The organism is Streptomyces sp. NPDC048002 (assembly GCF_040653275.1).
Classification (GTDB): Bacteria; Actinomycetota; Actinomycetes; order Streptomycetales; family Streptomycetaceae; genus Streptomyces.
In genome coordinates this window covers 1-53000 of record NZ_JBEZNL010000051.1, presented here as the reverse complement: position 1 = coordinate 53000, position 53000 = coordinate 1, and the positions used below count along the sequence as shown (strand labels likewise).

43 protein-coding genes and 1 pseudogene are annotated in these 53000 nt (G+C 71.5%); 21 read left to right on the top strand and 23 right to left on the bottom strand.

Going from position 1 to position 53000, the window contains the following annotated elements:
• From AB0E07_RS36245 to AB0E07_RS36230, 4 genes and pseudogenes are all read right to left on the bottom strand, one after another.
• Window positions 1-110 (bottom strand): annotated as a pseudogene (locus tag AB0E07_RS36245) (sulfate adenylyltransferase small subunit); the annotation flags it as partial.
• Window positions 107-658 (bottom strand): adenylyl-sulfate kinase, encoded by a 552-nt coding sequence (cysC, locus tag AB0E07_RS36240; RefSeq protein ID WP_362261595.1) that lies wholly within the window; start codon window positions 656-658, stop codon window positions 107-109. The gene cysC and the pseudogene AB0E07_RS36245, both read right to left, overlap by 4 nt.
• Window positions 659-832: 174 nt before the next feature.
• The gene (locus AB0E07_RS36235; RefSeq protein ID WP_362261593.1) at window positions 833-1654 is read right to left on the bottom strand and encodes a PaaX family transcriptional regulator C-terminal domain-containing protein; all 822 of its coding nucleotides are present in this window, start codon (window positions 1652-1654) and stop codon (window positions 833-835) included.
• A gap of 15 nt (window positions 1655-1669) precedes the next feature.
• Complete coding sequence (locus tag AB0E07_RS36230; protein WP_362261591.1) at window positions 1670-3271, bottom strand: AMP-binding protein; 1602 nt, start codon at window positions 3269-3271, stop codon at window positions 1670-1672.
• Window positions 3272-3416: 145 nt separating this feature from the next.
• On the opposite strand from AB0E07_RS36230, the gene AB0E07_RS36225 reads away from it, so the two are divergent.
• Both AB0E07_RS36225 and AB0E07_RS36220 read left to right on the top strand, forming a co-directional pair.
• Entirely contained in the window at window positions 3417-4547 is a 1131-nt protein-coding gene (locus tag AB0E07_RS36225; protein ID WP_362261589.1) for an acyl-CoA dehydrogenase family protein, read from the top strand.
• Window positions 4544-4942 (top strand): RidA family protein, encoded by a 399-nt coding sequence (locus tag AB0E07_RS36220; protein WP_362261587.1) that lies wholly within the window; start codon window positions 4544-4546, stop codon window positions 4940-4942. The genes AB0E07_RS36225 and AB0E07_RS36220 overlap by 4 nt, the downstream gene beginning before the upstream one ends.
• 22 nt (window positions 4943-4964) lie before the next feature.
• On the opposite strand, the gene AB0E07_RS36215 is transcribed toward AB0E07_RS36220, so the two are convergent.
• Entirely contained in the window at window positions 4965-5159 is a 195-nt protein-coding gene (locus AB0E07_RS36215; protein WP_362261585.1) for a DUF5999 family protein, read from the bottom strand.
• A gap of 225 nt (window positions 5160-5384) precedes the next feature.
• Between AB0E07_RS36215 and AB0E07_RS36210 the strand changes: the two genes are divergently transcribed.
• Entirely contained in the window at window positions 5385-5813 is a 429-nt protein-coding gene (locus AB0E07_RS36210; RefSeq protein WP_362261583.1) for a DUF6299 family protein, read from the top strand.
• A gap of 96 nt (window positions 5814-5909) precedes the next feature.
• On the opposite strand, the gene AB0E07_RS36205 is transcribed toward AB0E07_RS36210, so the two are convergent.
• The 5 genes from AB0E07_RS36205 to AB0E07_RS36185 form a co-directional block, all read right to left on the bottom strand.
• The gene (locus AB0E07_RS36205; protein ID WP_362261581.1) at window positions 5910-6560 is read right to left on the bottom strand and encodes a DUF305 domain-containing protein; all 651 of its coding nucleotides are present in this window, start codon (window positions 6558-6560) and stop codon (window positions 5910-5912) included.
• Window positions 6561-6643: 83 nt separating this feature from the next.
• On the bottom strand, window positions 6644-7033 hold the full coding sequence (locus tag AB0E07_RS36200; RefSeq protein WP_362261579.1) for a DUF6153 family protein: 390 nt from the start codon (window positions 7031-7033) through the stop codon (window positions 6644-6646).
• 23 nt (window positions 7034-7056) lie between these two features.
• Window positions 7057-8586, bottom strand: coding sequence for a UDP-N-acetylglucosamine 1-carboxyvinyltransferase (locus AB0E07_RS36195; RefSeq protein ID WP_362261577.1), 1530 nt, complete (start codon window positions 8584-8586; stop codon window positions 7057-7059).
• A gap of 73 nt (window positions 8587-8659) precedes the next feature.
• Window positions 8660-8860 (bottom strand): DUF4236 domain-containing protein, encoded by a 201-nt coding sequence (locus tag AB0E07_RS36190; RefSeq protein WP_362261575.1) that lies wholly within the window; start codon window positions 8858-8860, stop codon window positions 8660-8662.
• A 49-nt stretch (window positions 8861-8909) separates the two neighbouring features.
• On the bottom strand, window positions 8910-9608 hold the full coding sequence (locus AB0E07_RS36185; protein ID WP_362261573.1) for a hypothetical protein: 699 nt from the start codon (window positions 9606-9608) through the stop codon (window positions 8910-8912).
• A gap of 222 nt (window positions 9609-9830) precedes the next feature.
• Here AB0E07_RS36185 and acnA point away from each other — a divergent pair, with 222 nt between their 5' ends.
• The 3 genes from acnA to AB0E07_RS36170 all read left to right on the top strand — a co-directional run bounded on the left by acnA (window position 9831) and on the right by AB0E07_RS36170 (window position 14905).
• Window positions 9831-12548, top strand: a complete 2718-nt coding sequence (gene acnA, locus AB0E07_RS36180) for an aconitate hydratase AcnA (protein ID WP_362261571.1) — start codon at window positions 9831-9833, stop codon at window positions 12546-12548.
• A gap of 150 nt (window positions 12549-12698) precedes the next feature.
• Window positions 12699-13424, top strand: a complete 726-nt coding sequence (locus AB0E07_RS36175; protein ID WP_362261569.1) for a response regulator transcription factor — start codon at window positions 12699-12701, stop codon at window positions 13422-13424.
• On the top strand, window positions 13421-14905 hold the full coding sequence (locus tag AB0E07_RS36170) for an ATP-binding protein (RefSeq protein ID WP_362261567.1): 1485 nt from the start codon (window positions 13421-13423) through the stop codon (window positions 14903-14905). The genes AB0E07_RS36175 and AB0E07_RS36170 overlap by 4 nt, the downstream gene beginning before the upstream one ends.
• A 378-nt stretch (window positions 14906-15283) precedes the next feature.
• Here the strand turns inward: AB0E07_RS36170 and AB0E07_RS36165 are convergent, their stop codons facing one another.
• The 4 genes from AB0E07_RS36165 to AB0E07_RS36150 all read right to left on the bottom strand — a co-directional run bounded on the left by AB0E07_RS36165 (window position 15284) and on the right by AB0E07_RS36150 (window position 23530).
• On the bottom strand, window positions 15284-16585 hold the full coding sequence (locus AB0E07_RS36165) for a VWA-like domain-containing protein (RefSeq protein ID WP_362261565.1): 1302 nt from the start codon (window positions 16583-16585) through the stop codon (window positions 15284-15286).
• Window positions 16586-16743: 158 nt separating this feature from the next.
• Window positions 16744-18027: a MoxR family ATPase gene (locus AB0E07_RS36160; RefSeq protein WP_362261563.1), complete on the bottom strand. Its 1284-nt coding sequence runs from the start codon at window positions 18025-18027 to the stop codon at window positions 16744-16746.
• Window positions 18028-18086: 59 nt separating this feature from the next.
• Window positions 18087-19556, bottom strand: coding sequence for a hypothetical protein (locus tag AB0E07_RS36155; RefSeq protein WP_362261561.1), 1470 nt, complete (start codon window positions 19554-19556; stop codon window positions 18087-18089).
• A 185-nt stretch (window positions 19557-19741) separates the two neighbouring features.
• Window positions 19742-23530, bottom strand: coding sequence for a GH92 family glycosyl hydrolase (locus tag AB0E07_RS36150; protein WP_362261559.1), 3789 nt, complete (start codon window positions 23528-23530; stop codon window positions 19742-19744).
• A 346-nt stretch (window positions 23531-23876) separates the two neighbouring features.
• On the opposite strand from AB0E07_RS36150, the gene ngcE reads away from it, so the two are divergent.
• From ngcE to AB0E07_RS36100, 10 genes are all read left to right on the top strand, one after another.
• Window positions 23877-25337, top strand: a complete 1461-nt coding sequence (gene ngcE / locus AB0E07_RS36145) for an N-acetylglucosamine/diacetylchitobiose ABC transporter substrate-binding protein (protein WP_362261557.1) — start codon at window positions 23877-23879, stop codon at window positions 25335-25337.
• Between the two features lie 78 nt (window positions 25338-25415).
• Window positions 25416-26345 carry a sugar ABC transporter permease gene (locus tag AB0E07_RS36140; RefSeq protein ID WP_362261555.1) on the top strand — a complete coding sequence of 310 codons (930 nt, stop codon included), beginning with the start codon at window positions 25416-25418 and terminating at the stop codon, window positions 26343-26345.
• Window positions 26346-26360: 15 nt separating this feature from the next.
• A complete protein-coding gene (locus tag AB0E07_RS36135) occupies window positions 26361-27296 on the top strand; it encodes a carbohydrate ABC transporter permease (RefSeq protein WP_362261553.1) in 936 nt (311 codons plus the stop codon).
• A 183-nt stretch (window positions 27297-27479) separates the two neighbouring features.
• Entirely contained in the window at window positions 27480-28679 is a 1200-nt protein-coding gene (locus AB0E07_RS36130; protein WP_362261599.1) for an ROK family transcriptional regulator, read from the top strand.
• A 133-nt stretch (window positions 28680-28812) separates the two neighbouring features.
• Window positions 28813-29910 carry a substrate-binding domain-containing protein gene (locus AB0E07_RS36125; protein ID WP_362261597.1) on the top strand — a complete coding sequence of 366 codons (1098 nt, stop codon included), beginning with the start codon at window positions 28813-28815 and terminating at the stop codon, window positions 29908-29910.
• Between the two features lie 185 nt (window positions 29911-30095).
• Complete coding sequence (locus AB0E07_RS36120) at window positions 30096-30887, top strand: ATP-binding cassette domain-containing protein (RefSeq protein ID WP_362261551.1); 792 nt, start codon at window positions 30096-30098, stop codon at window positions 30885-30887.
• Entirely contained in the window at window positions 30884-32185 is a 1302-nt protein-coding gene (locus tag AB0E07_RS36115; RefSeq protein WP_362261549.1) for a sugar ABC transporter permease, read from the top strand. The genes AB0E07_RS36120 and AB0E07_RS36115 overlap by 4 nt, the downstream gene beginning before the upstream one ends.
• Before the next feature lie 192 nt (window positions 32186-32377).
• A complete protein-coding gene (gene dxs / locus AB0E07_RS36110) occupies window positions 32378-34297 on the top strand; it encodes a 1-deoxy-D-xylulose-5-phosphate synthase (protein WP_362261547.1) in 1920 nt (639 codons plus the stop codon).
• A 147-nt stretch (window positions 34298-34444) separates the two neighbouring features.
• Window positions 34445-35968 (top strand): amino acid permease, encoded by a 1524-nt coding sequence (locus AB0E07_RS36105; protein WP_362261545.1) that lies wholly within the window; start codon window positions 34445-34447, stop codon window positions 35966-35968.
• A 73-nt stretch (window positions 35969-36041) separates the two neighbouring features.
• Window positions 36042-37481 carry a glycosyltransferase family 39 protein gene (locus tag AB0E07_RS36100; protein WP_362261544.1) on the top strand — a complete coding sequence of 480 codons (1440 nt, stop codon included), beginning with the start codon at window positions 36042-36044 and terminating at the stop codon, window positions 37479-37481.
• A 6-nt stretch (window positions 37482-37487) separates the two neighbouring features.
• Here the strand turns inward: AB0E07_RS36100 and AB0E07_RS36095 are convergent, their stop codons facing one another.
• A complete protein-coding gene (locus AB0E07_RS36095) occupies window positions 37488-37856 on the bottom strand; it encodes an NTP pyrophosphohydrolase (protein ID WP_362261542.1) in 369 nt (122 codons plus the stop codon).
• Window positions 37857-37907: 51 nt separating this feature from the next.
• On the opposite strand from AB0E07_RS36095, the gene AB0E07_RS36090 reads away from it, so the two are divergent.
• Window positions 37908-38921, top strand: a complete 1014-nt coding sequence (locus AB0E07_RS36090; protein WP_362261540.1) for a hypothetical protein — start codon at window positions 37908-37910, stop codon at window positions 38919-38921.
• Window positions 38922-38987: 66 nt separating this feature from the next.
• Here AB0E07_RS36090 and AB0E07_RS36085 read toward each other — a convergent pair whose 3' ends face one another.
• From AB0E07_RS36085 to AB0E07_RS36065, 5 genes are all read right to left on the bottom strand, one after another.
• Window positions 38988-41117 (bottom strand): 3-hydroxyacyl-CoA dehydrogenase NAD-binding domain-containing protein, encoded by a 2130-nt coding sequence (locus tag AB0E07_RS36085; protein ID WP_362261538.1) that lies wholly within the window; start codon window positions 41115-41117, stop codon window positions 38988-38990.
• Window positions 41114-42331, bottom strand: a complete 1218-nt coding sequence (locus AB0E07_RS36080; protein WP_362261536.1) for an acetyl-CoA C-acyltransferase — start codon at window positions 42329-42331, stop codon at window positions 41114-41116. The genes AB0E07_RS36085 and AB0E07_RS36080 overlap by 4 nt, the downstream gene beginning before the upstream one ends.
• A gap of 247 nt (window positions 42332-42578) precedes the next feature.
• A complete protein-coding gene (locus AB0E07_RS36075) occupies window positions 42579-43859 on the bottom strand; it encodes a ribonuclease D (protein ID WP_362261534.1) in 1281 nt (426 codons plus the stop codon).
• 235 nt (window positions 43860-44094) lie between these two features.
• Entirely contained in the window at window positions 44095-44754 is a 660-nt protein-coding gene (locus AB0E07_RS36070) for a response regulator transcription factor (RefSeq protein ID WP_351931434.1), read from the bottom strand.
• 207 nt (window positions 44755-44961) lie between these two features.
• Complete coding sequence (locus tag AB0E07_RS36065) at window positions 44962-45630, bottom strand: DUF3000 domain-containing protein (RefSeq protein ID WP_362261531.1); 669 nt, start codon at window positions 45628-45630, stop codon at window positions 44962-44964.
• A gap of 120 nt (window positions 45631-45750) precedes the next feature.
• On the opposite strand from AB0E07_RS36065, the gene hemE reads away from it, so the two are divergent.
• The gene (gene hemE, locus AB0E07_RS36060; RefSeq protein WP_362261529.1) at window positions 45751-46806 is read left to right on the top strand and encodes a uroporphyrinogen decarboxylase; all 1056 of its coding nucleotides are present in this window, start codon (window positions 45751-45753) and stop codon (window positions 46804-46806) included.
• 1 nt (window position 46807) lies between these two features.
• On the opposite strand, the gene AB0E07_RS36055 is transcribed toward hemE, so the two are convergent.
• Window positions 46808-47632, bottom strand: a complete 825-nt coding sequence (locus tag AB0E07_RS36055; RefSeq protein WP_362261527.1) for a rhomboid family intramembrane serine protease — start codon at window positions 47630-47632, stop codon at window positions 46808-46810.
• A gap of 96 nt (window positions 47633-47728) precedes the next feature.
• Here AB0E07_RS36055 and AB0E07_RS36050 point away from each other — a divergent pair, with 96 nt between their 5' ends.
• Window positions 47729-48028 (top strand): hypothetical protein, encoded by a 300-nt coding sequence (locus AB0E07_RS36050; protein WP_362261525.1) that lies wholly within the window; start codon window positions 47729-47731, stop codon window positions 48026-48028.
• Window positions 48029-48074: 46 nt separating this feature from the next.
• On the opposite strand, the gene AB0E07_RS36045 is transcribed toward AB0E07_RS36050, so the two are convergent.
• Window positions 48075-49472 carry an FAD-dependent oxidoreductase gene (locus AB0E07_RS36045; protein ID WP_362261523.1) on the bottom strand — a complete coding sequence of 466 codons (1398 nt, stop codon included), beginning with the start codon at window positions 49470-49472 and terminating at the stop codon, window positions 48075-48077.
• Between the two features lie 42 nt (window positions 49473-49514).
• Window positions 49515-50483: a DUF4349 domain-containing protein gene (locus tag AB0E07_RS36040; protein WP_362261521.1), complete on the bottom strand. Its 969-nt coding sequence runs from the start codon at window positions 50481-50483 to the stop codon at window positions 49515-49517.
• A 192-nt stretch (window positions 50484-50675) separates the two neighbouring features.
• On the opposite strand from AB0E07_RS36040, the gene hemG reads away from it, so the two are divergent.
• Window positions 50676-52133: a protoporphyrinogen oxidase gene (hemG, locus tag AB0E07_RS36035; protein WP_362261519.1), complete on the top strand. Its 1458-nt coding sequence runs from the start codon at window positions 50676-50678 to the stop codon at window positions 52131-52133.
• 5 nt (window positions 52134-52138) lie between these two features.
• Entirely contained in the window at window positions 52139-52870 is a 732-nt protein-coding gene (gene hemQ / locus AB0E07_RS36030; RefSeq protein WP_362261517.1) for a hydrogen peroxide-dependent heme synthase, read from the top strand.
• Window positions 52871-53000: the final 130 nt, after the last annotated feature.

Below are 53000 nucleotides of genomic sequence, written 5' to 3'. Positions count from 1 at the left end.
TTGCCGCCGGAGAAGAGGATCACCGGCCGTTCGAACTCGCCCGCCACCTCGCGGAAGATGTGCACCGCCTCGGACTCCAACGCGTCCAGATGCGAGAGGGAGAAGCTCACACCAGCCCCCGCTCCGCCAGCAGCGCGTACACCGCGTCCGCCGACTCGGCCGGGCTCTGCTCCTGCGTCCGCAGCACCAACTCCGGGTCCACCGGCGGCTCGTACGGATCGTCGACGCCCGTCAGCCCGGCCAGCTCGCCGGCGGCCTGCTTCGCGTACAGGCCCTTGACGTCCCGCTCGCTGCACACCTCGACCGGAGTCGCCACATGCACCTCGAGGTACGAGGTGCTGCTCCTCAGGTGCCGTTCGCGCACGGCCTCGCGGCTGTCGGCGTAGGGCGCGATCACGGGGACCACGGACAGCACGCCGTTGCGGGCCAGCACCTCGGAGACCAGTCCGATGCGCTGCACGTTGGTGTTGCGGTCCTCCTTGGAGAAGCCGAGGCCCGCCGAGAGGAAGCGGCGTATCTCGTCGCCGTCGAGGACCTCGACGCGATGTCCTTCGGCCTTCAGCCGGTCACCGAGCAGGCGGGCGATCGTCGTCTTGCCCGCGCTCGGCAGCCCCGTGAGCCAGATGGTGGCTCCCTGAGCCCTTGCCGTCGTGGTCATGCGCAACAGTCCTCTTTTTCTTACCTGGCATACAACTCGACGCACACTAGGTGAGAAATCTGAGAGGAGTGACGGAAGAGCCTGAGGGTTCTCTAAGTGGCCATCTTTGTGAGGGGGATCACAGCCCGTCCCTCACAGCCCGTCCCTCACGGGCCGTCCCTCACGGACCGCCGGTCACCGGCCGCCCAGTCCCGCGAACCGCGCCCCCGCGTCCCTGAGCCGCTCGTGCAGCGCCCGGAACACCGCGGCCGAACGCACCCCCGGCCAGTCCTCGGGGAGCAGCCGCGCGGGCAGTCCCGGGTCGGCGTAGGGGAGGTGGCGCCAGGAGTCCAGGGCGAGGAGGTAGTCGCGGTACGCCTCCTCGGCCGGGGTGTCCTCGCGTCGCTCCCAGCCGTGCAGCACGGGCGCGTGGCGGTCGAGGAACGCCTCGTGCTCCTTGGCGACGGCCGCCAGGTCCCACCAGCGGGTGACCGCCTCGACGGTCGGCGTGAATCCCAGGTGCTCACCGCGGAAGAAGTCCACGTACGACTCCAGCCGCAGCCGCGCCAGGGTGTGCCGGGTCTCCTCGTACAGCCGCGCGGGAGCGATCCACACGCCGGGCGCGGCCGTCCCGAAGCCGAGGCCGGCCAGCCGGGAGCGCAGCACGTGCCGCTTCTGCCGCTCCGACTCCGGCACCGAGAACACCGCGAGCACCCAGCCCTCGTCGTCCGGGGGCGTGCCGGCGTAGATCCGCCGGTCGCCGTCGTCGAGCAACTGGCGTGCGTCGGGCGAGAGTTCGTAGCCGGCCGCGCCCTCGGCGGTGCGGGCCGGCACCAGCAGTCCGCGTCGTTTGAGGCGGGACACCGACGAGCGCACGGAGGGAGCGTCCACGCCGACCGCGGCCAGCAGCCGGATCAGCTCGGCGACGGGCAGCGGGCCGGGCACATGGCGGCCGTAGGCGCCGTAGAGCGTGACGATCAGGGACCGTGGTGCATGCTGGTCGGACACGTTGATCATCTTAGGTCGTCGCTGTCACTGCCGGTCACCCCCGGCACCGGCCGCCAGCCGCAGCTTGAACCGCTGGAGCTTGCCCGTCGCGGTGCGCGGCAGGGCGTCCAGGAACACGATCTCGCGCGGGCACTTGTACGGTGCCAACTCCTCCCGCACGAAGGCGCGCAGCACCTCCGCGTCCCGCCGCGCGCCCGGTCTGAGCACCGTGAACGCCAGCACGACCTGGCCGCGCGCCTCGTCGGGGCGGCCCACGACCGCCGTCTCCAGCACGTCCGGGTGACGCAGCAGCGCCTCCTCGACCTCGGGGCCCGCGATGTTGTACCCGGCCGAGATGATCATGTCGTCCGCGCGGGCGACGTACCGGAAGTACCCGTCACTCTCCCGGACGTACGTGTCACCGGTGATGTTCCATCCGCCGCGGACGTACTCGCGCTGCCGCGGGTCGGCGAGATAGCGGCAGCCGACCGGACCGCGCACCGCGAGCAGCCCCGGCCGGCCGTCGGGCCGCTCCCGGCCCTCGGCGTCGACCACGCGCGCCTGCCAGCCGGGCACCGGCACCCCGGTCGTGCCGGGCCTGATCCGCTCGTCGGCGGCGGAGACGAAGATGTGCAGCAGCTCCGTGGCGCCGATGCCGTTGATGATGCGCAGCCCGGTCCGCTCGTGCCAGGCCCGCCAGGTGGCCGCGGGCAGGTTCTCCCCGGCCGAGACGCAGCGGCGCAGGCCGGAGACGTCGTGCCCGTCGAGCTCGTCGAGCATCGCGCGGTAGGCGGTCGGCGCGGTGAACAGCACGCTGACCCGGTGCTCGGCGATCGCGGGCAACAGCTGCCGGGGACCGGCCTGTTCGAGCAGCAGGGCGCTGGCCCCGGCGCGCAGGGGGAAGACGACGAGTCCGCCGAGCCCGAAGGTGAAGCCGAGCGGGGGGCTCCCCGCGAAGACGTCGTCCGCGTCCGGCCGCAGCACGTGCAGGGAGAAGGTGTCGGCCACCGCCAGCAGGTCCCGGTGGAAGTGCATGCACCCCTTGGGCCGTCCGGTGGTCCCGGAGGTGAAGGCGATCAGCGCCACGTCGTCGCAGGCGGTGTCCACGGTCGGGTACGGGGTGTCCGGCGCCGCCCGGTTCAGCAGGTCGTCCGGTGTGTCACCGCCGTAGGTGGCGATCCGCAGCCCGGGTGTCTCGGCCTTGACGAGGTCGTCCACCGAGCGGATGTCGCACAGGGCGTGGCTCACCTCGGCCAGCTCGCAGACCGTGCGCAGTTCGTGCGGGCGCTGCTGGGCCAGCACGGTCACCGCCACCGCGCCGGCCTTGAGCACCGCCAGCCAGCAGGCCGCGAGCCAGGGGGTGGTCGGGCCGCGCAACAGCACCCGGTTGCCCGGGACGACCCCCAGATCGCCGCTGAGCAGATGCGCCAGCCGGTCGACACGGGCGCGCAGCTCGCCGTAGCTCCAGACGCCGCCGGGGGTGCGGAAGGCCGGCCGGTCGTCCGGGGGACCCTTGAGCAGCTCGTCGGCGCAGTTCAGCCGTTCGGGGTAGTGCAGCTCCGGCAGGTCGAAGCTGAGTTCGGGCCACTCCTCGGGCGGCGGGAGATGGTCGCGCGCGAAGGTGTCGCGATGCGCCGAGAGGTACATGCGTTGCGCCCCCTTGCCTGGTGGGCTCCCTGGTGGGCTCGCTCGTCGAGCGTATCGTGTTGGTGACGGCAGTCAACTGTGCGCGATACCTTTGGGGGAGCGGCTTCGCGGCTGCCACCCGGCGGCCGCTGGAGAGAGGACGGCGATGCCCGCATTCTCACTCGAACCGGAACAGAACGCCTGGTGTGCCGAACTGCGGCGGCTGGCCGCCGAGCGGCTCGCCCCGCTCGCCGAGAAGGGCGAGCCGGGCCGGGTCAACCGTCCGCTCGTCGCCGAACTGGGCCGCCTCGGTCTGCTGTCGCGGCTGTTCACCTCCGGCGCCCTGGACCTCTGCCTGATGCGGGAGTCCCTCGCCTACGCCTGCACCGAGGCGGAGACCGCGCTCGCCCTCCAGGGCCTGGGCGCCCACCCGGTGCACGCCCACGGCACCCCCGCCCAGCGCGCACGCTGGCTGCCCGGGGTCGGCGAGGGCACGGTGGTGGCGGCGTTCGCGCTCAGCGAGCCGGGGGCCGGCTCCGACGCGGCGGCCCTCGCCCTGGCCGCTGAGCCCGACGGCGCGTCCGGCTGGCGCCTGACCGGCGAGAAGACCTGGATCTCCAACGCCCCCGAGGCCGACTTCTACACCGTCTTCGCCCGCACCACCCCCGGCGCCGGCGCCCGCGGCGTGACCGCGTTCCTGGTCCCCGCCGACCGCCCCGGACTCACCGGCGCCCCCCTCGACATGCTCTCCCCGCACCCCATCGGCACCCTGGACCTCGACGCCGTCCCCGTCACCTCCGCCGACGTCCTCGGCGAGCCCGACCGGGGCTTCCGGGTCGCCATGGGCACCCTGAACCTGTTCCGGCCGAGCGTCGGCGCCTTCGCCCTCGGCATGGCCCGCGCCGCCCTGGACGCCACCCTCGCCCACACCGCCCGACGGGACGCGTTCGGCGCCAAGTTGAAGGACCTCCAGGCCGTCGCCCACGAGGTGGCCGAGATGGCCCTGCGGGTGGAGGCGGCCCGGCTGCTGGTCCTGGCGGCGGCGACGGCGTACGACGAGGGCGCCGGGGACGTGCCCATGCGCTCGGCGATGGCGAAGCTGCTGGCCACCGAGACCGCCCAGTACGTCGTGGACCGGGCCGTGCAGTTGCACGGCGCCCGCGCCCTGCGCCGGGGCCATCCGCTGGAGCACCTCTACCGCGAGGTCCGCGCCCCGCGCGTCTACGAGGGCGCGAGCGAGGTCCAACGGGGCATCATCGCCAAGGAGTTGTACGCGGACCTGGAGGACCGAGGATGACCGTCGAGCGAGTCGACCCGCCCGAGCTGTCCCCGCCCGCGGGGTTCTCCCACGCGGTCGTGGCCACCGGCACCCGACTGGTGTTCCTGGCCGGGCAGACGGCACTGGACGCGGACGGCAAGGTCGTGGGCGACACCCTCCCGGAACAGTTCGAGAGGGCGCTGGCCAATCTCCTGACGGCCCTGCGCGCGGCGGGCGGCACCCCGGACGGGCTGGCCCGGGTCACGGTCTACGCCACGGACGTCGCGCTGTACCGCGCGCACGCGCCCGAACTGGGCCGGATCTGGCGGCGGCTGGCCGGCCGGGACTACCCGGCGATGGCGGTGGTGGAGGTCGTACGGCTGTGGGACGAGCCGGCGCTGGTGGAACTGGACGGCTTCGCCGTGCTGCCGTAACCCCTGACGCCGGGCGGGTCGTTCAGGCGGCCATCGCCAGCCGGTCCGCGAGCACCCGATGCGGCGTCACGACCCGTCCGTCGGGCAGCAGTTCACCGGAGTCGTCGAAGACGATCGTGCCGTCGCACAGCAGGTTCCACCCCTGCTCGGGGTGGGCGGCGACGACCCGGGGTGCGTGCGGGCCGGGGAGCGAACACGAAGACCGGTGGGCACCCATGGCGCACCTCCACGTTGAGGATTTCTTCCGATGGACAGAGCATGCTCCCGCCGTGCACGCATCGCCACGGGTGCACCGTGAGCGTGACAACACGGGGACAACTCCCGGACGTTCCGGGGACGGCCGGGGCCAACTCGCCACCGAAGGAGTGACGATCACACGCGCGGGCGCGCCCGCCCGGTACTGGTGGAGCCCCCGAGTCCCTCTGTTCCGGAAGGCTTCCCCGTGCCCGTTCGCACCTCCCTCGGCATCGCCCTCGGCTCCGCCGCGTTCCTGCTCGCCGCCCCCGCGGCCCCGGCCGACTCCGCCCCGTACGAGACGGTGACCGTGGACCCCACGGGCCGGATCGCCGCCGACGGCACGATCACCCTCTCCGGCACGTACCGCTGCTCCGGCGGTTCGGGACCGGTCTTCGTCAGCTCCTCGGTCGGCGCGGCCGGCTCCTCGGTCCGCCACGGCATCGGCGGTACGCCGGCCCGCTGCGACGGCATGGAGCACCGCTGGGAGAACACCGGCACGCCGGGCTCGACCACCCTCGCACCGGGCCGCGCCCAGGTGGAGGCGAACCTGGTGGAACTGGACACCAGCGCTGGCCTGCCCCTCCCGTCCGTCCGCGCCGCCCACCGGCAGGAAGTAGCCCTGGTCGAGGGCTGACGGCGACCGGGCCGGAGGAGTACGCACCCCTCCGGCCCGGTACCGGCCCGGTACCGGTCAGAGCCGGTTGAGGAGGTCAGAGCCGGTCAGTGTCGATCAGAGCCGGTCGAGGAGGTCGCGGAGCTGCTCGACCTCGGCGGACTGCCCCCTCACGACGGCGGCGGCCAGCTTCCTGGCATCGGCGTTCTCGCCGACCCGCCGCTCGTCCTCCGCCATCGCGATGGCGCCGTCATGGTGCTCGATCATCATCTCGGCGAAGGCCCGGTCGAAGGCGGCACCCTTCAGCCCCTTCAGCTCCGCCATCTCCGAGGTGGACATCATGCCGCCACCGCCGTGCCCCGAGCCGTGCCCCGAGCCGTGCCCCGAGCCGTGCCCCGAGCCGTGGTCCGTCCCCGGCATCGAGGCGGCCGAGGTCGGCTGCTTCCAGCTCTTCAGCCAGTCCTTCATGGTCGTGATCTCGGGGTCCTGGGCCCGCTCGATCCTCCCGGCCAGCTCCACGACCTCCGGGTCGGCGGCCCGCCCGTCGGCCAGCTCCGCCATCTCCAGGGCCTGTTCGTGGTGCGGGATCATCATCTGCGCGAAGGCGACGTCCGCGTCGTTGAAGCCGGCGTCCGGCGCCGGTGACGCCGACCGGGACGCGGAGCTGCCGTGGCCGGTGCCGTCGTGGGAGTCGCCCCCGCAGGCGGAGACGAGAAGGGCCCCGGCGACGAGACCGGCGGCCACGAGGCCGCGCTTGACTGCGTTCATGGTGTTGCTCACCTTTTGTGTCGGTTCGTTCCTGCTGTGCGGACATGCCGAGTCACGGGCTGGCGCCCGTGGGGGATTTCGGCCTATTGCCGCAGAACCGACAGCTGGATGAGATCGGGGCCGCGCGGCGGGGGACGGGGCCGCGCCAGGGCGGCGACCTGCGCGAGCAGCCGCGCCACCCGGTCCGGGTCCCGGGCGAACGCCGAGCGCAACAGCGCGGCGAGCAACCGGACACCGAGGAGCACGGCCACGCACAGCGAGGCCATGTCCATCGGCACGGCGGGCTCATGGGTGGACGGCCCCTCCGCGGAGCGCTCCATCGGCGCCGCGTGCGAGACGCCCGCCGACCCGGAGTGCGAGGAGTCCTCGGGGTGCCCCAGGGTGTGCATCACGAACACCCCGAGCGCGAGCACGACGACGAGCAGGAGCTGCCCGAGGGCGGCTCCTGCTCGTACGTACGCGGTCGCTCGCACGGGGCGACCCTACCGAACGGGGCTCAGATGTCCCGGAAGATCTCGATCTGCGCGCCGATCGAGTTCAGGCGCTCGGCGAGGTCCTCGTAACCGCGGTTGATGACGTACACGTTGCGGAGCACCGACGTGCCCTCGGCCGCCATCATCGCCAGCAGGACGACCACCGCGGGGCGCAGGGCCGGCGGGCACATCATCTCCGCGGCGCGCCAGCGGGTGGGGCCCTCCACCAGGACCCGGTGCGGGTCGAGGAGCTGGAGGCGGCCGCCGAGGCGGTTGAGGTCGGTCAGGTAGATCGCGCGGTTGTCGTAGACCCAGTCGTGGATGAGGGTCTTGCCCGAGGCGACGGCCGCGATGGCCGCGAAGAACGGGACGTTGTCGATGTTCAGGCCCGGGAAGGGCATGGGGTGGATCTTGTCGATCGGCGCTTCGAGCTTGGAGGGGCGGACCGTGAGGTCCACCAGCCGGGTACGGCCGTTGTCCGCGAAGTACTCGGGGGTGCGGTCGTGGTCCAGGCCCATCTCCTCCAGGACCGCGAGCTCGATCTCCAGGAACTCGATGGGGACCCGGCGCACCGTCAGCTCCGACTCCGTGACCACGGCGGCGGCCAGCAGGCTCATCGCCTCGACCGGGTCCTCGGAGGGGGAGTAGTCGACGTCCACGTCGATGGTCGGCACACCGTGCACGGTCAGCGTCGTGGTGCCGATGCCCTCGACCCGGACGCCCAGGGCCTCCAGGAAGAAGCACAGGTCCTGGACCATGTAGTTGGAGGACGCGTTGCGGATCACGGTGACGCCGTCGTGCCGGGCGGCGGCCAGCAGCGCGTTCTCGGTGACGGTGTCCCCGCGCTCGGTCAGCACGATCGGCCGGTCGGGGGTGATCGCGCGGTCCACCTGGGCGTGGTAGAGGCCCTCGGTGGCTGCGATGTCCAGGCCGAACCGGCGCAGCGCGATCATGTGCGGCTCGATGGTGCGGGTGCCCAGGTCGCAGCCGCCCGCGTAGGGCAGCTTGAAGCTGTCCACGCGGTGCAGCAGCGGGCCGAGGAACATGATGATGGAGCGCGTGCGGACGGCGGCCTCGGCGTCGATGGCGTCGATGTCCAGCTCGGCCGGCGGCACCAGTTCCAGGTCGGTGCCGTCGTTGATCCAGCGGGTGCGCACACCGATCGACTGGAGGACCTCCAGCAGACGGTAGACCTCCTCGATGCGGGCGACCCGGCGCAGCACCGTGCGCCCCTTGTTGAGCAGGGAGGCGCACAGCAGTGCCACGCAGGCGTTCTTGCTCGTCTTCACGTCGATCGCGCCGGACAGCCGGCGGCCGCCCACCACCCGCAGATGCATCGGACCGGCGTAGCCCAGCGAGACGATTTCGCTGTCCAGCGCTTCACCGATACGGGCGATCATCTCAAGGCTGATGTTCTGGTTGCCGCGCTCGATCCGGTTGACGGCGCTCTGGGAGGTGCCGAGCGCCTCGGCCAGCTGCGCCTGTGTCCAGCCACGGTGTTGCCGGGCGTCACGGATGAGCCTGCCGATGCGTACGAGGTAGTCGTCTGCCATGGGGTTGAGGCTATCTCAGATATGAGATGGCGCCTCTTGAGGGGTCCGTTCGGGTGATGGCCGTGACGGCCCGTCAGCGCCGCTTGGCGGTACGGGTACGACGCCACCCGAAAGGTCCGGGCAAATCGACCGATGTCGTACGACGTCCTGTGCTGCTGTGGGTGTGCTTCGGTCCGTGCTTGCCGCCGCCGGTCGTGATGGACCACGAGCGCTTGTTGATGTTCAGCCGGACGCCGGGAAGGATGCGGAAGCTCTTGCGGAAAGTGAGGGGCACGGCTCTCTCCTGTCGCAGGTCGGGCGCCCGTGGCGCCGATGCTTCCCGCTTACCCCGACCTCGCGAACTGATGGCAGAACTCGACGGGTTGGTCGAAGGCGGCCGTCGGGACCGGGTCCCCGGTGACGACGTAGGAGTGCCGCGACACCTCGCCGTCGGCCGTCCGCAGCTCCAGCGCCCCCGGTTCGGGGCAGCGCCAGGTCAGCCGGGTGACGTGTTCCCCGAGGACGGTGGCCAGCTTGCTCCACCCCTCGCCGTTGGCGCGCAGCTCGAACTCCGAGGACTCCATCACGCCGTAGTCCAGCGGGATGCTGCTCCAGTGGCCGATGAGCGCCTCGTCCAGTCCGGCCCTGAGGTCGGCGGCGTCCTGTTCGGCGGCGGCGAGCCGGGTGGCCAGCTCGGGTCCGCCGAGGTCCACCACGCGCGTGCCGTGCAGCAGCACCCCCAGCTCGCGCAGTTCGACGCCCACGTAGGGGATGCCGTCCCGTGCCACGGGGTGGACGTGGACGCTCCGGACGTCGAGCCGTGCCGGGAAGTCGCCGAGGTGCGCGCAGACCGCATGGCGGAGCGCGGCGAAGAGTTCGGGCAGGTGGCCGGCGGTCCAGGCGGCGCGCTCCAGGTCGGCCTCGCCGAGCAGGGGTGAGCGCAGGGGGGCGCGCCCGGGGCTCAGGGTCGTCCACGTGTTCGTCGGCAGCGGTACCCATCGGGTCCAGCCCCTGGCATGCCGGTGGAAATCGCCTCGCTTCATGGTTGATGAAGCACATCACAGGGAGGCTGGGCATGACCATCCCGGCCCCATGTACTAGGGTTATCTCGACATCGAGATATCTGCCGAGGCGTACCGCAGCCGCACGTGATCAATGGTCCGACAGTTAGGGTTACCTAACTTAGCCTTACCTTAGCGGATCGGCCAAGTCGTCGTGGCGGCAGGATTGCGGTGGGAACGCGCACATCAAAGAAGGAGACTGTCGTGTCGGCGAACAGCTTCGACGCCCGCAGCACGCTGCAGGTGGGCGACGAGTCGTACGAGATCTTCCGGCTGGACAAGGTGGAAGGCTCGGCCCGCCTTCCGTACAGCCTCAAGGTCCTGCTGGAGAACCTGCTCCGCACGGAGGACGGCGCGAACATCACCGCCGACCACATCCGCGCCCTCGGCGGCTGGGACTCGCAGGCCCAGCCCTCGCAGGAGATCCAGTTCACGCCCGCCCGCGTGATCATGCAGGACTTCACCGGCGTCCCGTGTGTCGTGGACCTCGCCACCATGCGCGAGGCCGTCAAGGCGCTCGGCGGCGACCCGGCGAAGGTCAACCCGCTCTCCCCGGCCGAGATGGTCATCGACCACTCCGTCATCGCCGACAAGTTCGGCACCCACGACGCGTTCGCCCAGAACGTCGAGCTGGAGTACGGCCGCAACAAGGAGCGCTACCAGTTCCTGCGCTGGGGCCAGACCGCGTTCGACGACTTCAAGGTCGTCCCGCCGGGCACCGGCATCGTCCACCAGGTCAACATCGAGCACCTGGCGCGCACGGTCATGGTCCGAGGCGGCCAGGCGTACCCCGACACCCTCGTCGGCACCGACTCGCACACCACCATGGTCAACGGCCTCGGTGTGCTCGGCTGGGGCGTCGGCGGCATCGAGGCCGAGGCCGCGATGCTGGGCCAGCCGGTCTCCATGCTCATCCCGCGCGTCGTCGGCTTCAAGCTGACCGGTGAGCTGACCCCCGGCACCACCGCCACCGACCTGGTGCTCACCATCACCGAGATGCTGCGCAAGCACGGCGTCGTCGGCAAGTTCGTCGAGTTCTACGGCGAGGGTGTGGCGGCCACGAGCCTCGCCAACCGCGCCACCATCGGCAACATGTCGCCGGAGTTCGGCTCCACCGCCGCGGTCTTCCCGATCGACGACGAGACCCTGAACTACCTCAAGCTCACCGGCCGCTCCGAGCAGCAGGTCGCGCTCGTCGAGGCGTACGCCAAGGAGCAGGGCCTCTGGCTGGACCCGAAGGCCGAGCCGGACTTCTCCGAGAAGCTGGAGCTGGACCTCTCCACGGTCGTCCCCTCCATCGCCGGCCCCAAGCGCCCGCAGGACCGCATCGTCCTCGCGAACGCCGCCCAGCAGTTCGCCTCCGACGTGCTCAACTACGTCGACACCGTCGACGAGTCCGGCAAGGAGTCCTTCCCGGCCTCCGACGCCCCGGCCGTCTCCCCGAACGGCACCCCGTCCAACCCGGTCACCGTCACCGCCCCCGACGGCTCGACGTACGAGATCGACCACGGTGCGGTGACGGTCGCGGCCATCACCTCCTGCACCAACACCTCGAACCCCTACGTCATGGTCGCCGCCGCGCTCGTGGCGAAGAAGGCCGTGGAGAAGGGCCTGACCCGCAAGCCGTGGGTCAAGACCACCCTCGCCCCGGGCTCGAAGGTCGTCACCGACTACTTCGACAAGGCGGGCCTGACCCCGTACCTCGACAAGGTCGGCTTCAACCTCGTCGGCTACGGCTGCACCACCTGCATCGGCAACTCCGGCCCGCTGCCGGAGGAGGTCTCCAAGGCCGTCAACGACCACGACCTCGCGGTCACCTCGGTCCTCTCCGGCAACCGGAACTTCGAGGGCCGGATCAACCCCGACGTCAAGATGAACTACCTGGCCTCCCCGCCGCTGGTCGTCGCGTACGCCCTCGCGGGTTCCATGAAGGTGGACATCACCCAGGACGCGCTCGGCACCGACACCGAGGGCAACCCGGTCTTCCTGAAGGACATCTGGCCCTCCGAGGCCGAGGTCAACGACGTCGTCGCCAACGCCATCGGCGAGGACATGTTCTCCAAGTCCTACCAGGACGTCTTCGCGGGCGACGCCCAGTGGCAGGCCCTGTCGATCCCCACCGGCAACACCTTCGAGTGGGACCCGGAGTCGACCTACGTCCGCAAGCCCCCGTACTTCGAGGGCATGCAGATGGAGCCGTCGCCGGTCACCGACATCAGCGGCGCGCGCGTCCTGGCCAAGCTGGGCGACTCGGTCACCACCGACCACATCTCCCCGGCCGGCGCGATCAAGGCCGACACCCCGGCCGGCAAGTACCTCACCGAGCACGGTGTGGAGCGTCGTGACTTCAACTCCTACGGCTCGCGCCGGGGCAACCACGAGGTCATGATCCGCGGCACCTTCGCCAACATCCGCCTGCGCAACCAGATCGCGCCGGGCACCGAGGGCGGCTACACCCGCGACTTCACCGCCGAGGGCGCGCCGGTGTCGTTCATCTACGACGCCTCGCAGAACTACCAGGCCGCCGGCATCCCGCTGGTCATCCTGGGCGGCAAGGAGTACGGCTCCGGCTCGTCCCGCGACTGGGCCGCCAAGGGCACCGCGCTCCTCGGCGTCAAGGCCGTCATCACCGAGTCGTACGAGCGCATCCACCGCTCGAACCTCATCGGTATGGGCGTCCTGCCGCTGCAGTTCCCGGCCGGCCAGAACGCCGACTCGCTGGGCCTGACCGGCGAGGAGACCTTCTCCATCGCGGGCGTCACCGAGCTGAACGAGGGCACCACCCCGAGCACGGTCAAGGTCACCACCGACACGGGCGTCGAGTTCGACGCGGTCGTCCGCATCGACACCCCCGGTGAGGCCGACTACTACCGCAACGGCGGCATCATGCAGTACGTGCTGCGCAACCTGATCCGCGGCTAGTCACCGGCGCCCCACGGCACCCGGGCCGCATCCCCCTCCGCGAGGACGGGGATGCGGCCCGCCCGTTTTCCCGGGCCGTCCGGCGCCGCCCATCACCTCTCCTCAGGTGGAACACAGCAGTCCCTCAGCCGGCCGGGACAGCATCAGGACATGTCTGGAACCCGGGGGTCGCGCACGGGGCGGGTCCGCGTGCTCGTCGTGGACGACGAGCCCGGCCTGTGCGAAGTGCTGTCCGTGGCCGTCACCGAGGCGGGCTGGCAGCCCTATCCCGCGCTCGACGGGCAGAGCGCGCTCCGCCTCGCCCGCGGCTGCGCCCCGCACGCCGTCGTCCTGGACGGCATGCTGCCCGACCTGGACGGCCTCCATGTCCTGCGCAGACTCCGCGCCGAACAGCCCGACCTTCCCGTGCTGATGCTCACCGCCCGCGACGCGCTCGAACACCGCCTCGACGGCCTGGAGGCGGGCGCCGACGACTACGTCACCAAGCCCTTCTCCCTGGAGGAGGTCGTCCTGCGGCTGCGCGGACTGCTCCGCCGCGCCGGGGGCGAGCACGCCCGCAGCGAGGACTCCGTACGGGTCCTCGGCGACCTGGTGATGAGCCGGGAGACCCGCGAGGTGCACCGCGCGGGCCGGCCCGTCCGGCTCACCGCCAAGGAGTTCGAACTCCTCGGCCTGTTCCTGGACCACCCCCGCCAGGTGCTCAGCAAGGCCCAGATCCTGGACCGCGTCTGGAGCGGCTCCTTCGACGGCGGCGGCAACCTGGTGGAGGTCTACGTCTCCAGCCTGCGCCGGAAGATCGACAAGGGCCGCGCCCCGATGCTCCACACCGTGCGCGGCCTCGGCTACCTCATCCGGGCGGGGGCGGACGGCAGATGACCCGGTGCCCGCGCACCCGCTCCATCCGGGCCCGGCTGGTGCTGTTCATCAGCGCCACCCTCGTCGTGGTGTGCGCCGCGATGGCCCTCACCACCGCCCTGGTCCAGCGCGACGCGCTCCTCGGCCACCTCGACGACCGGGTCGGCGACGCCGCCGAACGCAGCCTCGGCGGCGCAGGGCTCCTCCCCGACGACATCGACGGCCTCGGTTTCCTGTACGAGAACGGCCAGCCCGCCGGACTGCTCGCCGCCCGCCTCGACGAGGACGGCACCGTCCTGTCCGCCGCCGTCGTCCACCAGGACGCGGCCCCCGTGGAACTGACCGCCGCCCAGCGCGCCGCACTCGCGGGCATCGCGACGGACGGCTCCCGGCACACCCGCACCGTCCCCGGCCTCGGCACCTACCGGGTCGCCGCGCTCGACGACGACGGGGTGCGGGTGCTCACGGGTCTGCCCATGGACGACGTCCAGGGCATGATCAGCGGCATGGTGGTCGCCGAGGCGGCCGTGGCCGCCGCCGGACTGGCGGTCGCGGGCGCCGCCTGCGCGGTGGTGATACGCCGTCAGCTGCGGCCGCTCGGCCGGGTCGCCGCCACGGCCGTCGAGGTCTCCCGCGCCCCGCTGAACCGCGGTGACGTCACCGCGCTCACCCGGGTCCCGGAGCGTGACACCGACCCCGGCAGCGAGGCCGGCCAGGTGGGCGCCGCGCTCAACCGGATGATCGAGCACGTCGAGTCCTCGCTGGTCGAGCGCCGCCGCACCGAGGAGCGGATGCGCCGCTTCCTCGCCGACGCCAGCCATGAACTGCGTACCCCGCTCGCCTCCATCGCGGGGTACGCGGAGCTGATGAACCGCGGTACCGACCGGATCGAACCGGTCCTGGCCTGGCGGCGGGTCTCCGCCGAGTCGGCCCGGATGACGGGCCTGGTCGAGGACCTCCTGCTGCTGGCCCGCCTCGACGAGGGGCGCCCGCTGGAGTCCGCCGAGGTGGACGTGGCGGCGCTGGTCGCGGAGGCGGTGTGGGACGCACGGGCCGCGGGCGGCGGCCACGACTGGCGGCTGGAGCTGAACGTCGACGCCCCGGCCCTGGTCCAGGGCGACGAGGCCAGGCTCCACCAGGTGGTGGCCAACCTCCTGGCCAACGCCCGCGTGCACACGCCGGCCGGTACGCGGGTCGTGGCCGCCGTGGAGACGAGGGGCGCCGCCTGCGTCGTGCGCGTCACGGACGACGGTCCGGGCATCCCGCCCACCCTGCTGCCCACGGTCTTCGAACGCTTCACCCGGGGCGACGCCTCACGGGCCCGTACCCCCGGCCTTGACGGCGGTTCGGGGCTCGGCCTCGCCATCGTCGCGGCGATCACCACGGCCCACGGCGGCCGGATCGACGTACGCAGCACGCCCGGCAGCACGGAGTTCACGGTGTGCCTGCCCCGCGCCGACGCGGTCCCGGCGGACGCGACGCGGGCGGGCCTGCACGCCTGAACGTTTACAACTCCACCCCGATGGCGCTACGTTCCGGAGCAGGCGGGCTGGGAGCGCTCCCACCCGGCGGACCGGAACCCGCCCGGCACCGCTCCCACCCCGCCCCCCCAGGACGGCGGCCGGCTCCGCCCGCCAGGGGCGCGGGGAACCGCGCGCTCAGCCCCCACGGCCCCGCACCCGACATGATCGACCAGCCCGACAGGGGCGCGGGGAACTGCGCGCCAAGCCCCCACCGTCCCGCGGCCGACGACGGAACGGACGCCGAGGACGGGCGGCCGGCTCCGCCGGCCAGGGGCGCGGGGAACTGCGCGCTCAGCCCCCACCCACCCGCACCCAACGGTCAACGCACACCCAGCACCCGCCGCACCCCCCGCCCGTTCAGCCGATCTCGACCACTCGGGCCCAGGCCGGCGGCGCGTCCGGCACGTACTCGGGGTCCTCCTCGTCCACCGCCCCGGCCGGCCGGGGAAACAGCCCCACAACCGTCCGGCAGGACGGCCGCACCGACGGCCAGGGCGTCTGCCCGTCCGTGAAGGCGACGACCACGTCCGGCCGAGGCCGCACCCCCAGCGCCCGCGCGAACCCGGAACGCAGATCCGTACCCCCGCCCCCGATCAGTTCGAGGTTCTCGGCCCGGCACAGCGGCACCGCGACTCCCGCCGCCGCGTCACAGGAGATCACCGAGACCAGGTCGCGCCGTCCGCCCACCGTTCGCACGATCGCCGCCACCTCCAGCAGCGCGCTGCCCAGTTCGGAGTCGCTCACCGACCCCGAGGTGTCGATCACCACGCAGACCCGGGGCGGATTGCGCCGCAGGCTCGGCAGCACCACCCCGGGCAGCGCCGCCGACCGCCGGGACGCCCGCCGGTAGGTGTAGTCCTCGCCCACCCCCGGCGCGCCCACCGCCGACCGCACCGCCGCCCCCAGCAACTGCCGCCACGGCTGCGGCGGATGGAACGCCTCCTCCGCCCACCGCTGCCAGCCCTCGGGCGTCTCACCGTGCCGCCCCTTGATCCCCTCGGCGACCCGGAAACGCACCGCGTCCCGCTGCTGCCGGGTCAGTCCGTGCGACCCGCCCGGTCCCAGTTCCCACGGCCGGAGCTCCCCGTCGGCCCCGCTGCCGCAGTCCAGCCAGGCCAGCTCCGCGGCCAGCCCGTCCAGGGACGCCCGGCGCAGGTACTCCTCCATCAGCAGCCCGTCGGGCAGCCGCAGCAGGGACGGCAGCACCGCCCCGGTGGGCCGGGGCAGACCCTCCCCGTAGATGTCGTCGTTGATCTCGAAGTCGGCGGCGATGTTCCGCCGCAGCCGGCCCAGCCCGCGCAGCCGCTCCGCACGGGCACCATCCCCAGTGCCCCCAGTGCCCCCAGTGCCCCCAGTGCCCCCAGTGCCCCCAGTGCCCCCAGTGCCCCCGGTGCCGTCCTCCTCGTGGGCGCGCGCGTAGCGCTCGCCCCGCCCGTGGTGGTCGCGGAGCAGATGGGAGACCTCGTGCACCCAGACGCCCGCGAGTTCCTCCACCGGGGTGCGGGCCACGAAGCCGGGGGAGACGTAACAGCGCCAGTGCGCGTCGACGGCCATCGTCGGCACGGCCCGGTCCTCGACCACGTGCAGCGCGAACAGCGCGTCCGCGAGATAGGGACGGACCTTGACCGCGTGCAGCCGGGCGGCCAGCAACTTCTCCATGTCCAGCCGCAGTCCGGCAGGGTTGTCAGCACCGGACGCACCGGACGCACCGGACGCACCGGACGCACCGGACACACCCGACGGCGCCGCCGGCACCGTCACCCGCACCGGCCGCGGCGGCGGAGGCGGCGCCATCGGATACGGCCGCGGAACCCCGCTCATCGGCCCACCCCGCTCACCCGGCCCACCTGGTCCACCCGGCCGCCCGGCCGCGAAGCGGCCCTCCGCACCGACCGGTCCGCCCGCTCCGAGAGCCCGACGACCGAGGCCAGCCGCTCCACCGCGTCCGGCACCTCCCAGTCGTCGCGCCGCAGCGAGGCGAGGGCCGTGGCCGGGGCGACCAGGAGATCCGGCGCGCCCGTCTCCAGGGCCCGCACCAGCACGGCCCAGCCGGCCTCCCAGCGCGCCCGTTCCGGCCGTGCCCCCACCGCGGCCACCACCGCCTCCAGCGCGGCCTGTCGCAGATCGCCGCGCTGCGGCAGCTCGGCCGAGGCCGGATCGGCCAGCAGCGACTCCGGGTCCGGCAGGTCCATCCGGTCGAGGTGCGCGAGGAGTTCGAGCCCGGGGCCGTCCCCCACGGCGCCCCGCACCAGCAGGGCCAGCACCTCGCGGGAGACACCGGCCGCGGTGCCGAAGGCCAGCAGGGTCAGCGCGGTCTCCCAACTGCGCGGCGAGGGCCAGGCGCCGCCCCGCCGGGCCTCGGTGCTCGGCAGCCGGTGGATCAGGGTCGGCCGGGCCCGGAGGAAACCGCAGACCGCGCGCCGGGCGAACGCCACCGCCTCCGGCAGCAGTTCCGGTTCCAGCCGGGGCAGTTCGGCCCGGGGCCAGACCCCGCCGAGACCGCGCACCACCACGTCCTTGTCGTGCACCCAGTACAGATGCACGAACCGGTTGGCCAGCGGCGGGCTCAGTTCCCACCCGTCCGCCGCCGACGCGCGGGGGTTGGCGGCGGCCACGATCCGTACCCCCGGCGGGAGTTGCAGCGCACCGACCCGGCGCTCCAGCACCACCCGGAGCAGCGCCGCCTGCACGGCCGGGGTGGCGGTGGACAGTTCGTCGAGGAAGAGCAGCCCCTTCCCGGCGCGGACGAGTTCCACGGCCCACTGCGGCGGCGCCATCGGCACACCCCGGTTGGCCGGGTCGTCGCCCACGATCGGCAGCCCGGAGAAGTCGGTCGGCTCGTGGACGCTGGCGATCACGGTGGTCAGCGGCAGGTCCAGGGAGGCGGCGAGCTGGGTGAGCGCGGCCGTCTTGCCGATGCCGGGCTCGCCCCAGAGCAGGACGGGCAGGTCGGCGGCGACGGCCAGGGTGAGGGCGTCGAGCTGTTCGTCGGGGCGGGGCTCGGTGGTGGTGGTCCTGAGGAGCGTCAGCAGGTCGTCGGCGACGGAGAGCCGAGGGGGCGTCGGAAACGGGTCGACGGGCATGAGGGTGCTGGAAGTCATGGGCATCACCTGGGGGTTCGAGGGGACGGGAAGCCGTCCGAGGGAGAGGTGGAAGAAGTTCAGCGGGCCTGGCCGGTGCGCGGCCGGGCCCGGTTGCCCCGCTTGCTCAGCAGCGGGTAGGGCGTACGTCGGCCGGGGCGGGGCCGGCGGGGCGCGTCGGCGGACCTGACGGCCGCGTGGTGGTCGGCGATCAGCGCCGAGCGGTAGAGGCCGTGGTCGACACGGCGGGCGGCGGCCGACTCCAGTGCGTCCCGGAGCGGACCCTCGCGCAGGACGGCACCGGGACCGAGCAGCCCCTCGACCACGGCGAGCGCCCCGGTGACATCCCCGTGGGTCAGCCGCTCCCGTACCGCGGGCAGCGCCTCCGGGCTGCGGTGGGCCGCGTCGATCGCCCGCAGACAGGGCAGCGGCGGCCCGCCGAGCGCCACCAGCAGTTCCTCGCGCCGCAGTTGGGCCGGATCATGGTCGACCGCCACGAGCACCCCGTCCCGCAGCGCGATCCGGTGCGTCGCTCCCCGGCACTCCACCCGATGCGGGTCCCCGCTCCCGCCGAACAGCTCGTCGGGACCGGGCACTTCCGCCAGGTCCGGGGCGGCGGCGAGCCCCGCACCCGTCACCAGCGCCCGAGCCACGAGCGGGTGCAGACGGGACGGTTCGAGGAGGCCGGCGCGCACCAGTTCCAGGTCCGGCAGGACCCGGGCCGCCGCCTCCGGCAGGACCGGCAGTGCCGACACCTCCTGCGGCGGCGGTGGGCGGCGCACCGGGCGGCAGACCGGGGCATGGCTGTCGTCGGGAGCGAGGAGTTCGAGCACGGTGGGCCCGCCCGTGCCGAGGCGGACGGTGAAGGCCTCGCGGGAACGTCCCTCCGCGCGCAGCAGCAGCTCCGCCTCGGCGGCCCAACGGTCCACCGCCCAACCGGAGTCGAGGCCGACATGATCGAGGCCGACGTGATCGAGGCCGGCACGATCGAGGCCGGTCCGAACCCCTCGCGCACCGGAGCGCGGGGCGAGTTCGGCGCTGAGCGCCGCGTCCCACAGGTGCCGGTGCAGATCGAGCCGGAAGCGCCGGTCCGGACGGGGGTGCGGATGGTGTCCGGCGGGGTACCGCCCGGACTCCTCCCACAGGGCCAGCGACATGCGCTGCCCGGCGTCCGCCCGGGCCGGCGGTGTCCGCACCACCAGGTGCAGCGGAGTCCCGCCGGGGTGCCGGTAGCGGGCCAGGGAGAGCGTGAGGCCGGGCCGGAGCCGCCCGTCGGGGGCGATCCTCGGCATGTGCCAGCGCAGCAGATCAGGGGCCAACAGGCGCAGATCCGCGCGGAGTCGGGCGGCGGTCTCGGTGCCGTGGCGGTCGCGCACGGCGCGCGGATCGAGATCCACGTCGATCCGGGCGGCGGCGCAGGCCCCGGCCCAGTCCCCGGCGGCACGCCGGGCGGCCGCGGTCTCGATCATGGACGGGGGCACGGCGTACTCGCGTACACGGCGCCACATCAGCAGGCGGGGTGGAATCACGTTCGCGAAGTGAGCTGCCATCAGCACTCACCTGGTGCGAACGAGTCCCCCAATCGGTGCGAGGAGAAGGTCGTCATCGGCGGCATCATAGGCACGCCGATCACGGCCTGTCAGCTCCCTTTCTCTCCGGGCCACCGCACCAACGACCGGGACCGCCGCACGAAAGGGGGCGGCGCCGCACGCGACACCGCCCCCCGCGCCGTGGATCACTCGGCGAGGAGTTCGACCTCCGCGAGGGTCGCCTCACCGTCGAACACCAGGCGGTACTTGCCGTACGTCCCCGGTGTCCGCACCGAGAACGCCCTGGTCTGCCGGTCCCAGGCGAAGGACTCGCCCGTGCGCCGGTCCAGCGTCGTCCACCGGGTGCCGTCCGAGGACCCCTGGAGGCTCCATCCGGCCGGTGCCTTCGTACGGTCCGCCGAGGTCAGCGTGTACTGCACGCCCTTGGCGGCTTCCGCCGTCGGCAGGTCCACACCGGTCACCGCCGCGTTCGTCACCGAGGTGTTGTCGAACAGCGCGCCCTCACCCTTCAGGACGTCCGCCCGGGGTGTCGGCACCCGGTCGTCGGTGGTGATGGAGACGGGCGCCGCGTTCTTGCCGGTGCCCCAGGACGAGGGCTTGGGACCCATGTCGAACTCCAGGACCGCGCCCTTCGCGAGCAGCTTGTGCGGCAGCGAAGTCGACTTCCAGGAGCGGCCGTTGACCTTCAGGCCCTGGACGTACACATTGCGCGCGCTGTTCTTCGGCGCCTTGACGACCAGTTCCTCGCCGTTCTCCAGGTGGACGGTCGCCTTCGTGAACAGCGGGGAGCCGACGGCGTATTCGCCGCTGCCCATCACCAGCGGGTAGAAGCCGAGCGCGGAGAAGAGGAACCAGGCCGACTGCTCGCCGTTGTCCTCGTCGCCGTGGTAGCCCTGGCCGATCTCGCTGCCGGTGTACAGGCGGGACAGCACCTCGCGGACGTTCCGCTGCGCCTTCCAGGGCTCCCCGGCCGCGTCGTACATGTAGATCGCGTGGTGGGCGACCTGGTTGGAGTGCCCGTACATGCCCATCCGGACGTCCCGGGCCTCGGTCATCTCGTGGATGACTCCGCCGTAGGAGCCGACGAAGTCGGGCGAGGCGGTCTCCGGCGTGGAGAAGTACTCGTCGAGCTTGTCGGCGAGCCCGGAGCGGCCGCCGTAGAGGTTGGCGAGGCCGCGCGAGTCCTGCGGCGCGGTGAAGGCGTACCCCCAGCCGTTGGTCTCCGTGTAGTCGTGGCCCCACACCCGCGGGTCGTACTTCGAGGACTCAACCCGCCAGTCGCCCTTGGCGCTGCGGCCCTGGAAGAAGCCCGCCTCGGAGTCGAAGAGGTTGACGTAGTCCTGCGCGCGGTTGAGGAAGTACTCGGACTCCTCCTTGTACCGCTTCTCGCCGGTCTTGCGGTACAGCTCCTGGCCCATCCGCGCGATGCCGTAGTCGTTGAGGTAGCCCTCCAGCGCCCACGACAGGCCCTCGTGGGTGTCGGTACTGGTGTAGCCGAGGAACGGCGAGGTCGCCATGCCCTTGCGGCCCACGCCGGAGGAGGGCGGCACGACGGTGGCGTTCTTCACGGCCGCGTCGTACGCCGACTTCGCGTCGAAGCCGACGCCCTTGACGTACGCGTCCGCGAAGGCCACGTCGGAGGAGGTGCCGGTCATCAGGTCGGCGTACCCGGGGGAGGACCAGCGCGAGGTCCAGCCGCCGTCCTTGTACTGCTGGACGAACCCGTCGACCATCTGGCCCGCCTGAGAGGGCGTCAGCAGCGAGTAGGCCGGCCAGGTGGTCCGATAGGTGTCCCAGAAACCGTTGTTGACGTACACCTTGCCGTCCACGATCTTCGCCCCGGTGTGCGTCGGGGTGTCGGGGTTCGGCATCGGCGAGAACGGCGAGGCGTACTGGTACTTCGAACCGACCTTCTCGAAGGCGGAGTTGGGGTACAGGTACAGCCGGTACAGGCTGGAGTACAGCGTGGTCAGCTGGTCCGGCGTCGCGCCCTCGACCTCGACCTTGCCGAGGATGCGGTCCCACTGGCGCTGGGCGCGCTGCTTGACGGAGTCGAAGGAGGTGCCGTCCGGGACCTCCTGGCGCAGGTTGGCCTTGGCCTGGTCGACGCTGATCAGCGAGGTCGCCAGCCGCAGGGTGACCGTGCGGTCGTCCCCGGCGTCGAACCGCAGGTACCCCTTGACGCCGCCGGAGTCGCCCTCGGTCACCGGCTTGTCGAACTCGCCGTACACGAAGAGCCGGGTGGCGCCCGTCGACAGGCCCGACTTCACGTCGGAGTAGCCGGTGAAGGTGCCGGTCTCCTGGTCGAGGGTCAGCCCGGCCTGGTCGGTGACGTTGTCGAACAGGACGCTCGTGTCGTCGCCGGGGTAGGTGAAGCGCAGCACCGCCGCGTGGTCGGTCGGCGTCATCTCGGCCTTCAGGCCGTTCTCGAACCGCACGCCGTAGTAGTACGGCCGCGCGGTCTCGTTCTCGTGCCGGAAGGCCAGCTCGCGGGCGTCGCGCCCGGTCTCCGGGGTGCCCGCGGCGGCGGACGGCATCACCTGGAAGGTCTGCCGGTCGCCCATCCAGGGGCTCGGCTCATGGCTCGCGCTGAACGCCTGGATCGTCGGCAGATTGTCCGCGTTGTTCCCGCGCGCGTAGTCGTAGAGCCAGCTCAGCGAGCCCGCGTTGGTCACCGGCGTCCAGAAGTTGAAGCCGTGCGGCACGGCCGTCGCCGGGAAGTTGTTGCCGCGGGAGAAGCCGCCGCTGGAGTTGGTGCCCCGGGTCGTGACCGCGTAGTCCGACAGGTGGGCCTTGGGCCGCTCCCTGGGCGCGGTCCGCAGCGCCACGTCGTCCAGCCAGCCCCGGAACTTCGCCGGGCCCTTGGGGGAGTCGTAGGCCACCAGGATCCGGTCCACGGTCCGGCCCGCCGCGACCGAGCCGATGCGGGAGGTGACGCTGTTCCACTGGTTGACGTAGAGGATCCTGGCGTCGCCCTGCCCCCGCGGGGTGAGCGCGAACCCGTGCTGGTCGGTGGCCCTGAGGTCGCTCAGGTACGTGCCGTCGGTGAAGGCCAGGTCGACGGAGACGTTGGTGGCGTCGTAGTCCAGATCGCCGTCGGCCATCGAGGGGAAGATCTTGTACGACAGCTCGGTGTCCCGGCCGACCGCCACATCGACGTCGAAGACCTTGTTGTACGAGTACGCCCGCCCGTCCGCGGTGTGCCGGCCCGCGTAGCGCAGCGCCCGCTTGCCGGTGAACCCGGCGCCCGCCTTCGCCGTCGGCGAGCCGCTCGGGCCGCGGTCGACCAGCGAGAGCATGTCCTGGGGCACCGGGTCCTCGCCGCCCCCGGTGGAGATCTGCACATCGGCGAGCTGGAGTATCCCGGAGGCGCCGTTGTTCGCGGTGACCTCCAGCCGGAAGTGCCGGTACTCGCCCGGCTCGGCGATGTCGAAGGTCCGGGTCTGGAACCGCTCGGCGAAGGTCTCCCCGGAGCGGGAGTCCAGGGTCGTCCAGTCGGTGCCGTTCGTGGAGCCCTTCAGGGTCCAGTCCTTGGGGTCGCGCCCGGCGACGTCGTTGGCCGAGGTCAGCGCGTACTTCGCGACCCGCACCGGCTCGTCCAGGTCGAACTCGGCCCAGCCGGTGGACTCGAAGACCAGCCACTTGCTGCTCGGCTCCCCGTCGACGAGGTTCTCCTTCACCTCGCCGCCGCCGGAGTTCTCGCCGTTGGCCCGGACGTCCGTGACATGGTCGGTCACATTGCCCGGAATGCCCGAGCTGTAGCCGCCGTCGACGCCCGCCGACCTCGGGGCGCCGTCCGGTCCCGTGTCGACCGTGTTCAGCCAGTCCGGGGCGGGGTCGCCGCTCTCGAAGGAGGAGGCGAACTCCCGGTCCGCCGAGGGGGCCTCGGGCAGGGCCACCGCGACGCCCTGTGAACCCACCGCCAAGGCGAAGGCGGTCGTCCACACGACCGCCGTGCCACGTCTCTGCCGCATCGGCAAGCACTCTCCCTGCGCTCTGGACAACGTTGTCAGCTTCGGTGCGCAAGGATTAGTAGTGGCTCAAGTCGACTGTGGTGTCAAGGGTGTTGACTGTGGCATTCGGGGGTGATGGCGGGGATATTTCCACCGGGGAGGGCGCAGCCCGCTCATATTTCCGAGAGGTCTCAACTCGGAAAAGACCGTCGGCCAACCTTGCATTCGATCTTGCTCCGTCGGCCGGAAGTGGACTATACCTGTCGGCGATTCACGGTACTTCCCGTACGACCCTGCTTGACCTGACCGCGGTGCCGGCGAGGATCCGGTTCACCGCCTGAGTCCTGGAGAAGGCGAGGACTTGAGCATGGGATCCACTTCCGGTCCGAACAGCACTTCCGGTCCGAACAGCACGGACGGCACCAACCGCCGTGATCTGATCAAGCGGTCCGCCGCACTCGGTCTGATCTCGGTGCCCACGATGAGCTTCCTGTCCGCCTGCGCGAGCGGCGGCGGGGACGACAACTCCGGTGACGACACCGCGGGCAAGACCTCCAAGTCGAACCCCTTCGGCGTGAAGAAGGGCAGCAAGCTCGACGTCGTCGTCTTCAAGGGCGGCTACGGCGACGACTACGCCAAGGCGTGGGAGGCGTCCTTCCAGGAGAAGTGGGGGGTCACCTCCACCCACACCGGCACCCAGGAGATCACCGGCAAGCTCCAGCCGCGCTTCAACGCCGGCAACCCGCCGGACATCGTGGACGACTCGGGCGCCCAGCAGATCCCGATCGACGTGCTGCACAAGAACGGCCAGCTCCTCGACCTCGCCGAGGTCCTGGACTCGCCCTCGATCGACGACCCGGGCAAGAAGGTCCGCGACACCCTCATCCCGGGCACCCTGGACGCGGGCATGCAGGGCGGCAAGGTCGTCGCGCTGAACTACATCTACACGGTGTGGGGCCTGTGGTACTCCGGCAAGCTCTTCGAGGAGAAGGGCTGGGAGGTGCCCCAGACCTGGGACGACTTCCTCGCCATCTGCAAGGACGCCAAGTCCCAGGGCATCGGCGGCCTGGCCCACCAGGGCAAGTACCCGTACTACATCAACGTCGCCATCATGGACCTGATCGCCAAGACCGGCGGTCTGGACGCGATGAAGGCGATCGACAACCTCGAACCCAACGCGTTCGTCGGCTCCGAGGCCGCCACGGCCGCCATCGAGGCCATCTACGAGGTCGTCGAGAAGGGCTACTTGATGCCCGGTACGAACGGTCTGACCCACACCGAGTCGCAGACCCGGTGGAACCAGTACAAGTCGGTCTTCATCACCAGCGGCTCCTGGCTGGAGAACGAGCAGCTGAAGCAGACCCCGGAGGACTTCGACATGAAGTTCCTGCCGATGCCGCTGCTGCCCGACAGCAAGCTGCCCTTCGAGGCGATCCGGGCCGGCTCCGGCGAGCCCTTCATCATCCCGGCCAAGGCGAAGAACCTGCCCGCGGCCCAGGAGTTCATGCGGATGATGCTCTCCAAGGAGTGGTCGACCACGTTCGCCAAGGAGGCGAACTCGCTCACCATCCTGGCCGACGGCGTCGACCCCAGCGTCCAGCTGCGGCCCGGCACCCAGTCGACCGTCGAGGCGTCCAAGGCGGCCGGTGACAACACCTTCCGGTTCCTGTACACCGAGTGGTACAGCGAGATGGGCACGGCCATCGAGAACGCGTCCAACGAGCTGATGGCCAAGCGCATCCAGCCCAAGGAGTGGCTGAAGCGGGCCCAGGCCGCGGTGGACAAGCAGGCCAAGGACCCGGAGTCCGCGAAGAACCGCCGGGACTGACATCTCGCGCACGACCGACCGCGTTCCGGGCCGGAGGACCACCGGCCCGGAACGGGACCTCAGGGGCAGGAAACGCCTATGCGTAAAGGGCAGCACCGGTTCGTCGCGGGATTTCTGTTCGTTCCCGTGGCGCTCTATCTGATCTTCGTGATCTGGCCTTACATCCAGACGTTCGGCTATTCGCTGACCGACTGGGGCGGTCAGTCGCAGACGTTCAACTTCGTCGGCCTGGACAACTACACCGCGTTGTTCAAGGACGACGTCTTCATGGGGGCGATCTGGCACAACATCCTGTTCCTGATCTTCATCCCCGCGATCACCATTCTGCTCGCGCTGTTCTTCGCCTTCATGCTCAACGCGGGCGGACGCGGACGGGCCGGCGGAGTGGCCGGAGTCTCCGGCTCCGGCTTCTACAAGATCGTCTATTTCTTCCCGCAGGTCCTGTCGCTGGCGATTCTCGCCGTGCTGTTCGGAGCGGTGTACCGCAGCGACGGCGGCGGCATGCTCAACGGCTTCCTCATCAAGCTCGGCCTGGTCGACGCGGACACCCCGGTGGAGTGGCTCAACGAGCCGAACTTCGTGCTGTGGGCGCTGATCGCCGTGGTCGTCTGGCACGGGGTCGGCTTCTACCTGGTGCTGTTCTCCGCCGCCATGCAGTCCATCCCGCGCGACATCTACGAGGCCGCGCTGATCGACGGCGCCGGACGGGCGCACACCTTCTTCCGCATCACCCTGCCGCTGCTGTGGGACTCCGTGCAGACCGCGTGGGTCTACCTCGGCATCGCCGCGATGGACATGTTCATCCTGGTCACGACGATGACCTCGGGCGACTACGGCGGCGGCCCCGATCACCACAGCGAGGTCATGGCGACGGTGATGATGCGCAACTTCCTGCTGTACGGAAAGAGCGGCTACGCCTGCGCCATGGGCGTGGTCATGCTGCTCCTCACCCTGATCGTGTCCGTGGTCACGCTGCGCGCCACCCGCCGCGAGCGCATCGAGTTCTGAGCGGGAGAAACGACGATGAGCGCACCTCTCAAGGAGGGCACCGCCCCCGGCGGTTCCGCCCCCACCCCGCCCGCGGTCCGCAAGGCACCGGCCCGACCGGCCGACGAACGCGGCGAGGGTGTCGTACTGAACGTCTTCTCGCACGGCTTCCTGGCCCTGTGGGCGCTGCTGATCGTGCTGCCACTGGTGTGGCTGGTGCTCAGCTCCTTCAAGTCCGACGTGCAGATCGGCTCCTCGGCCTTCGGCTGGCCGGAGAACTGGTCCCTGGACGTCTTCTCCCGGGCCTGGGACAAGGGCATCGGGGACTACTTCCTCAACACCGTCATCGTGCTGGTCTTCTCGGTGCCGCTGACGATGCTGTTCGGCGCCATGGCGGCGTACGTGCTGGCCCGGTACCAGTTCTGGGGCAACCGGTTCCTGTACTACTTCTTCGTCGCCGGGGCGATGTTCCCGGTGTTCCTGGCGCTGGTCCCGCTGTTCTTCATGGTCAAACGGCTGGACATGCTCAACACCTACCAGGGCCTGATCCTGGTCTACGTCGCCTACTCGATGCCGTTCACGGTCTTCTTCATGCACGCCTTCTTCCGGACCCTGCCGACGGCGGTGTTCGAGGCGGCGATCCTGGACGGCGCCTCGCACACCCGGGCGTTCTTCCAGGTGATGCTGCCGATGGCGAAGCCGGGACTGCTCAGTGTCGGCATCTTCAACACCCTCGGCCAGTGGAACCAGTTCATCCTGCCGACGGTGCTGATGCAGCCGCAGAGCGGTGACGATCCGGAACGGTACGTCCTGACCCAGGGGCTCATCCAGCTCCAGCAGCAGCAGGGGTACGCATCCGACCTTCCGGTCCTTTTCGCCGGCGTCACCATCGCCATGATCCCCATGTTGGTCGTGTACCTGTCGTTCCAGCGTCAGGTTCAGGCGGGCCTTACCTCCGCCACCTTGAAGTAACCCTCGGCATTCGCCCGTGCGCACGCCGTTCCCGTCCCAGGGAGCGGCGTGCGTCGGTGTGTGCTGGACCCCGGATACTGTTCAACCTCTTGACGGGAGGCAACCCGAACGGCTCAGCTTAGAGTTCACTAGTTGGACATAGACGGGGCCTCGCTGAAGCGGTCCCGCGCGCAGGAGGTCGTCGTGGAGACTCCGGGGTCGCAGTCGTCGCTGCACCGAGCCAACCTGGAGCGGGTCGTGCGTGCCGTGAGGCTGGCGGGCTCGCTCACCCAGGCGGAGATCGCCAGGACGACGGGCCTGTCGGCGGCGACGGTCTCCAATATCGTCCGGGAACTGAAGGACGGCGGGACCGTCGAGGTCACGCCCACTTCCGCGGGCGGACGCCGGGCCCGCAGCGTCAGTCTGAGCGGCGACGCCGGCATCGTCATCGGCGTCGATTTCGGGCACACCCATCTACGCGTCGCGGTCGGCAACCTCGCCCATCAGGTGCTGGCGGAGGAGTCCGAGCCGCTGGACGTGGACGCCTCCGCCGCGCAGGGCTTCGACCGGGCGGAAGAGCTGGTCAACCGCCTGATCGCGGCGACCGGCGTGGACCGTACGAAGATCGCCGGCATCGGCCTCGGAGTGCCCGGCCCGATCGACGTGGAGTCCGGCAGCCTGGGCTCCACCGCCATCCTGCCGGGCTGGACCGGCACCAAGCCCGCCGAGGAGCTGCGGGGGCGGCTCGGCGTGCCGGTGCACGTGGACAACGACGCCAACCTGGGCGCCCTGGGCGAGCTGGTCTGGGGGAGCGGCCGAGGGGTCCGGGACCTGGCGTACATCAAGGTCGCGAGCGGTGTCGGCGCGGGCCTGGTGATCAGCGGGAAGATCTACCGAGGGCCCGGCGGCACAGCAGGCGAAATCGGACATATTACACTTGATGAATCCGGCCCGGTCTGCCGTTGCGGGAACCGCGGCTGCCTGGAGACCTTCACGGCCGCCCGCTACGTGCTGCCGCTCCTCCAGTCCAGTCACGGTACGGACCTCACCATGGAAGGCGTTGTGCGGCTGGCCAGGGACGGAGATCCGGGCTGCCGTCGGGTGATCGCCGACGTGGGCCGACACATCGGCAGTGGAGTGGCCAATCTTTGCAATCTCCTGAATCCGAGCCGGGTGGTCCTGGGCGGTGATCTCGCCGAGGCCGGCGAGCTGGTTCTCGGGCCCATCAGGGAGTCCGTGAGCCGGTACGCGATCCCCAGCGCGGCACGTCAACTCTCCGTTCTCCCAGGGGCCCTTGGAGGCCGTGCGGAAGTGCTCGGAGCGCTCGCCCTCGCACTGAGCGAGATGGGCGATTCGACCCTTTTGGACGGCACTCTGCACGCTGCGGCGCCCGCCTTCACTTAGAGAACGGATGGCACCGTTGCCAACCCGTTAAGGATTTACTTCTTGACGTCGCACGCGTGGCCGAGTTGACTTCCAGCCACCTCGGCCGCAACGTCGCGGCCTCGTCAGGGAGGTTTCTAGAGTGAACACGCGTATGCGTCGTGCCGCCGTCGCCGTTGCCGCAGGTGCAATGGCCATCTCGCTCGCCGCTTGTGGCAGCGCCGATGAGGCGAACGACAGTGGTTCCAACGAGTCGAGCGCCGCGAAGGGCGACGACATCAAGGTCGGCCTCCTCCTTCCGGAGAACCAGACCGCGCGCTACGAGAAGTTCGACCGCCCGCTCATCGAGAAGAAGATCGGCGAGCTGACGAACGGCAAGGGCGAGGTCGTCTACGCCAACGCCAAGCAGGACGCCAGCCAGCAGAGCCAGCAGGTCGACTCGATGATCACCAACAAGGTGGACGTGATCATCCTGGACGCGGTCGACGCCGCGGCCATCAAGTCCTCCGTGCAGAAGGCCAAGGACGCGGGCATCCCGGTCGTCGCGTACGACCGCCTGGCGCAGGGCCCGATCGACGCCTACACCTCGTTCGACAACGAGACGGTCGGCAAGACCCAGGGTGAGGCGCTCCTGGAGGCCCTCGGCGACAAGGCCAAGGACGGCCAGATCGTCATGATGAACGGTTCCTCCACCGACCCGAACGCCGCCCAGTTCAAGGCGGGCGCGCACTCCGTCCTCGACGGCAAGGTGAACGTCGGCAAGGAGTACGACACCAAGGAGTGGAAGCCGGAGAACGCCAACGCCAACATGGAGGGCGCGATCTCGGCGATCGGCAAGGACAAGATCATCGGCGTCTACTCCGCCAATGACGGCATGGCCGGCGGTATCATCACCGCCCTCAAGGCCGCCGGCATCGACGTCCCGGTGACCGGTCAGGACGCCGAGCTCGCGGGTGTGCAGCGCATCGTCACCGGTGAGCAGTACATGAGCGTCTACAAGCCGTACGCCCCCGAGGCCGACGCCGCCGCCGAGATGGCCGTCGCGCTCGCCCAGGGCAAGTCGCTCGACTCCATCGCCGCCGACAGCGTGGACAGCCCCACCAACAAGGGCATCCCCTCGATCCTGGTCGACGTCACCTCGCTGACCCAGGACAACATCAAGGACACCGTCGTCAAGGACGGCGTCTACACCGTCGCGGAGATCTGCACCGCCAAGTACAAGGCGGCCTGCGAGAAGATCGGCCTCGAGTAAACAGCCGCAGGTCCCTGCCCAAGTAGGGGAATTCGTCCCTGGATTCCCCTACGGGACTTGATGCTCAAGGCTCCCTCCGGTGCCCCGCGCATTCGACAGCCCCGCAAGCTCGGCGCGGGGCGCCGGACGGAACAACCCCCCCTATTTTTCTGCACTACCTTCCGCCGGGTCAGGCGGCGAAGGAGTTGGTTCACGTGTCCGCTACGCCCGTGCTGGCGTTGCGCGGGGTCTCCAAGCGATTCGGTGCCGTCCAGGCGCTCACCGACGTAGAGCTTGAGGTCCACGCCGGTGAGGTTGTCGCCCTGGTCGGCGACAACGGCGCCGGAAAGTCCACGCTGGTGAAGACGATCGCCGGCGTGCACCCCATCGATGACGGCGTCATCGAGTGGGGCGGGAAGTCCGTAACGATCAACAGGCCGCACGACGCCCAGGCCCTGGGCATCGCGACGGTCTACCAGGACCTCGCGCTGTGCGACAACATCGATGTCGTCGGCAATCTCTACCTGGGCCGCGAGCTGCGCAAGCGCGGTGTCCTGGACGAGATCGAGATGGAGCGCCGCTCCCGCGAGCTGCTGGACACGCTGTCGATCCGCATCCCCAGCGTCCGCATCCCGATCGCCTCGCTCTCCGGCGGTCAGCGCCAGACGGTCGCCATCGCCCGCTCCATGCTGGGCGAGCCCAAGCTGGTCATCCTCGACGAGCCCACCGCGGCCCTCGGTGTCGAGCAGACCGCCCAGGTCCTCGACCTGGTCGAGCGGCTGCGCGAGCGCGGCCACGCCGTCATCCTCATCAGCCACAACATGGCCGATGTGAAGGCGGTGGCCGACAAGGTCGCCGTCCTGCGGCTCGGACGCAACAACGGCGTCTTCGAGGTCAAGTCGACCTCGCAGGAAGAGATCATCTCCGCCATCACCGGTGCCACGGACAACGCCGTGACCCGTCGTGCGGCGCGCACCAATGGGGAGGCTCAGAAGTGAGCATCGACAAGACCGCGGCGGATTCGGGGACCCCCGAAGACCACGTGGTGGAGAACCCCGAGGCGGCACGCGGCTCCGACGTCGCCGTCGACCCCCGGCTGCTGGTGCGCGAGCAGGGCCTCGCCGGGTACGTCAGCGAGTTCAAGCGCAAGCTCAAGGGCGGAGACCTGGGATCCGTCCCGGTCATCATCGGCCTGGCGGTCATCTGGATCATCTTCCAGAGCCTGAACTCCAACTTCCTCACCGCCGGCAACCTGTCCGACATCTCCGTCGCCATGGTCGGCACCGGCATGATCGCCGTCGGCATCGTGTTCGTGCTGCTGCTCGGCGAGATCGACCTGTCGGTCGGCTCCGTCTCCGGCGTCGCCGGCGCCACCTTCGCGGTGCTGAGCGTCACCCACGGCATGAACGAGTGGCTCGCCTTCGTGCTGGCCATCCTCACCGGCACCGCCGCCGGCGCCATCCACGGCTTCTTCTTCGCGAGGATCGGCGTCCCCGCCTTCGCCGTGACCCTGGCCGGTCTGCTGTTCTGGCAGGGCTTCATGCTCCAGATCCTCGGCAGCAACGGCACCATCAACCTCGACTCCGAGGGCCTGGTCGCCCAGCTCACCAGCTACTACTTCTCCGACGTGGCCGCGGCGTACGGTCTGGCGACCGTCGCGACCGCCGGGTACTTCCTCGCCGCGTACTTCGAGAACCGCCGCCGGGCGTCCGTCGGAGTGCCGTCCCGGCCGCTCACCGACATCATCGTGCGGACCGTGCTGCTCGGCGTCGTGTCGTTCGCCGTGGCGATGGTCTACAACTCCTACAAGGGCCTGCCGCTGGCCGTGGTGCTCTTCCTCGCGGTCCTCCTGCTCACGGACTTCGTGCTGCGCCGCACCGCGTACGGCCGCAAGGTCTTCGCGCTCGGCGGCAGCGTCGAGGCCTCCCGGCGCGCCGGCATCAACGTGGAGCTGGTCCGGATCTCGGTCTTCGCGATCGCCGGCACCTTCGCCGCGATCGGCGGCCTCTTCGTGGCCTCGAAGATCGCCTCCGCCAACCAGGGCGCGGGCACCGGTGAGTTCCTGATGAACGTCATCGCCGCGGCCGTGATCGGCGGAACCTCGCTCTTCGGTGGCCGGGGCCGCACCTGGAACGCCCTCCTGGGTGTCCTGGTGATCGTCTCCATCCAGTACGGCCTGGCCCTGGAGGGCATCGCCTCCCCGGTCCAGTACATGATCACCGGTGGTGTCCTGCTGACGACCGTCGTCATCGACGCGGTCACCCGCAAGACCCAGAAGACCGCCGGTCGCGCCTAGCGCACCCGCTGAACCTGTTGCCCGGTACCAATGGCGGTACCGGGCAACAGCCATGTCATAGGAACCCCGCATTGTGGGTACAGCCGATCGCGTGACGTACGACGCACCGCCCGGGCGCGGGCCGCGTGGGCGGAACATTAGACTCGACAAGCCCGGCAACAGCTCGAACAGCGAAACTGCAAGGAGGCACGGGTGCCGCTGCTGACCCGCATCAGGGGACCGCGCGATCTGGACACGCTCAGCCTGGAGCAGCTGGACCAGCTGGCCGGCGAGATCAGGACCTTCCTCGTCGACGCGGTCTCCAAGACCGGCGGCCACCTCGGCCCCAACCTCGGTGTGGTGGAGCTGACCATCGCCCTGCACCGGGTCTTCGAATCGCCCAAGGACAAGGTCCTGTGGGACACCGGTCACCAGTCCTATGTGCACAAGCTGCTCACCGGCCGCCAGGACTTCTCCCGGCTGAAGATGAAGGGCGGCCTGTCCGGCTACCCCTCGCAGGCCGAGTCCGAGCACGACGTGATCGAGAACAGCCACGCCTCCACCGTCCTCGGCTGGGCCGACGGCCTGGCGAAGGCCAACCAGATCAGGAAACGCGACGACCACGTCGTCGCCGTGATCGGTGACGGCGCCCTCACCGGCGGCATGGCCTGGGAGGCGCTGAACAACATCGCCGAGGCCAAGGACCGCCCGCTCGTCATCGTCGTCAACGACAACGAGCGGTCGTACGCACCCACCATCGGCGGCCTGGCGAACCACCTGGCGACCCTGCGCACCACCGACGGCTACGAGCGCTTCCTCAGCCGCACCAAGGACATCCTCGACCGCACCCCGGTCGTCGGCAGGCCCCTCTACGAGACCCTGCACGGAGCCAAGAAGGGGCTGAAGGACTTCATCGCCCCGCAGGGCATGTTCGAGGACCTCGGCCTGAAGTACGTCGGCCCCATCGACGGCCACGACATCGAGGCCCTGGAGTCCGCCCTGGCCCGCGCCAAGCGCTTCGGCGGCCCGGTCATCGTGCACTGCCTCACCGAGAAGGGCCGCGGCTACCAGCCCGCCCTCCAGGACGAGGCGGACCGCTTCCACGCCGTCGGCAAGATCCACCCCGACACCGGACTGCCCATCGCCTCCTCCGGCGCCGACTGGACCTCCGTCTTCGGCGAGGAGATGGTCGCGCTCGGCAAGGAGCGCGAGGACATCGTCGCGATCACCGCCGCGATGCTCCAGCCGGTCGGCCTGGACAAGTTCGCCAAGGCGTTCCCCGACCGGGTCTACGACGTCGGCATCGCCGAACAGCACGGCGCCGTCTCCGCGGCGGGCCTGGCCACCGGCGGGGTGCACCCGGTCTTCGCCGTCTACGCCACCTTCCTCAACCGCGCCTTCGACCAGGTCCTGATGGACGTGGCCCTGCACCAGTGCGGAGTGACCTTCGTCCTGGACCGCGCCGGAGTCACCGGCACGGACGGCGCCTCCCACAACGGCATGTGGGACATGTCGATCCTCCAGGTCGTCCCCGGCCTCCGGCTCGCCGCCCCGCGCGACGCCGACCAGGTCCGCGCCCAGCTGCGCGAGGCCGTCGAGGTCGACGACGCGCCGACCGTGGTCCGCTTCTCCAAGGGCGCCGTCGGCCCCGCCGTACCGGCCGTGGGCCGGGTCGGCGGCATGGACGTGCTGCGGGAGCCCGGCACCGACCGGCCCGACGTACTGCTGGTCTCGGTCGGCGCGCTCGCCCCGATGTGCCTGGAGATCGCCTCCCTGCTCGACCGGCAGGGCATCTCCACCACCGTCGTCGACCCGCGCTGGGTCAAGCCCGTCGACGAGGCCATGGCCCCGCTCGCCGAGCGCCACCGCGTGGTCGTCACCGTCGAGGACAACTCCCGCGTCGGCGGCGTCGGTTCGACGATCGCCCAGGCGCTGCGCGACGCGGGCGTCGACGTCCCGCTGCGCGACTTCGGCATCCCGCCGCGCTTCCTCGACCACGCCTCGCGCGCCGAGGTGCTCACCGAGATCGGTCTGACCGCCCCGGACATCGCCCGCCAGGTCACCGGCCTGGTCTCCCGGATGGACGGCAAGTACGACCGCTCCCCGGCCGAGGTGGAGTCCGCGCGCGACTGACCCCGCGGATTGCTCCCAACGGGCCGGTTCCACCCGCCTTTACGGTGGTGGAACCGGCCCATCCGTGTGACGTCACGGGTGTCAGGGCATACGCACCACGCCCCCTCTCGATCATGTCCGGGACGACACAGCGTGGGAGGTACGCCAGTGAGCAGCACCCTCTTCCGGACGAAGAAGGTCGAGCAGTCCATCCTCGATACCGAGGAACCGGAGCACGCCCTCAAGAAATCCCTGTCCGCCCTGGACCTGACGGTCTTCGGCGTCGGTGTCATCATCGGCACCGGCATCTTCGTCCTGACCGGCACCGTCGCCAAGAACAACGCCGGTCCGGCCGTCGCCCTGGCCTTCGTCGTGGCCGGCGTCGCCTGCGCGCTCGCCGCCCTCTGCTACGCCGAGTTCGCCTCCACCGTCCCGGTCGCCGGGTCCGCCTACACCTTCTCCTACGCCTCCCTCGGTGAACTGCCCGCCTGGATCATCGGCTGGGACCTGGTGCTGGAGTTCGCGCTCGGCACGGCGGTGGTGGCCGTCGGCTGGTCGGGGTACATCCAGTCACTCATGGACAACGCCGGCTGGAACATGCCGGTGGGGCTCGGCAGCAGGGAGGGCGCCGACGGCTTCGGCTTCGACATCCTCGCCGCTGCCCTGATCCTCGTCCTGACCTGCATCCTCGTCCTCGGTATGAAGCTGTCGGCGCGGATCACCTCGATCGTCGTCGCCATCAAGGTGGCCGTCGTCCTGACCGTGGTCGTCGCGGGCGCCTTCCTCATCGAGGGCAAGAACTACGACCCGTTCATCCCCGAACAGCAGGCCGTGGACGCCGGGGAGAGCCTCCAGGCGCCACTGATCCAGCTGATGTTCGGCTGGGCGCCCTCCAACTTCGGCGTGATGGGCATCTTCACCGCCGCCTCGGTCGTGTTCTTCGCCTTCATCGGCTTCGACGTCGTGGCCACCGCCGCCGAGGAGACCAAGAACCCGCAGCGGGACATGCCCCGCGGCATCATCGGCTCGCTCCTCATCTGCACCACGCTGTACGTGGCCGTGTCGATCGTCGTGACGGGCATGCAGCACTACAGCGAACTCTCCGTGGACGCCCCTCTCGCCGACGCCTTCAAGGCCACCGGGCACCCCTGGTTCGCCGGCTTCATCAGCTTCGGCGCCGCGGTCGGCCTCACCACGGTCTGCATGATCCTGCTGCTCGGCCAGACCCGCGTCTTCTTCGCGATGAGCCGCGACGGCCTGCTGCCCCGCTTCTTCTCCCGCGTCCATCCGCGGTTCAAGACCCCCTACCGCCCCACGATCCTGCTCGGCGTGATCATCGCGATCCTCGCGGGCTTCACCCCGCTCACCGAACTCGCCGCGCTGGTGAACATCGGCACCCTGTTCGCCTTCGTGGTGGTCGCGATCGGCGTGGTCATCCTCCGCCGCACCCGCCCCGACCTGCCCCGGTCCTTCCGCACCCCGTGGGTGCCGGTGGTGCCGATCCTGTCGGTCTGCGCCTCACTGTGGCTGATGATCAACCTGCCCGCCGAGACCTGGGTCCGGTTCGCCATCTGGATGGCGCTCGGCTTCGTCGTGTACTTCCTCTACGGCCGGAGCCACAGCCGCCTCGGACGGCACGAGGAGACGGTACTCGGCGACACGGCCACCCCGCCACGCGGTGACACCGAGTAGCTGAACCGTTCGACAGTCAGGCCCCGTATGTCCCGATCCGCCAGGGACTGCGGGGCCGGATAGCGTGCGTGCCATGTACGCCGAGCCCCTCGTTCCACAACGCTCCGTAGTCGCACCCGGAGCCGCTCTCGGCTACTGGCGGGGCCTGCTGCCCCTCCTCGCGCTGCTGGCCTGCGTCACCCGGCTGCCCTCCTTCGCCCGCCCCCTGTGGAACCCCGACGAGGGCTTCCTCGCCGTACAGGCACGGATACTGGCGCACGGCGGGGAGCTGTACACCACGGTCGTGGACCGCAAGCCGCCGCTCGTGCCGTGGCTCTACCAGGGGGCGTTCGCGCTGACCGGCTCGGAGTCGCTGACCTCGGTGCGGGTGCTGGCGGTCCTCGCCCAGCTGACCACCGCGGTCCTGCTCGCGGCCCTGGCCCGCCGCCGCTGGGGCGACACCGCGGGCCGTACGGCCGGGGTGCTGTACCTGCTGATCTCGGTCGGCCTCAACCCCGAGGACGCGCAGGCCGCCGCCTTCGAGGTGTTCATGCTCCCCTGCACGGCCGCCGCGATGTGGTGCGCGGACCGCCGCCGCTGGGCCGCGGCGGGTGTCGCCGTCGGCTGCGCGTTCCTGGCCAAGCAGACCGGCGGGGCGGTGCTGCTGCCGGTGCTGTGGCTGTGCGGCCCGTCGTGGGGCGGGCTGCTGCGGGTGGGGCTGGGCGCCGCGCTGCCGGTGACGGCCGCGGCGGTGGCCACGGACCCGGCCGGCTTCCTGTTCTGGACGGTCACCGGATCGGGCGCCTACGCCTCCTTCACCGGCTCCGAACTCCACGTCCTGGCCCGGGGACTGGCCAACACGGCGCTCCTGACCGCGGCCTGCGCGGGCCTTCTGCCGGCCCTGGCACGCGCCTGGCGCACCACCCGGACGGGGGCGGCGGACCTGTGGCTGTGGCTGCTGGCCTCCTCCGGCGCGGTCGCGCTGGGCTTCCACTTCTTCGGCCACTACTACCTGCAACTCACCCCGCCCCTGGCCCTGCTGGCGACCGCGGCCCTGCGCACCGCCCCGGACACCCGCCGCACCCGCGCGCTGCTGACCTCGGCCTGCTGCTGCGCCCTGTTCCTGACCTGGGGCCTGCTGGCTCCCCGCCCCGAGCTGACCCACGCCCAGCGGCTGGCGCAGGCCGTCGCCGAGCGCACCGCCCCCGGCGACCGGGTCCTGCTGTGGGGCATGCACCCGGAGACGTACTGGCTCGCCGACCGGCCTCCCGCGACCCGCTATCTGACGGCGGGTCTGCTCACCAACTACAGCGGCGGCCGGGACTGCCCGCGGGTGGGGGAGCGGTACGCCGTGCAGGGCGCCTGGAACACCCTCCGCCGGGAGCTGGCGGAGCGTCCGCCCCGGCTGATCGTCGACGACTCCCGGGGCAAGCCCTACGCCCCGGACCGCATCCGGCCGCTACGACGCCTCCTGGCGGGGTACGAGCCGGTGGCGGTGGTCGACGGCGCCGTCCTGCACGTCCGCAAGCGGTAGAGCCCCCTACGGCCGTACCGTCCGCGGCCCCGCGACCTCCGCGCCCAGCTCCGTGACCCGTCGGCGCAGCTCCCGGTCGGCCGTCACCACCAGGCACGCCCGGCCGGGCGCCCGCCCGGCGACCAGTTCGACCATGCGGTCGTCCCCGCTGCCCGCCGCCGACTCCACCCGTACCCCGTCGACCGACCCGACCCCGCGGGCCGCGCCCTCGACGACCAGCACGATCTCCACCGGCCCGGCCCGGCCGGGCACCCCGTGCTCCGCCAGCCGGTCCCGGAGCCGCTCGGCGGCACCCCGGCGGTCCCGCCACCAGCCGTCGGGCACCGATCCGACGACGTTGGCTCCGTCGACGATCACCAGCAGGGCGGTCTCCATGGGCCCAGGGTCGCACGCGCCGCGGGGTGCCCCGCCGATTACAGTGATCCGGTGAACGGCGACTGGCTCATACGCGGCCGGGACGGCCGCCTCTGCGTCTACTGGCACTCCCAGGACGCCGTCCTGTGCCGTACGGAGCACACCCCCGGCGGCCCCTGGGACGCGCCCCGCCGGGTGGGCGGCGAACAACGGGTCCAGGCGGGCTTCGCGCTGGGCCGGGGCGCCGACGGCTACACCCATCTCGGCGCCTGGCGGCCCACCCGTTCGGGTGAGTCCGGGCTGGTGCACTCCACCCACTTCCGTCCGCTGCTCGCGCCGCTGGACTGGCTCCCCGTCGGACACCCCAACAAGCAGGGCGAGCGCACCGGCACCCCGGCCGTCGCCGTCGACGCCGAGGGCCGCGCGTACCTCTTCGTACGCAACCGCGGCAAGGGCGTGCACACCGTCAACCAGAAGGAGCGCGGCGGCTGGAACGGCTGGCACGACCTGAAGGGTTCCCGGGTGGACGAGGAACTCGTCGCCGTCACCGCGGAGTCGGGACTGGTCGAGGTGTACGCGACCGGCCCGGCCGGCGTGCTGCGCTGGCTCCAGGAGGAGCCGGGGGGCCGTCCGGTCGCCGCCGAGCCGCTCGCCGTGCCGGTCGCGCCGGGCACGCTCGGCGCCCTGCCCACCTCCAAGGAGCACACGACGCTGTTCTACGCGGACGGCGCGGGCCTGCTGCACGCGTGGCGCCCGGACGGCGACCCGGTCCCGCTGATCGAGGCCGCGGGCCCGGGACCGGTCGCCGTGCTCCGCTGCGTCCTGGGCGGCCACGACTGCACCCTGCTGGCCCAGCGTTCGGCCTCCGGCCGGATCGCGTTCGCCGCCTACCCGACCGAGAGCGAGTCCGCGGGACTGTGGTGGACGGAGTCGGGACCCGCGCTGCCCGAGGGCAGCCGGGTGGCGATGGCGGAGGACGCCGAGGGGCGCGTGGTGGCCGCGACCCTCACCCCGGACGGCGAGCTGCGGGTGGCCCGGCAGAAGGACGAACCGGGCCTGGCGCTGGCGGCCTGGCGGACGGTGTGAGGCGGTGGGAACGCGAGGAGGGGCCCCCGCCGACGGCGGGGGCCCCTCCTGGGAGGCGAGGTCCGGTTACGCGGGGACCGAGGCGACGCCCGGCGCCAGGAACTTCTTGCCGTTCACCCGCTCGGAGACACCCTCACGGTCCAGGTACGGCGTGATGCCGCCCAGGTGGAAGGGCCAGCCGGCGCCGGTGATCAGGCACAGGTCGATGTCCTGGGCCTCGGCGACGACACCCTCGTCGAGCATGAGCCCGATCTCCTGGGCGACGGCGTCGAGGACCCGGTCGCGGACCTGCTCCTCGGTCAGGACGACATCGCCCTGCTTGAGGAGCGCGGCGACCTCCGGGTCCAGCTCCGGCTTGCCGGAGTCGTACACGTAGAAGCCGCGCTTGCCCGCCTTGACGACGGCCGCGAGGTTCGGGGAGACCGTGAAGCGCTCCGGGAAGGCCCGGTTGAGCGTCTCGGAGACGTGCAGACCGATCGCGGGGCCGACCAGCTCCAGCAGCACCAGCGGGGACATCGGCAGACCGAGCGGCTCGACGCCCTTCTCGGCGATCTCGACCGGGGTGCCCTCGTCGATGACGTTCTGGATCTCGCCCATGAAGCGGGTCAGGATGCGGTTCACGACGAACGCCGGGGCGTCCTTCGTCAGCACCGCGGTCTTCTTCAGCTTCTTGGCGACGGCGAAGGCCGTGGCCAGCGAGGCGTCGTCGGTCTGCTCGCCGCGGACGATCTCCAGCAGCGGCAGGATCGCGACCGGGTTGAAGAAGTGGAAGCCGACGACCCGCTCGGGGTTCTTCAGCTTCGAGGCCATCTCGGTGACCGAGAGGGAGGAGGTGTTCGTCGCGAAGATCGCGTGCGCCGGGGCGACCGCCTCGACCTCGGCGAACACCTGCTGCTTGACACCGATCTCCTCGAACACGGCCTCGATGACGAAGTCCGCGTCCGCGAAGCCCTCGGCCTTGTCCAGGACACCGGTGACCAGCGCCTTGAGACGGTTGGCCTTGTCCTGGTTGATCCGGCCCTTGCCGAGCAGCTTCTCGATCTCGGCGTGGACGTAGCCCACACCCTTGTCGACGCGCTCCTGGTCGATGTCGGTCAGCACGACCGGCACCTCCAGGCGGCGCAGGAAGAGCAGCGCGAGCTGGGAGGCCATCAGACCGGCGCCGACGACACCGACCTTGGTGACCGGGCGGGCCAGGTTCTTGTCCGGGGCACCCGCGGGACGCTTGCCGCGCTTCTGCACCAGGTTGAAGGCGTAGATGCCGGCGCGCAGCTCGCCGCCCATGATCAGGTCCGCGAGGGCCTGGTCCTCGGCGTCGAAGCCCTTCTGGAGGTCGCCGTCCTTGGACGCCGCGATGATGTCCAGGGCGCGGTAGGCGGCCGGAGCGGCGCCGTGCACCTTGGAGTCGGCGATGAAGCGGCCCTTGGCGACGGCCTGGTCCCAGGCCTCGCCGCGGTCGACGGCCGGGCGGTCGATGACGATCTCGCCCTTGAGGACGGCAGCGGTCCAGAGCAGCGACTGCTCCAGGAAGTCGGCGCCCTCGAAGATCGCGTCCGCGATCCCGAGTTCGTAGACCTGCGCTCCCTTGAGCTGCTTGTTCTGGTTGAGGCTGTTCTCGATGATCACCGAGACGGCCTTCTCGGCGCCGATCAGGTTCGGCAGGATCGTGCAGCCGCCCCAGCCCGGGACCAGGCCCAGGAAGACCTCGGGCAGCGAGAAGGCGGGCAGCGCCTGCGACACGGTCCGGTAGGAGCAGTGCAGGCCGACCTCGACGCCGCCGCCCATGGCCGCGCCGTTGTAGTAGGCGAAGGTCGGCACGGCGAGATGCGCGAGGCGCTTGAAGACCTCGTGGCCGCCCTTGCCGATGGCGAGCGCGTGCTCGTGCTCCTTGAGCAGCTCGACGCCCTTGAGGTCGGCGCCGACCGCGAAGATGAACGGCTTGCCGGTGATGCCGACGCCGACGACGCCGCCGTCCGCGGCCTCCTTCTCGACCTGGTCGATGGCGGCGTTCAGGTTCGCCAGCGACTGGGGGCCGAAGGTGGTCGGCTTGGTGTGGTCGAAGCCGTTGTCCAGCGTGATCAGGGCGAAGCGCCCGGCGCCGAACGGCAGGTCGAGGTGGCGTACGTGCGCGGACGTGACGACCTCGTCCGGGAACAGCTCGGCCGCACCCTTCAAAAGCTCAGCGGTGGTGCTCACTTGTCCCCCTCGAAGTGCGGGTTCTCCCAGATGACCGTCGCGCCCATGCCGAAGCCGACGCACATGGTGGTGAGGCCGTAGCGGACCTCCGGCTGCTCCTCGAACTGGCGGGCCAGCTGCGTCATCAGACGGACGCCGGAGGAGGCCAGCGGGTGGCCGAAGGCGATGGCGCCGCCGTACTGGTTGACGCGCGCGTCGTCGTCGGCGATGCCGTAGTGCTCCAGGAACGCGAGGACCTGGACGGCGAAGGCCTCGTTGATCTCGAACAGGCCGATGTCGGAGATGGACAGGCCCGCCTGGGCCAGCGCCTTCTCGGTGGCCGGGATCGGGCCGTAGCCCATGACCTCGGGCTCCACACCCGCGAAGGAGTAGGAGACCAGGCGCATCTTCACCGGGAGGTTGTTCTCGCGGGCGAAGTCCTCGGAGGCGATGAGGGAGGCGGTGGCGCCGTCGTTCAGACCGGCCGCGTTACCGGCGGTGACCCGGCCGTGCACACGGAACGGGGTCTTGAGGCCGGAGAGGTTCTCCAGCGTGGTGCCCGGACGCATCGGCTCGTCGGCGGTGACCAGGCCCCAGCCCGTCTCACCGGCCTCCGGGGTGGTGCGGCGCACCGAGATCGGCACCAGGTCCTGCTGGATCTTGCCGTTGGCGTACGCCTTGGCGGCCTTCTCCTGCGAGCGCACGGCGTACTCGTCGGCGCGCTGCTTGGTGATGCTCGGGTAGCGGTCGTGCAGGTTCTCGGCGGTCATCCCCATGAACAGGGCGGACTCGTCGACCAGCTTCTCGCTGACGAAGCGCGGGTTGGGGTCCACGCCCTCACCCATGGGGTGGCGGCCCATGTGCTCGACACCACCGGCGACGGCGATGTCGTAGGCGCCGAAGGCCACCGAACCGGCGACGGAGGTGACGGCGGTGAGCGCGCCGGCGCACATGCGGTCGATGGAGTAACCGGGCACCGACTGCGGCAGCCCGGCGAGGATCCCCGCCGTGCGGCCGATGGTCAGGCCCTGGTCGCCGATCTGCGTGGTCGCGGCGATGGCGACCTCGTCGATCTTCTTCGGGTCGAGACCGGGGTTGCGGCGCAGCAGCTCCCGGATCGCCTTCACGACGAGGTCGTCGGCGCGGGTCTCGTGGTAGATGCCCTTCGGGCCCGCCTTGCCGAACGGGGTGCGGACGCCGTCGACGAAGACGACGTCCCTGACGGTACGAGGCACGATGGCTCTCCTCCAGGGTGCGGGACTGCACTGCTGCGGCACGCATGCGCTGAGCGCGCGCTTACGAACATGCTACTTATGAGTAACGTAGCTGCCCAGTCCCACGGGCCCAAGCGGCGAAGGTCACACCCGTTCGCCGGGCGGCACGGTGGATTCCGGGCCGCACGCGCGTGGCGCGGGCCCGGACCTTGGCGTGATCTCGACGCAAGGGTTCCGCTTCCCGACGGACCCGCGCGGCCCCCGAGGGCTACGCGGACAGCGCCGCCACCAGCACCGGGGTCACCTGCTCCACCTGCCAGGGGCGCGCCCCGTGTCCCGCGAGCGCGGCGCCCACGGACTCGGGGTCCACCTCCTTCGGCGGCTCCCAGCAGACCCGCCGCACGGTGTCCGGCGTGATCAGGTTCTCCTGCGGCATGTTCAGCCGCTCCGCCAGCGCGGACACCCCGGCCCTGGCCGCCGACAGCCGGGCCGCGGCGGCCGGGTCCTTGTCCGCCCAGGCCCGCGGGGGCGGCGGGCCGGTGACGGCCTGACCGGGCTGCGGCAGCTGCGCCTCGGGCAGCGCCTTGGCGCGGTCCACCGCGGTCTGCCACTGCTCCAGCTGACGCCGCCCGGTGCGGTGCCCGAAGCCGTTCAGCGCGGCGAGGGCGTGCACGTTGGCCGGCAGCGCCAGCGCGGCCTCGACGATGGCCGCGTCGGAGAGGACCTTGCCGGGGGAGACGTCCCGGCGCCGGGCGATCCGGTCCCGGGTCTCCCACAGTTCGCGGACGACACCGAGCTGCCGGCGGCGGCGCACCTTGTGCATGCCGGAGGTCCGGCGCCAGGGGTCCTTGCGGGGCTCGGGCGGCGGGGCGGAGGCGATGGCGTCGAACTCCTGCCGGGCCCACTCCAGCTTGCCCTGCCGGTCCAGCTCCTTCTCCAGCGCGTCGCGCAGGTCGACCAGCAGCTCCACGTCGAGCGCCGCGTAGCGCAGCCAGGGCTCGGGGAGCGGGCGGGTGGACCAGTCGACGGCGGAGTGCCCCTTCTCCAGTACGAAGCCGAGCACCGACTCCACCATCGCGCCGAGGCCGACGCGGGGGAAACCGGCCAGCCGCCCCGCCAGTTCGGTGTCGAACAGCCGGCTCGGCACCATGCCTATCTCGCGCAGACAGGGCAGGTCCTGAGTGGCGGCGTGCAGATCCCACTCGACGTCGGACAGGGCCGCGCCGAGGCCGGACAGGTCGGGGCAGGCCACCGGGTCGATCAGGGCGGTCCCGGCGCCCTGGCGGCGCAGTTGCACCAGGTAGGCGCGCTGGCCGTAGCGGTAGCCGGAGGCGCGCTCGGCGTCCACGGCGACCGGGCCGGAGCCGGCCGCGAAGGCGGCGACGACGTCGGCGAGGGCGGCCTCGTCCGCGATCACGGGCGGCACGCCCTCGCGCGGCTCCAGCAGCGGGATCGGCGCCTCCGTAACAGAAGATCCGCCGTCTTCCGGAGGGGCGCCCCCGGTGGTTCGCAGTGATGTGTCTGCTGCGGTGTCTTGGGCGTCGGTCACCTGTCAAGCCTATCCGCACGGACGGGCGCCTGACCTGCCCCTACGCAGGTTGGCGGGGTTGACCAGCGAAAACAGGCCGCGTGTGGTTCCGGCCGGTTCGCGTGGTTCCGGTCCGGGCGCTCCCGCGCCCACCGGCCCCGGCACACGGCCGCGCCCGTCGGCGGAACGTTCCGTCGACGGGCGCGCGGGGGAGGGGGGAAGGGGGTCGGGGTGAACGGGGCGGGCGAGGTCCGGGTCAGTGGATGATGCCGGTGCGCAGGGCGACGGCGACCATCCCGGCACGGTCGCCCGTGCCGAGCTTGCGGGCGATGCGGGCGAGGTGGCTCTTGACGGTCAGCGCGGACAGGCCCATCGAGACGCCGATGGCCTTGTTCGACTGGCCCTCCGCGACCAGCCGCAGCACCTCGACCTCACGGCCGGACAGTTCGCGGTAGCCGCCCGGGTGGCTCGGGGCACCCGGGGGGCGGCGGTGCATACGGGCGGCGGCTCCGAGGGGGGCGGCACCGGGTCGGGTGGGGAGCCCGAGGTTGGTGCGGGTGCCGGTGACGACGTAGCCCTTGACGCCCCCGGCGAGGGCGTTGCGGACGGCGCCGATGTCGTCGGCCGCGGAGAGGGCGAGGCCGTTGGGCCAGCCCGCGGCGCGGGTCTCGGACAGCAGGGTGAGGCCGGAGCCGTCGGGGAGGTGGACGTCGGCGACGCAGATGTCGCGCGGGTTGCCGATACGGGGACGGGCCTCCGCGACGGACGAGGCCTCGATGACGTCGCGCACACCGAGCGCCCACAGGTGGCGGGTGACGGTGGAGCGGACACGGGGGTCGGCCACGACCACCATGGCGGTCGGCTTGTTCGGGCGGTAGGCGACCAGGCTTGCGGGCTGCTCGAGGAGAACGGACACCAGGCCTCCTGGGGGGCGGACGGCTTTCAAGGTCACAGACGTCTTCGGCACCGGACCCGGTGTCCTTTAGAGAATGATCACGATCTAGTGAGTAACAATTGGTGCAATTCGGACGTACGGTCGATCGTTCGGTGAACGAATCGGTTCGTTCGAGTGCCGCTCATGACTGAAAGTGGCCGTATCGACAAAGTGATGCCGAAGTGACGGTCACCGTGACTGCGGTCCGCGCCGCTGCGGGAGCGTCACCACCGCCGCGTCGCCGGGCCCGGCCGGCGGCAGTCCCGCGACCTGGGCCAGCAGGTCCGCCCACGCCGCCAGGTGCGCCGCGGTGTCCGGCACCCCGCCCAGGCCCTCGCGCGGGGTCCAGGAGGCGCGGATCTCGATCTGCGAGGCGGACGGCCGTTCGGACAGTCCACCGAAGTAGTGCGAACTCGCACGGGTGACGGTGCCGCTCGGCTCCCCGTACGTCAGTCCGCGGGCCTGGAGCGCGCCGGTCAGCCACGACCAGCACACCTCGGGCAGCAGCGGGTCCGCCGCCATCTCCGGCTCCAGCTCCGCCCGCACCAGCGTCACCAGCCGGAACGTGCCCCGCCAGGCGTCGTGCCCGGCCGGGTCGTGCAGCAGCACCAGCCGCCCGTCGGCGAGGTCCTGGTCGCCGTCGACGACCGCCGCCTCCAGCGCGTACGCGTGCGGCGCGAGCCGCTTGGGCGCCGGGGTGGGCTCCACCTCGATCTGCGGCCTCAGCCGACCGGCTCGCAGGGCCTCCACCGCGGCTCGGAAGACCGGTGGCGCCGTACTGCTCGCCCGCCCGTCCGCCTCCCCGGAGTCCTTCGCGTCATCCATTCCACCCGACAGTCGTCCCTGAGCCGCAGCCATGCGGGAAGGTTAAGGGGAATCGGAGCCCGGCGCCGGTCTAGACACCCGGTGGACGCCTCCGGGCGGCCCCGGGGGCGGCCCGGAACTTCGCACCGCCGCCCCCGTGGGAGACTGACCACCGTGAGTGCCAACGACACGCAGCCGACAGCGACGTACGACTCCGCCTTCCTCAGGGCGTGCAGGCGCGAGCCCGTGCCGCACACCCCGGTGTGGTTCATGCGGCAGGCCGGCCGCTCCCTGCCGGAGTACCGCAAGGTGCGCGAGGGCATTCCCATGCTGGAGTCCTGCATGCGCCCCGAGCTGGTCACCGAGATCACCCTCCAGCCCGTGCGCCGGCACGACGTGGACGCGGCGATCTACTTCAGCGACATCGTCGTCCCGCTGAAGGCCATCGGTATCGACCTCGACATCAAGCCCGGCGTCGGCCCGGTCGTCGAGGAGCCGATCCGCACCCGCGCCGACCTCGCGCGGCTGCGCGATCTGACCCCCGAGGACGTCTCCTACGTCACCGAGGCCATCGGCCTGCTCACCGGCGAACTCGGCGCCACCCCGCTCATCGGATTCGCCGGCGCGCCTTTCACCCTCGCGAGCTACCTCGTCGAGGGCGGCCCGTCCCGCACGTACGAGAACGCCAAGGCGATGATGTACGGCGACCCCGCGCTCTGGGCGGACCTGCTCGACCGGCTCGCGGACATCACGGCCGCGTTCCTGAAGGTGCAGATCGAGGCCGGCGCCTCCGCCGTGCAGCTCTTCGACTCCTGGGTCGGCGCGCTCGCCCCCGCCGACTACCGCCGCTCGGTGATGCCCGCCTCCACGAAGGTCTTCGAGGCCGTCGCCGGCTACGGCGTCCCGCGCATCCACTTCGGTGTCGGCACCGGTGAACTCCTCGGCCTGATGGGCGAGGCCGGCGCGGACGTCGTCGGCGTCGACTGGCGGGTCCCGCTGGACGAGGCCGCCCGCCGGGTCGGCCCCGGCAAGGCCCTCCAGGGCAACCTCGACCCGACCGTGCTGTTCTCCACCACCGAGGCCGTCGAGACCAGGACCCAGGCCGTCCTCGACTCCGCCGCCGGACTGGAGGGCCACATCTTCAACCTCGGCCACGGCGTCATGCCGAACACCGACCCGGACGCGCTGACCCGGCTCGTGGAGTACGTCCACACCCGCACCGCGCGCTGACTCACCCCGTGTGCCGGGGCCGTGCCCGTCTGCCGAAGAGCAGACCGCGCGGTTCCGGCGGCGGAGGGGTGCCCGGCTTCAGCGGCCAGGCCAGCAGCATCCCCGCGACGAAGCCCACCACATGGGCCGTGTACGCGACGGTGCCCGCCTCCGGGGCGACGCCCTCGCCGGACGAGTACACCGCCTGGAGCCCGAACCAGAACCCCAGCACGATCCAGGCGGGCAGCCGCAGCGGCAGGAAGACCAGGAACGGCACCAGGACCCAGACCCTGGCCCTCGGGTACAGCACCAGATAGGCGCCCAGCACTCCGGCGACGGCCCCCGAGGCGCCGATCAGCGGGTCGGCGGAGTCGGCGTTGAGCAGCGCGAAACCGTACCCGGCCGCGTAGCCGCAGACGACGTAGAACAGCAGGAACCGCACGTGGCCCATGCGGTCCTCGACGTTGTTGCCGAAGATCATCAGGAAGAGCATGTTGCCGAGCAGGTGCAGCCAGCCGCCGTGCAGGAACATCGCCGTGAACACCGACAGCACCGGCGACTTGTCGTAGCCCGGCTCGCCGATGACGCACCCCGGGCCCTGCGGCCCGGCCGCCACCTCCCCGGTCGGCACCAGGCGCCGCATCCGGTCGTGGACCAACTCCTGCGGCACCGCCGCCCAGTGGTCCAGGAAGGCGTGCAGCCGGCACACCTGGGACAGATGGCTCTCCCCGATCTCGGCCAGGGTGCCCGGCATGGCGAGGAACACGAGGACGTTCGCCGCGATCAGGCCGTAGGTGACCCACGGGGTGCCGCGCACGGGGTTCACGTCATGGACGGGTATGACCACAAGGGACTACTTCCCCGGAAGAGGCCCGGAAACCGGTGAACGCCGGTGTCCTCGCGCCCGTATGGCATGGCGACCAGGTCTACGTGAGGACGGGCGATGAACGGTTCAACGGCTTCCGCGATGCACGCGCTGCCCGATGGTGAGGCCGAGCTCACCGTGGTGGTACGGATCCCCTGGGAGGACGTGGCACGGCTGGGACAGGAGGCCGGACGGCTGGCCGCGCAGCAGGGCCGCCCGGTGACCCTCGACGAGGCGGTGAGCCACCGGCTGCGGTCGGTGCGCACGCCCGCAGCGCACGCCAGACCCGGCACCACGGGCGAACAGCCGGCGGCGTCCGCCGGGGCCGGGGCCAGCGCCTCCGTGGCCTCGCTGCCCAGGATCAGCGGCACCGCCTAGGACTTTCGGAACACGCTCCCCCGGGGGAGACGGGCCAGGCGGCCGTTCAGTCGGCCGCCGCCACCGCCTTCACCGCCTTGCGGGCCGCCACCAGCACCGGGTCCCACACCGGGCTGAACGGCGGGGCGTAGCCGAGGTCCAGGGACGTCATCCGCTCGACGGTCATCCCCGCGGTGAGCGCGACCGCCGCGACGTCGACCCGCTTGGCCGCGCCCTCCCGGCCGACGATCTGCACGCCCAGCAGCCGGCCGGTGCGCCGCTCGGCGAGCATCTTCACCGTCATCGTGTCCGCGCCGGGGTAGTAACCGGCCCGGCCCGTCGACTCGATGGTGGCGGTGACGTACTGGAGCCCCGCCCGGCGGGCGTCCTTCTCGCGCAGGCCGGTCCGGGCGATCTCCAGCTCGCACACCTTGCTCACGGCCGTGCCGACGACACCCGGGAAGGTGGCGTAGCCGCCGCCCGCGTTGGTGCCGATGATCTGCCCGTGCTTGTTGGCGTGGGTGCCCAGCGCGATGTACCGCTGCTGCCCCGAGACCAGGTCGAGGACCTCCACGCAGTCCCCGCCGGCCCAGATGTTCTCGTGCCCGCGCACCCGCATCGCCAGGTCCGTCAGCAGCCCCTGACGGTGCCCCAGCGGCAGGCCCGCCGCCCGCGCCAGCGAGGTCTGCGGACGCACCCCGATCCCCAGCACCACGACGTCCGCCGGGTACTCGGCGTCCGCCGTCGCCACCGCGCGCACCCGCCCGTCGTCCCCCGTCGGGAAGCCGGTGACCTCGGCGTCGTCGACCATCGTGATGCCGAGGCCGGTCATGGCCTTGTGCACCAGACGGCCCATGTCCGGGTCGAGCGTCGACATCGGCTCGCTGCCGCGGTTGACGACCGTGACGTCGTAGCCGCGGTTGATGAGCGCCTCCGCCATCTCCACGCCGATGTACCCGGCGCCGACCACCACCGCGCGGCGGCCGCTGGCACCGGCCAGCGTGTCGAGCAGCGCCTGCCCGTCGTCGAGGGTCTGCACCCCGTGCACGCCGGGCGCGTCCACCCCGGGCAGCGCGGGCCGCACCGGCCGGGCCCCGGTCGCGATCACGAGCTTGTCGTACGACGTCCACGACTCGGTCCCGGCTTCGAGGTCCCGCGCGCGCACCCGGCCCCCGGCCACGTCGATCTCCGTGACCTCGGTGCGCATCCGCAGATCGATGCCCCGCGCGCGGTGCTCCTCGGGCGTACGGGCGATCAGCCGGTCCCGGTCGGGAACGTCACCGCCCACCCAGTAGGGGATCCCGCACGCCGAGTAGGAGGTGAACCGGCCGCGTTCGAAGGCCACGATCTCCAGTTCGCCGGGGGACCTCATCCGCCGTGCCTGCGACGCCGCGGACATCCCCGCGGCGTCGCCGCCGATCACGACCAGCCGTTCTCCGGCACCCCGCCCAAGGCTCATGTTCATACGAACACGCTACGGGTGCCGCTCCCCTCGGGCGCCCGGGGTTCAGTTCTCCTCGGACGCGGGGTCACGCGCCGGGCGGGCCTGCGGCACCGGCGCGGTGGCGGCGGGCCCGGCCTCCGCGCCGCGCCCCGGACCGCGCCGGCCCAGCCGCAGCCAGACCACGACCACCAGGGTCGCGACCGCCGCGAACGGCAGGACGGCGGCGAGGGCCATCACGATCCACCGCAGCATCGTCACGAAGGCGTCCCAGCCGCCCGTCAGGGCGTCCACGACCCCCGGGTCCTCGTCCGCCTCGGCCTTCTTCTTCACCGGGGTCTCGGACAGCGCGAGCGTGACGGTCGCCAGGCTGGTGCGGTCCTTCAGGGACTGCTGCTGCGCCAGGAGGGACTCCAGGTTCGCCTGGCGGGTGCCGAGTTCGCCCTCCAGCGTCACCACGTCGCTCAACTTGGTCGCCCGGTCCATCAGTTCGCGGATGCGGACCACGCTGGCCCGCTGCGACTTGATGCGGCTCTCCACGTCCACGACCTGCTCGGTGACGTCCTGCGCCTTGGCGGACCGGTCGATCAGCCGGCCCGTGCCCTCCAGTTCGGCGAGCACGTCCGCGTAGGAGGCGACGGGCACGCGCAGGACGACCCGGGTGCGCTCGCGGCCCCGTTCGTCGCGCGTGGTGGTCTCGTTGCCGACGTAGCCGCCCGCGTTCTCGGTGGCCGTACGCGCCTCGTCGAGGGCCTTCGGCACGTCCTTGACCTGCACGGTCAGCGAGGCGGTACGGATGATGTGGCTCGCGGTGGCCCGGGGCGTCTGCGTGTGCCCGGCGGACGCGTCACCGGCCGCCGAGCCCCCGGCGCTGTCGGCGGCGCCGTCCTGCCGGGACTTCGCCGCCTCGTTGCCGCCCAGGTCGGCGGAGTCGCCGCCCGAGGAACCCGCGCTGCATCCGGTCAGCGCCAGGGCCGTGGCCAGCAGCAGGCCGGCGAGGGCCGGGACAGGTCGTACGGAACGTCGTGCGCGCATGGCGGTGTTACCCCCGGGGTGGTGAACGACTGACGCTTCTTCGACGCCCGGACCGCCCGGGACGTTGGCCTCCCGCGGTTCCGATGCGGTCACGGTCGGGACTCGGGCCGGGCACACCGCGCCACCGCGTCCGGCGGACCGGGGCCGAACGGCCCTGGCGGACCCGCCGGTGGCGTTTGAGAGAGTGGGATCATGCACGCAGCGGACACATCAGCGGAACCCGGGCACGTCGTCGTCATCGGGGCCGGCATCGCCGGACTGGCGGCGGCCCACCGGCTCCTCTCCCAGGGCAACGACGTGACCGTGCTGGAGGCCGCGGACCGGATCGGCGGCAAGCTGCTGCCCGGCGAGATCGCCGGCGTCCGCGTGGACCTCGGCGCCGAGTCGATGCTGGCCCGCCGTCCCGAGGCCGTCGATCTCGCCCGCGAGGCCGGACTCGCCGACCGCCTCCGGCCGCCCGCCACCGCGGGCGCCTCCCTGTGGACCCGGGGTGCCCTGCGCCCCATGCCCAAGGGGCACGTCATGGGCGTGCCCGGCACCGCCGCCGCGCTCGCCGGGGTCCTCTCCGAGGAGGGCCTCGCCCGGATCGGCCGGGACGCCGACCTGCCCCGCACCGAGGTCGGCGAGGACGTGGCCGTCGGCGCGTACGTGGCCGAACGGCTCGGCCGTGAGGTCGTCGACCGGGTGGTCGAGCCGCTGCTCGGCGGGGTGTACGCGGGCGACGCCTACCGCATCTCGATGCGCTCCGCCGTCCCCCAGCTCTTCCGGGCCGCGCAGACCCACGACTCGCTGACCGCGGCGGTCCGCGAGATCCAGGAGCGGGCCGCCGCCCAGCAGCAGACCGGCCCGGTCTTCATGGGCATCGAGGGCGGCATCGGCACCCTGCCCCTCGCCGTCGCCCGGTCGGTTCGGGCGCTCGGCGGGGAGATCGTCACCGGCACACCCGTGACGGAGCTGCGCCGCGCGGCGGACGGCTGGCGGGTCGTCGCGGGCGGGCGGCCCCGGCACGCGGACGCCGTCGTCGTCGCGGTGCCGGCGGGCGCCGCCGCCGGACTGCTGCGCGCCGAAGTACCGGCCGCCGCGCGGGAACTGGCCGCCGTCGAGTACGCATCCATGGCCCTGGTCACCCTCGCCTACCGCCGCTCCGACACCGCGCTGCCCGAGGGCAGCGGCTTTCTGGTGCCGCCCGTCGACGGCCGCACCATCAAGGCGTCGACCTTCGCCTCCCAGAAATGGGGCTGGATCGCCGAGGAGGACCCGGACGTCGTCGTGGTGCGCACCTCCGTCGGCCGCCACGGCGAGACGGACATCCTCGGCCGCGACGACGCCGGCCTCGTCGAGGTCTCCCGGCACGACCTGAGGGCGGCCACCGGCCTCGACGCCACCCCGCTCGCCACCCGTGTCACCCGCTGGACCGACGGCCTGCCGCAGTACCCCGTCGGCCACCACGCGCGCGTGGCCCGCGTCCGCGAGCACATCGGCCGCGTCGCGGGCCTCGCCGTGTGCGGAGCGGCCTACGACGGAGTCGGCATCCCGGCCTGTGTCGCCAGTGCGCACGCGGCCGTCGACCAGATCCACGGTGACCTGCGCGCTGTGCGCCGGCTCACCGCCGACCCGGTGCAGAGTCTGCACGGAGGAGCAGGAGAATGAGGGACATGAGTGACGACGCCCCCACCACCGAGTCCGGCAGGATCCCGAACAAGGGCAAGCTGGCCAAGGACCTCAACGAGGTCATCCGCTACACCCTCTGGTCCGTCTTCCGCCTGAAGGACGTGCTCCCCGAGGACCGCGCGGGCTGGTCCGACGAGGTCCAGGAGCTGTTCGACCAGCTGGCCGCCAAGGACGTCACCGTCCGCGGCACCTACGACGTCTCCGGGCTGCGCGCCGACGCCGACGTCATGATCTGGTGGCACGCCGAGACCGCGGACCAGCTCCAGGAGGCGTACAACCTCTTCCGCCGGACGAAGCTGGGCCGCGCCCTGGAGCCGGTCTGGTCGAACATGGCGCTGCACCGTCCCGCCGAGTTCAACCGCTCGCACATCCCGGCGTTCCTCGCCGACGAGACGCCCCGCGACTACGTCAGCGTCTACCCCTTCGTGCGCTCCTACGACTGGTACCTGCTGCCCGACGAGGACCGCCGCCGGATGCTGGCCGACCACGGGAAGATGGCCCGCGGCTACCCGGACGTCCGCGCCAACACGGTCGCCTCGTTCTCGCTCGGCGACTACGAGTGGATCCTCGCCTTCGAGGCGGACGAGCTGTACCGCATCGTGGACCTGATGCGTCATCTGCGCGCCTCGGAGGCCCGGATGCACGTGCGCGAGGAGGTCCCGTTCTACACGGGCCGCCGCAAGTCGGTCGCGGACCTGGTCGCCGGGCTCGCCTAGGGCGTGTTTCGAAAGTCCCGCCTGCCCTGCGGCGTCTGGCACGCACGCTCGCCGCGTTGCCGAAACGCCCGAATAGCTCCGCTATTAGGGCGCTCCGGCGCCTTGCGTTCGCACGCACCAGACGCCGCAG

Bases quoted from the DNA above. Each gene is read 5' to 3' on its own strand.
- cysC (WP_362261595.1), bottom strand. From the start codon at position 658: ATGACCACGACGGCAAGGGCTCAGGGAGCCACCATCTGGCTCACGGGG.
- AB0E07_RS36235 (WP_362261593.1), bottom strand. From the start codon at position 1,654: ATGATCAACGTGTCCGACCAGCATGCACCACGGTCCCTGATCGTCACG.
- AB0E07_RS36230 (WP_362261591.1), bottom strand. From the start codon at position 3,271: ATGTACCTCTCGGCGCATCGCGACACCTTCGCGCGCGACCATCTCCCG.
- AB0E07_RS36225 (WP_362261589.1), top strand. From the start codon at position 3,417: ATGCCCGCATTCTCACTCGAACCGGAACAGAACGCCTGGTGTGCCGAA.
- AB0E07_RS36220 (WP_362261587.1), top strand. From the start codon at position 4,544: ATGACCGTCGAGCGAGTCGACCCGCCCGAGCTGTCCCCGCCCGCGGGG.
- AB0E07_RS36215 (WP_362261585.1), bottom strand. From the start codon at position 5,159: ATGGGTGCCCACCGGTCTTCGTGTTCGCTCCCCGGCCCGCACGCACCC.
- AB0E07_RS36205 (WP_362261581.1), bottom strand. From the start codon at position 6,560: ATGAACGCAGTCAAGCGCGGCCTCGTGGCCGCCGGTCTCGTCGCCGGG.
- AB0E07_RS36195 (WP_362261577.1), bottom strand. From the start codon at position 8,586: ATGGCAGACGACTACCTCGTACGCATCGGCAGGCTCATCCGTGACGCC.
- AB0E07_RS36185 (WP_362261573.1), bottom strand. From the start codon at position 9,608: ATGAAGCGAGGCGATTTCCACCGGCATGCCAGGGGCTGGACCCGATGG.
- AB0E07_RS36175 (WP_362261569.1), top strand. From the start codon at position 12,699: ATGTCTGGAACCCGGGGGTCGCGCACGGGGCGGGTCCGCGTGCTCGTC.
- AB0E07_RS36170 (WP_362261567.1), top strand. From the start codon at position 13,421: ATGACCCGGTGCCCGCGCACCCGCTCCATCCGGGCCCGGCTGGTGCTG.
- AB0E07_RS36165 (WP_362261565.1), bottom strand. From the start codon at position 16,585: ATGGAGAAGTTGCTGGCCGCCCGGCTGCACGCGGTCAAGGTCCGTCCC.
- AB0E07_RS36160 (WP_362261563.1), bottom strand. From the start codon at position 18,027: ATGACTTCCAGCACCCTCATGCCCGTCGACCCGTTTCCGACGCCCCCT.
- AB0E07_RS36155 (WP_362261561.1), bottom strand. From the start codon at position 19,556: ATGGCAGCTCACTTCGCGAACGTGATTCCACCCCGCCTGCTGATGTGG.
- AB0E07_RS36150 (WP_362261559.1), bottom strand. From the start codon at position 23,530: ATGCGGCAGAGACGTGGCACGGCGGTCGTGTGGACGACCGCCTTCGCC.
- ngcE (WP_362261557.1), top strand. From the start codon at position 23,877: ATGGGATCCACTTCCGGTCCGAACAGCACTTCCGGTCCGAACAGCACG.
- AB0E07_RS36140 (WP_362261555.1), top strand. From the start codon at position 25,416: ATGCGTAAAGGGCAGCACCGGTTCGTCGCGGGATTTCTGTTCGTTCCC.
- AB0E07_RS36135 (WP_362261553.1), top strand. From the start codon at position 26,361: ATGAGCGCACCTCTCAAGGAGGGCACCGCCCCCGGCGGTTCCGCCCCC.
- AB0E07_RS36125 (WP_362261597.1), top strand. From the start codon at position 28,813: ATGCGTCGTGCCGCCGTCGCCGTTGCCGCAGGTGCAATGGCCATCTCG.
- AB0E07_RS36100 (WP_362261544.1), top strand. From the start codon at position 36,042: ATGTACGCCGAGCCCCTCGTTCCACAACGCTCCGTAGTCGCACCCGGA.
- AB0E07_RS36095 (WP_362261542.1), bottom strand. From the start codon at position 37,856: ATGGAGACCGCCCTGCTGGTGATCGTCGACGGAGCCAACGTCGTCGGA.
- AB0E07_RS36065 (WP_362261531.1), bottom strand. From the start codon at position 45,630: ATGGCTGCGGCTCAGGGACGACTGTCGGGTGGAATGGATGACGCGAAG.
- AB0E07_RS36050 (WP_362261525.1), top strand. From the start codon at position 47,729: ATGAACGGTTCAACGGCTTCCGCGATGCACGCGCTGCCCGATGGTGAG.
- AB0E07_RS36045 (WP_362261523.1), bottom strand. From the start codon at position 49,472: ATGAACATGAGCCTTGGGCGGGGTGCCGGAGAACGGCTGGTCGTGATC.
- AB0E07_RS36040 (WP_362261521.1), bottom strand. From the start codon at position 50,483: ATGCGCGCACGACGTTCCGTACGACCTGTCCCGGCCCTCGCCGGCCTG.
- hemG (WP_362261519.1), top strand. From the start codon at position 50,676: ATGCACGCAGCGGACACATCAGCGGAACCCGGGCACGTCGTCGTCATC.
- hemQ (WP_362261517.1), top strand. From the start codon at position 52,139: ATGAGTGACGACGCCCCCACCACCGAGTCCGGCAGGATCCCGAACAAG.